The sequence below is a fragment of the Exiguobacterium sp. N4-1P genome, assembly GCF_002214325.1.
In genome coordinates, this window is sequence record NZ_CP022238.1 from 336,213 (window position 1) to 393,883 (window position 57,671).

The window sequence follows — 57,671 nt, forward strand, 5'->3', positions numbered from 1 at the left end:
TGAGAAAAAAATCGTCGTCTATCACCTTCATCCGAACGGGAACGGATTCGTCTATGCCGCCGGATTACCGGGCTACGAAGTCGATAACAAAGGACTCGTCAACATCCGTGAGTTTTCTGCTCCTGCCTTGATTCTTTTGCTTGAAGATGCAATCAAATCGTTATCGACGGTCGAGACGGTCGAAACGCTCGAAGAAACGTGGGTCAACGATAACCAGTTCGAACTCACACTTTTGAATGAAGACCTCGATACATGGCTCGTCTATGCAGGCGACTTGCTCGATGGTGCCTTCAATTCATACAAAGAAGCGGCAAACTATCTTGAAGAAGAAGGTTTCCGCCGTAAATAACGAACATGAACGGAACTGAATCATTCAGTTCCGTTCATGTTTATAACCAATTGATTTAACGTTTGTTTGACACGTTCTAAATCCTCTTCCGACACGCCGAGTGTCTCTTTTAAGGCGAGCGGAACTTGTTCCGCTTGCTCGCGCAACATATGCCCTTTGTCTGTCAACGTGATTTGGATATGTCGTTCATCTTTCTTATTGCGGACGCGTCGAATTAACTCTGATGCTTCGAGCTTTTTCAATAACGGGGTTAGCGTCCCCGAATCCAAATGCAACCGTTCACCGACGGCTTTCAAGGATTGTTGATCTTCTTCCCATAAAACGAGCATGACTAAATATTGCGGATACGTCAGTCCAAGTGGTTCGAGCAACGGACGATAACGTTTCGTGATTTCCCGCGAAATCGAATAAAAGGGAAAACAAAGTTGTTCATCTAACGATAATGGGTTTGACATGATAGTCCTCCTCGGAAGCAAAGTACTTGCTTTCTTTTTTAAATTGTATACAATCTAATTGTAAGCTACTTAATAATAAGGAATCAACGAAAGGGAGTTATTGATTATGAAACCAATGTTCACATCATCAGCTACAGCAGTCGGAGGACGCGACGGACGCGTCGTTTCAGAAGATGGCGTTTTAGACGTCGCTCTCGCCATGCCAGTCCCAGGATCTAAAAAATCAGCGACAAATCCGGAGCAATTGTTTGCTGCTGGATACTCTGCTTGCTTTGATTCTGCATTAAATCTTGTTGCACGTAAACAAGGCATCAAACATGATGGAAGCGAAGTAACGGCGCACGTTACGTTGAACGAAGCAGCAGACGGATTCGCTTTATCTGTTGAACTTGATGTTCTCGTCCGTGGTGTATCGGAAGAACAAGCTGCCGAACTTGCAAAAATCGCACACACAGTTTGCCCGTACTCACGCGCGACAGCTGGAAACATCCAAGTCGATGTTTTCACACGTACGACTGACGCAGCATAAGCATAACATTGTCTGCCCTTTTCTAGTGATATCTACTAGAAAGGGGTATTTTTTTATTGTCAATGCGATGTATTTTGAGGTATTATGTGTCTTTTGCGTTAAAAATTTAATAATTAATTACGGTAAATGAAATAAATAGTCCGTTATTTTAGAAAACACACTTCTATTAACAGTGTGTTTTCTTCGTTTGTTCGCTTTACAGTTGGTTGACGGATAAAATGACCAACTCGCCGGAGACGATCATGTAATAGGCATCATCGAACCGGTGCCGAACATACCGATCGGCGTCAAAAATCGTCACCATCGGCTCGGCATCTTCTCCGATCGTTTCATGTACATAAAAGCGATCACGCAAGACGCGTTCGAACGGATCCCGGTCTAAAAAACGGGCTCCCGTTCGTAAATTAATCACTTCATGGTGTTGCTCCGACCGGTCGTTGACGATAAAGATCGTCGATTCGACGTCATCATACGTAAAATCAAATGCTTCATAATCACTCCAGCGGATCCGTTCAAGCTCCGTCACGTCCGTTTCGTCACGGATTTGATAAAACACTTCTTCGTTAAAACGGTCCGTATAGGCACTGAAAATCAAAAATCCGGCTTGTTCCCCGAGGTACTGCACCGTATCCCCTTCCCCGTCAAGGCGTAAGAGTGTCTTGAAGGACAGGACTTCTGTCCCTAGTTCGATTTCCGAAACGATCGTCTCAAGTGAAGCGATTAATAACCCTTCCGAGTGATCAATTGGATCTTCCGGAGAAATCAAGCCGCTTTCGAGGGCATCATAAAAGGAAAATTCGTCGAGGCGCGTGTTGCAGACGATATAATCGACGTCTTGGAGTGTGACGAGGAAAAAGTACAGTTCCCGGTAATTTTCCGTCATCCCGTACAGCCGCTTGTCATGGATCAAGTGTTGCTGCTTCGTCTTCGTGTCATATAAAAAGGCAGACGTCACACGGTCGACGTGGAGCAGTACCATGTAGCGTTCATTGAGGACCCAGTACAGTGACAAATCACCCGGGACGTTGAACGTCGCGACCTGTTCCGTCTTCCCGGATAAGAGATCAATCGTCAATAACTCCGTCGCTCCCCCGTTCGCCCGGTCGTGTTCGTTCAAGCAATAGACTTTCTGGTGTTTGACGAACGGACGGGTCGGTCCGTGATCCGTCAAAACGTCTTGCGACAAATCAACTTGTTCTTGATCCTCGAGGTCGAACCGGCTGATATGGTACTGTTCGGCATTGACTTTTCGTCTGAAGTAAATCGAAGATGGCGTGACATGAAGTATGTCCGAGTGATCCGCTGGTAACGCACGCGCGTCTAGTATTTCCATCTTGTGCACCCCTCCTAAGCATGTTCTACTGTTCTTTTCCCACGATTGGTCCCGCTTGAAACAAGGTCATTTCGTGCGTCTACGGAATACGAATGATACAATACAGCTAGATAATACCACGATGAGGAAGGTGATTCGCTTGCACGCACAAGACTTGAATACGATGATGCTCGAATACGTCAATGATAAGGAAGATTATGACGCGTTCGCAGATAAACTAAAAATTTTATTATCCGAGCTGCTCGACGCGGCCGGAATCAAATACCATTCGATCGTCTCACGGACGAAGGATTCGGAAAGCCTCTACCAAAAAGTCTTACGGCAACCGAACAAATACCGATCGCTCAAGGACGTCCACGATTTGACGGGAATCCGGATCGTCACCTATTTCCACGACGACGTCCGGGAAGCTGCCCGTATCATTGAAAATGAATTTTCGATCGACCGCGATCAATCCGTCGATAAATCGACGTTGCTCGATACGACGGAGTTCGGCTACTTGTCTGTCCACTTTGTCGCCGCCCTGAGTGAACAACGCCTGGCCTTAAGTGAATACGGTCGCTTCAAGTCACATACGGCAGAAATTCAAATCCGTTCGATTTTGCAACACGCCTGGGCAGAGATTGAACATGACTTAGGGTATAAAAATCCGAACAGCGTCCCGGCAGAAGTCCGGCGCAGTTTCAGCCGCGTCGCCGGACTGCTTGAGATCGCCGATCAAGAATTCGTCAACATCAAAAAGCAACTCAAACAATTCGAGGATGAGACCGTCCAACAGATCTTATCGGACCCGTATAAAGTCCGGATCACGTCCGATAACTTAAACTATTTCATTGACCACTCCCCTGTCATCAGCGAGCTCGACAAGCGACTCGTCACGTCACAAATGATGCTCGATTCCGACCAGCAACTGATTAATGAGTTGATCCGGATGTTCCATTACGTCGACATCCGCAATTACGGTGAACTAATCGATGCCGTCTCGAGTCATAGCACACTCGCCTTAAAATGCGCTCAAGTCATGCCGAATCCTTTTTTGCCGCGCCAAGGCATCGGTATCGCCTACATCTGTATGGCCGTGACGATCGCCGGGAACGACACGCACCGGATCGATTACTTTTTCCGTCGTTTCTATCCGGAACTTCGGAACGTCACGGAAATCATTACAAAAGTTCAGCCGTCGCATGATGAGATGATTCAAGAGAAAAATATTGATTAAACTAAAATTTTTCACTATACTAAATGGCGGGTAACGAAACTATCGTATGGAAAGAGTGAAGCTAAACATGGCAACGACAATCGAAGTAGCACAACGCGATCAATTGATCGTCGATACAGAAAAAGGACTCCGCATGAACTACCGCGCCATCAAAAAAGATGTTCGCAGCATGTTCACGACCTATTTGACACGGAATGAATTCTTCATTTTGAAGTCGCTTTGCGGGCAAAGTCCACAAATCGCATCCGCCCTGTCGAATGAATTCCAGTTCTCTGCAAGTATGATTACCGCACTTGCTGACGAATTGACAAAAAAAGGCTTGATTTCACGCGAACGCAGTGAACTCGACCGCCGTGTCGTCGAGCTCCGGGCAACACCGGACGGAATTGAACTGTACGGGAAACTTGAAGCAATGAAGATGGAGTACCTGTCGGACGTTTTCTCCGCGTTTTCAGATGCAGAACTTGATACGTTCCGGACACTCTTGACGAAACTCGAGCAACAGGATTAACATTTCCCCCTCTAGCTGACCGAGCTGGAGGGGTTTTTGTACTAGCAACCGAATTGGAGGATGATGAGATGACGCATGCTACTTTAGAGCAGGTGACGACGCTCCGTCAGTCGAAACAGTACGAGCAAGCAAAACAGATGATGCGCGAGCTGTTAGAGACCGATCGTACGAACCCTTACTACCATTTCCAGATGGCCTGGTGCTTCGATAACCTCGGCGAGGAGCAGGCTGCCGTTCCGCATTATGAGTTTGCGATCGCAAACGGCCTCGACACAAGGTTTTTGACGGACGCCTTCATCGGGCTCGGCAGTACATACCGGGCGCTCGGACAATACGCTGCTGCGCATGACACCTTTACGGAAGGCTTAGTACGTTTCCCCGACAGCACGGGACTGAAGACGTTTTTAGCCTTGACGCTGTTTAATCTCAAGCAGCATGAGGAAGCGATGCAACAGTTACTTGACGTCATTACGACGATGACGCCGGACTCCGACGTCCATACTTACAGACAAGCCCTCCGTTATTACCGCGACCATTTACATGACGTCTCAAAGACGTAACCGACTGCCCGCTTAACCGTTCAATGATTCCTTCTCTTCCTCTATTAGCGCGAAAGGAGCTTGTTCATGAAACGACCAGCAGAGGCACAACCGTCAGTCCTGACGATCATTGCCTATAAGTATCCCGACCGCCCCCATTACGAGTGGACTGGCAACATGCTGATAAAAACAGACGACTACGTGCTCGTCCATGGACAAGCAGGCAGAAGACTGGTCCATCACACACGGGGACAGACCTTTACCTACGCGACACAGTCGCTTGAGTTTTATCCCCTGAATGCGCCGTTTACGGTCAATATCGACTTCGATGCACACGGTGCCTCCTATCACTGCAACGTCTGCCTGCCCCCACGGCTCGACGGGGATACCCTTTCCTTTCGACCTCGACCTCGATTATGTCCGCAATCAAGCAGGTACCTGGCAGGTCGTCGACCGAGACGAGTTCCTCGTCAATCAACGGACGTTCGCCTATCCTGCCCGACTGATTGAACAAGCGGAAGCTGCCTTGACGGACTTGATTAAACACGTGACCGAGGGACGGTTTCCGTTCGACGGGTTTCTTCAACAGCATCTGTTCCGGCTAGCGCATCGCGTCAACTGATTCAAGCGCTTCTCGATTCATCTTACGTGCTCCCCTTCGCTTTTCACGGGAATCACTAATTTCCACCAACTGTAAAATAATGACACAAAAAAGACGATCGATGTAGATGGTTAATCCAATCCATCGCTCGTCTATTAATTTTGGTGTTGACACTTTTATCTTTACCTCAAAACAAAAGCAGGGAAGAATGTGTCTTCCCTGCTTTTTTTACGATGATGGCTGTCCTGGGATATACTCCGAGATGATCCCAAGTAACTCCGCGTAGGCCTGTTCAAAATCAATGTTTTCAATCATATAATCATAGTGGTCCCGGTCTTTCCAAGCTTCCGAGTAATCGATGAGCCGTGCTTCGAACTCCGGTGTATCCCCGCGCATCAACAGACGTTCTTTCATCAGATCAGGTGGAACGGACACGAAAATCGTGATGACACGGTCTTCGAACAATTCCTTGAATGCTGCCGCACCTTTCGGATCGATGTCTTTGATGACGATGCCGTTCGTCGTCAGGACGTCCTCATACGCTTGTCGGGGTGTTCCGTACCACGCCCGGTGGACATGGGCGTACTCGATGAACCCCGTCTCTTGAATCAATTGCTGGAACGTTTTTACGTCGACGAAATGATAACTTTCCCCATCTTGTTCGGTCGGGCGTTTCGGTCGTGTCGTCACGGAGGGAATGAACCGGACATGTTCATACTCGTGTCGTAATCGTTTGATTAAGGACGACTTCCCGCTGCCCGATCCACCAATCAATAGAATGATTTTACCTGACATCGTCATCCTCCTTTTGTTGTTGCCTAGTCATGAAATACCCCGAAACACGCAGCGCGAATTGTTCGAGTTCGCTATCGTCGACGACCCCGTAAATCGAACGGATGACGACGAGATACCGATCGTATTCAATGATGCGCGCGACATCATTTCGGGTCATCTGGACACGTTGTTCCGGATAGCTTGCGACGTAGTACCAGTCGACGGCAATACGTTCCGGTGTCGGTGTCGCATAAATCCATGTCTCGCTTTTCAGGTCATGTTCAATCGTACTTTTTAAAGAAAAACGTTGTACGGTCTCTAATTCGGTTTTTGCGTCTTGAAGTCCTGCTTGGAAGTCATCCGGTCGTGTCGCTGACTGTGCAACTTGTTTCGGTTGCGGTTGTGGTATTTTTTGAAAACCAATCTCGAGACCGATGCCAAGCGCAATCAGTGAAGCTATGATAGTCAACACATACCCCTTCCGCATGACGCTTCCTCCTTAGTCAATCGACAGGCGCGCTTTGAATCCTTTTGGATCATTGACGATGACGGCATCAATGCCGATTGCCTCCATCTGTTCGACATCCTCTGCCGATTTCGGAGTATAGACGCGGACGGAGATTCCTGCTGCGTGAGCCAGTGCGACGTCTTCTGCCGTCACGCGACGATAATCCGGATGAATGCCCTTCGCCCCGAGCTGCTTCGCTTGTTGCTCCGGGTGAAACAAGGGATACGGATAGAGCAGTGCTGTCTCGAGCGACGGATCAAGCTGACGAATCGTATCAATCGAGTAATGATTGAAGGAACTGAAGATTAATCGATCTGGTGCAAGCTGATGGGCACGGCACCGTTCGACGACGTAGGCCTCGAGACCTTCATAACGGATTGTATCCGTCTTCAGTTCGATGTTGAGGACGATTTGCGTTGGCGCCACGAGCTCTAAGACTTCGTCAAGTGTCGGAATCATCGCACGCTGCGGTCCCGTACCTTTAAAGCGCGCTCCCGCATTCAATTGTTTGAGTTCTGCAAGCGTAAGATCAACGACGCGCCCTGTTCCGTCCGTCGTCCGGTCGACGGTCTCGTCATGGATGACGATTCCGACGCCGTCTTTTGAGAAATGGACATCGAATTCGATGCCATCGACGTCCGGTAAGGCTGCTTTGAACGCCTCGAGCGTATTTTCCGGAAACGCGTCACTTGCGCCGCGGTGGGCAAACCATTGCATCACAGCGTTTCGACGACGCGTGTATATTTCTTCGTCAAGTAATCAATCAACGGTTGGACCGTAATCGATTGCCCGGTCGCTGCTTCAATCAATTCGGCCGGCGTCTTCGCTTTTCCGTGTTGGTGGATATTTTCCTTTAACCAATTTTTGATCGGTGTAAACGAACCGCTTGCAATCAGTTCGTCGATGTCTTTAACATCCCGACGCATCGCTTCGTTCAACTGGGCACTGTAGACGAGTCCGAGCGCATAGCTCGGGAAGTAACCGAACGAACCACCTGACCAGTGAACGTCTTGTAAGACACCTTGTGCGTTCGATGGGACATCGACTCCAAGGTATTCTTTATAAAGGCGGTTCCATTCCTTTGGCAGTGCCTTGACTTCGAGTTCACCCGTGATGAGACGTTTTTCAAGTTCGTAGCGGATAATGATATGCATCGCGTATGTCAGTTCATCCGCCTCAATCCGGATCAACGATGGTTTGACTTCGTTAACGGCAGCATAAAATGTTTCGAATGGAACGTCCGTCAATGAAGGAATCGCAGCTTGCAACCCTGTATAACGTGCTTCGAGGAAACCACGGTTGCGTCCGATGAAGTTCTCAAAAAACAATGATTGTGATTCATGAATCCCCATCGATGCCCCTTCACCGAGACCAAGGGAGTCGAGTTCCGGATCGATGCCCTGTTCGTACGTCGCGTGACCGGCTTCGTGCATCGTCCCGAAAACAGAGTTCCGGTAATCCGCTTCATCATATTTCGTCGTGACACGGGCATCTTTGCGATTGATTGTCGTTTGGAACGGGTGGACCGTCTCGTCCAAGCGACCGGCTGTAAAATCATAACCGATATCGTTCAACCACTCGTGATTGAGCTTAATTTGTGTCTCCCGGTCTGCTGACCAATCGAGTTTCGGGAATGTTTTCCCATCAAGATCGGTGAGCAACGTGATGATTGCTTGACGGAGCTCCGCGAACAATGGATCGAGCTGAGCGACCGTCATTCCTGGCTCATAGTCATGGAGCAATGCGTCGTATGGGTGATTTTCGTATCCCCAGTACTCGACGAATTTACGTTCTGTCGCGACGATTTTTTCTAAGAATGGTTCGAACATCGCCCAGTCATTCGCATCCTTCGCTTTTTCCCAAACACTTTCCGCTTCCGAAATCAATGTCACAAAGGCTTGATATTCCGCTTCCGGAATTTTTGAGTCCCGATCAAATGCCTGTTTCGCTTTCTCGTACGAGATCGCATCGAGTCCCGTCAACGATTCTTGCCCCATCGCGCCTAACAAGGACTGGTACTGTTCCCCTGTCCGGCGACGGAAACTTTCTGTCGATAAGAAACCGAGTGATTTCGAGCGGTTCGGCGCTGATTGTTCCGGCATGTATGTCCGCATGTCCCAGTAGAGTAAAGCGACTGCTTCCTCATAGGCACCAAGTGCGTCGAAATGGTCGCGCCACTGTTGTAACGTATTCATTCTAAAATCCCCCTTAAAATATGTAATGGTCTACGTTTTTTAGCATATCACAAAATGTTCAAAACATTCATACAGGAACATCTCCTGAAACCTTTGTGGTCATTTGAACGTATAAATTATATAATCAATGTAACGGAGAAAGGATGGACCACACGTGAAAACAGATCAAGAACTGGCGACAGCCATCACCATCGAGTCAAACGGACAAACGCAACTGATTACCGGTCAACCACCTGAGTTAGACTGGATTGGTACGGGACGAAGTGCCTTCGTCTTTCGGATTCAAGGAACGGACCGCGTCATCAAAAAATTTTTCCCTAGCCATCGTCATCTTGCCGTCCTTGAAGGAGCGATTTATGAGCAATTGTCGTCGTTTTCGACGTACGCCAAACAATACGCCTACGGGGCGGATTACCTCGTCATCGAATACATCGAGGGACAGACGTTGTTCGACTGTCTCGTCAACGGGACGTTGATTCCCCGGGACGTCATCCGCTCTGTCGATCAAGCTTTAGCGGACGCACGCTCCGTCGGCTTAAACCCGTCCGACATCCACTTGCGCAACATCATGCTGACGAAAGACGGGACACGGATCATCGACGTCGCACGGTTCCGTCAGACAGAACCGTGCTCACAGTGGGACGACTTAAAGCGCGGGTATGATTACTTTTATTGCAAATCGTATTTTCCGAAAAAGCTGCCGGAGGCTTTTCTGAACACAGTCGCCGATATTTATAAACGCCGGATGTTCGAGTCACACCGTAATACCGGGTGACGCAGATAGATGAAGCGGTAACGTATCTTATGAACGATGAGATACGGTAACGTTTTTCCTGATTCACTTCATAACTCGACTACTGAAACAGGAGAATTCATCCGTTTTCGTCATACATTTTTTGGTATAATCAGGATAGATGAAAAGCAATTCATACCCTGTTTGAAAGTAGGTCGACAGATGAAAGAAATGATTCAAACGCACGATGATTTACTTGACATGCTTGACGATTTACTGCGTGAACCGACCGCATTTTGGAATGATTTTTACGCCGACCGTGACAAACGGATTCCTTTTTTCGTCAACAAGCCGGACGAAAATCTCGTCCGTTATTTTGAACGCGGTATCATCGCACCGGGTCACGTTTTGAAGCTCGGTTGCGGCCCGGGGCGTAACGCGCTGTATTTTGCAAGACAGGGATGTACCGTGACCGCTGTCGATTTATCACGTCAGTCGCTTGCCTGGGCGCGCGAACGGGCGCAGGAGGAGCAGCTCGACGTCGACTTCATCGAACGGAACATCTTTGATTTCCCCCTTGCTAAAGAGGCGTATGACATCGTTTACGATTCCGGTTGCTTCCACCATATCGCTCCGCACCGCCGACGCGATTATCTTACGCTCGTCACCGATTCCTTAAAGCATGGCGGACATTTCGCCCTGACTTGTTTTATCGAAGGCGGTGAGCTCGGCGGATCCGACATCTCCGACTGGGAAGTGTACCGGACACGCAGCTTAAACGGTGGATTAGGATTCACGGAAGAGAAGTTACGGTTGATTTTTGCTGACTTCGACGTGATTGAAATCAGACCGATGCCGATGATGCCGGCGTCCGCGACGACTTTCGGTCGTACTGGACTGTGGACGGCAGTGTTTCAAAAAAAGCACGATAATGGACCTCTGCTATATAAAAAGAACGTAGCAACGTGAGCCCTGATGTGCACCTGACAAAAAACCATGGAGGACGACCTCCATGGTTTTTTGTCACTTTGCTTTTTTTCCGCTCACGCGTTTCGGTTTAGCGAATAACCCGAAATACAATCCGACCAATACGCTGACGATGATCCAGCCATCTGTTTTATCCATCTCGATGCCTCCCGTCTTTCACTGAAGTGTTCCTAAATCATACACCAATGAATGATTACGCGCTTCATGAACACTCATTTCTTTCGACTTACGATTGAAAATGATAATGGAACAATACGAGCACCGACAAGATCAGGGACTGATTTTGCTGCTCCTTGACTTTAAACGTTACGTCGGACCGCAAGTTCGCTTTACTCGTCGCAATCACCTCAGTCCCTCGCCAGACTTTAATCTTCGAGGATAACGTCGAGGACGTGACTTCGTACTCGACGTCTTGATAGGACAGGAGCATGACTTCTTTAAACGTACTCATCCGTTTCAGTGACGCGTCGGTCCGGACCGTGCCTACGACTTCACCGTTTTCGTAGACGAGCCACTTTTGATTCCGCGCTAGAAGAGAACTCCGTTGTTCGACGTAAGAAACAGTACGGTCGGAAAAACTGAAGTTCAGATTCAAGAACCACCCCCGCAGCTTTGCCGAGAGCTGAACGAATAAAAACTGCCATCCTTTTGGATAGCTCCGTCGATAGGATCCAATCTGCTGTGCACCTTCCAGCACGTATTTCGGTCGTCGTGTCGTCCGTTCGACGCACCGTGTCGTTAACGTGTTCGCGCGTCCCACGTACCGCATGTCGCGTCTGATTTGCCAGTAATCGAGAAGCGCGCCACCAAGTGCTGCGAGCAGAAGCAGCGAAATCAGACCAAATTCCAGCCAACTGAACATGCCGGTTAAGAGGAAGCGGATGACCATTCCAATCGTCAATAATCCATACAATAACAACATTTCACCCATCGTCATTCTTGCCTCCTTTTAATACCCGCTCGTTAATCCTGGTTTTAGTGTACACTAGCACGATTACGATAGTAAGGATTATCTAAATGAGTTAAAATATGTTAATGGATGGAATTCAAGGAGGAGATGCAGCATGACTGAACAACGACAAATCGCACTCGTGACCGGTGCCAGTCACGAACGGGATATCGGGGCAGCGATCTGTCGGACGCTTGCCGCACGAGGCATCGAGATTTTTTTCACCGCCTGGCAAGCGGAAGCCGACTGGATCCCATCATTTGAAGCGGAGTTAGCAACATTCGGTGTCCGGGCAAGAGGATTCCGGATTGACTTAGCCAATCCGGCGGCGGCGGCAACTGTCCATCAAACCGTCGTTGGGACGCTCGGCCAACCGTCGATTTTAATCAACAACGCCGCTCACTCGACGCAGACCGACTATTTGTCGCTCGACGCCGCAGCGCTCGACACTCATTATGCGGTCAATATCCGCTCGACGTTACTGTTATCGGTCGAGTTCGCCCGCCACCTGCAAGCGTCACCGTTATCCTCAGGACGGATCATCAACATGACATCCGGCCAGGAACGCGGACCGATGCCGGGTGAACTTGCTTATGTCGCGACGAAAGGTGCGATTTCTGCTTTTACGCAGACGTTCGCCCAGGAAGTTGCCCCGTTCGGCGTGACGGTCAACGCCGTCAACCCCGGTCCGACCGACTCGACTTGGATGACGGATGAGATCCGCTCCGCCCTGCTACCGAAATTTCCCTTTGGCCGCATCGGGGCACCAAACGACGTCGCCCGCCTGATTTCGTTTCTCGTCAGTGACGAAGGTGCCTGGATCACCGGGCAAATCCTGCATTCGGAAGGTGGCTTTATCCGTCAATAATGGCATAATCCGTTAGTCGGCGAACGAAAAGGTCACTGGACGATGATGTCCGGTGACCTTTTTCGTTTTCTTATGTTGCATACGAATTAGACGTCATCCTTGCAAAAATTGAGTCAAGGACGGAGCGACGACTTCTTCGCGTTCCAGTGTTTCATGACCGACGACCATCACTTCACTCGTTACGAGATCCACACATAACAGGTCCCCATCCATGTCTTCGTATCCGATGATGTACCATGATTTTAATCGATCCGCTTGATGGTGTTCGACTTCAATGATACTCCGAAAAATCGCTTGTGATTCCTCAAACAGATCAACCGGATGAACACATGCATAACGTGGCAATCCATCGACATCTGTCAATCGTATTTCTTCTTCCTCAACCGGTAACATCGCCATTACTTGTTCAATCGTCATCACTTCTTCTTCACATCCCTTTTAGTAGCACGTCGCTGTTTCATCTTCAGTTTGATGCTTCTTTATGTTAGTAAACAAAAACAGACTTCGGATACTTCCGAAATCTGTTAGCGTCATGACGTATTTTTCTAGGGTAGCTCAGTCGTTCCGATAGGTCAACCCAAGGAATTGGGCTTTTTGATTAAACAGTTTCCGGTAGGACAGGTAGCCGACCATGACGGAAGACACGGCAGCATTCGTCAAAATCAGGAACAGGATTAATAACTGGTACATGACAGCTTCCATCGGATCGGCCCCACCGATGATCAAACCGCTCATCATGCCGGGAAGCTGGACGAGTCCCATCGTTTTCTGGGCCTCGATCGTCGGAATCATACTCGTCTTGATGGCGCTTTTCAAACTTCGGTCAATCGCTGTTTTCGGTGAACCTCCGAGCGCTAAAATCAGCTCAATGACTTCATCGCCCCGTTCGACTTCGTCCTTGAACTTATTCAGGAACAAAAGCGACAAAATCATACAGTTGCCAATCACCATCCCACTGATCGGAATGACTTCCTGCGCTTCGAACGGAATGATTCGAAGACCAAGCATGATGCCCATCGTCAAGACTTCGACACTGACTAACGTCAGTAAAATAATGCCCGTAATCCCGGGAATCCCGTCACCTTTTTTGATGATGTTGAGCGTTGCCGCGACAATCATCAACAGAATCATCAACCCGATGTAAATTTTACTGTCACTTTCGAAAACGAACGTCAAGAGATAACCGACAATCAACAACTGGACGATCGACCGGACCGTCGCTATCAAAATATCGTTGCCAAGTCCAAGCTTTAACGTATATGTCAGCACTAACGGAATCAAGATAAAGACTAAGGCGGAAGCGAGTTGCACGTAACTCATTGGTCGACCCCCTTGACGAACGCTTCGATGGCGGGATTATCCGAGCCCTCAATCAATTCAATCGTTCCCTGTTCAATCAATTGCCCGTCTTTTAAGAACCACATGTCATCACTGACACGGCGCGCCTGTTCGAGATCATGCGTAATCCAGATCACCGTCACGTTGAATTCCCGTTGAATCTTTTGGACGAGCGCCTCGATTTCCTTGACCATCCGGTAATCGAGACTGGCCGTGATCTCGTCGAGCAGCAGGATATCCGGTCGGTTGACGAGTGTCCGCGCGATCGCGATGCGGCTTTTTTCGCCACCCGACAGTTCCTTGACGTTTTGTGTCAACGGGACCTCTTTCAAGTCGACCCGCTCCAACAGTCGTTTTGCCTCTTCCTGTTCCAATGTCTGATTGAAGATCGCTTTCGGAAGATTCAAATTGTCGTACACAGTCCCCGCAATCATCGGGGCACTTTGAAAGGCCATGCCAATCTTTTTTCGAAGCTCCATCATATCGATGTCTTTTAAATCGGTTCCCTTAAAATAAAGCGTCCCGGCGTCCGGTGAAAGTAATCCGTTGATTTGTTTCAGACACGTCGTTTTCCCGGCGCCGCTCGGTCCGACGAGCGTCGTGATTTTTCCTTCCCGAAACGTCCCGGAGATCCCTTTGAGTATCGATTTGTACTGGACATCCTTAAATTCAATGACTGCCACACCACTCCACCTCACCTTTTTGGTCGTTTTTTCTAGTGTAGCAGGGACGGTTGCCGCGCGGACAGCGAGAAGGTTCGACAGATGCACAAGGCTTACACCATACAGATGAACGAATCGCGGACATCACGTCAGACGATAGACCCAGATTTCTTCGCCGTTCGTTTCATCGATCCGTTTGATATCAGTAAAGCCCGCTTGCCCGTAAAAATACTTGGCATGCGTATTTTCTGTGTGTAAGCTCAACACGATTTCATCGACTTCGAAATGGTCTTCGATGAAACCGATTGCTCGTTTTAAAAACTGCGTTCCTAGCCCTTGTCCTTGATACTGCTGACCGATCATGAACCGGTCAAGCCAGATGTACTTGTCCGTCCGGTTTTCAGCACCAATCATCATGAACCCGACCGGCTGCCTGTTTTCGCATAAGGCATAACAACGCCAACCGTGGTCGTGATCGTTCATCGCTTCCTGAAGCGACTGCGCGTTCGTTTCGATATATACGCGCTGCGCGGCTGCGACTTTTAATCCGAGAACCGCGGCCAGATTCGCGTCATTAATGTCTTCGATCGTCATGAAAGGATTCATTGGCCATTCACCTCCTCTGCGTTCTTGTGATCTCTACAGTCTGCTCAAGACACGAACAAATCCCGCATCGCTTCAACAGACTAAGCGCGATACGGGTTATAGCGTACATGGATCAATGAAACAAGCGATTTTACCGTCCTTCACGAATGACACGTGTTTTCGCAAACTCATCTTCCGGTAAAACGGAGGCATCCTCCAGATAACGCTGACGGTCCTTAAAGAATTTCCCTGCTGTGAATACTTCACGGTAAGCAATCCGTTTAAGGATTTGTGTCGTTTTCAACGGTTGGTCGTCTTGACTGACGACACGAAGTCCCATAACACGACTGCCGACCGTTCGGCCATCCGTCAAGCGTAATTGAACCGTTTCCATGACGACATCGACGACGGACTGGGTGACGATGCCACGGATGACGGGACGTTTGACCCGTTTGAGAACTGTTTCTTCAAGGACATTTACAATGACAGCGTTCACCATCAAGTTAACGACAGCCGCTCCGATTCTTCGTTTTGTGAGGGATTCCATTTAAATCATCCTTTCTCGATTTGAATTTAAAAAAATGCCCCTTCTTTTTCTGAAGAAAGAAGGGGCGTCATGCAAAACGATGAAATGTCCTGTCTGCCCAGCCATGCGGTGACTTCAGAGGCAACGAACATCCCCTCTCTTTTCCCGTTTTCTCATGGATTTAATCGAACGGTGACCGTTGATGTTTGAACAGTAATCTGTCTGAGTGTTGAAGCGTCAGCGTTGTCCTTTGATCGTTGAACATTCAGCTTTGACCGGACGGTCGCAAGGACCATCTTGGATGCTAATCGGTCAACCGATTAGAAGATGTCCGTTATCGCACGGACGACGCGTGTTCGGTTATGAAATCATCAGACAAACAGGACGGTAGGTTTAGATTAATATTTTCGTGAGTGTATTACTTTCAGATAGACTGAAATCGACTTCGGCATCAAATGCGTCGATTGACTCGTCTAACTGTTGAATGACTTGCCGAAGACCGGAGGGGTCAATCAATTTCGGTTCTAATCGTTGGATGAACAGACGACGCGTTTTTTCAATTTCTTCCGCGTCCCCTTTTTCACGCGCACCGTATGTCGCTTCGATATGATTTTCTGCACGCCGCTCGATCTCGATACGTTCCTGTTCAATCGTCTGCTCCACTTCATGCAGTTGTGTTTTGAGCGTTTGTAACAATTGGCGATCGTAGTCAAGACCCGTATCGCGACGATCAATCGCTTCCGCGACCGTCATCTCGGTCCCGGCGATTCGGACACGCGTCACGGCATTCGATGCGGTAATCGCTGCTTTGATTTGATTTCGACGCTCAATCAATGCGCGAATCGACTGGAGATTTGCCGCCGCTTCCGTCGCGAACTGTTCGACGTTCGAAAAACCGACAGGCGGTTTGTCTCCCGTATGCAATCCGATAAAGTGACCAAGCTGACCTTTTTTAATCCGTTTATCAAAATCAGGCGAGAATACGCCCACTTCTAAACGATCAGGGTGAAGCCCTAGTGAAAGTGGGAGATGAATCGCCAACCTCTCTTTCGGGTATGTCCTTTGTAAGGAGGTGAACATCATGTTGACTCACAAGGCCTACAAATTCAGAATCTATCCGACAAAAGAGCAGGAAATCCTCATTGTGAAGACGATCGGTTGTTCGCGCTTCGTTTTCAACCACTTCTTGGCGAAGTGGGATGAGACGTATAAAGCGACAGGGAAAGGACTATCCTACGGGTCTTGTTCGAAAGAACTCCCGTCGTTGAAGCAGGCGTTCGACTGGCTGAAGGAAGTCGATAGCACGTCTGTGCAGACGAGCGTCAAACATCTTGCTGATGCCTTTGACCGCTTCTTTAAGAAGCAGAACGAACGACCCCGCTTCAAGTCGAAACGGAACCCCGTTCAATCGTACAAGACGAACATTCAAGGCAAGTCTCAGCTTCCAGAAGTCTCGATCGTCGGCAACACGATCAAAATTCCAAAGCTGAAGTGGGTTCGTTTCGCCAACTCGAGGCAGGTCGTCGGACGCATCTTGAACGCGACCATCCGGCGGAACGCTTCAGGAAAATACTTCGTCTCCCTGCTCGTCGAGCAGGAGAGCAACGAAATGCCGAAGACGGGCTCATCCGTCGGCGTAGATGTCGGATTGAAGCACTTCGCCATCCTGTCGGACGGCACGGTGTACAAGAATGACCGTTACTTCCGCTCGCTTGAGAAAAAGCTCGCACGTGAACAACGTAAGCTCTCTCGTCGTCAACGGTTGGCCTTGGACAAGAAAGTAACACTTTCCGAGGCGAAGAACTATCAGAAGCAGAAGCGGAAGGTCGCCCGCATCCACGAGAAGATTGCGAACAAGCGAACCGATTTCCTGCACAAGGTATCGACAGAAATCGTCAAAAACCACGACGTCATCGGCATCGAGACCTTGCAGGTGAAGAACATGCAGAAGAATCGCAAGTTGAGCAAGTCCATCTCTGAGGTCAGTTGGTCGGAGTTCTTCCGCATGCTCGGATACAAGGCGGAATGGTACGGGAAGACCATCGTGAAAGTCGGCAAGACCTTCGCCTCTAGTCAACTGTGCTCCAGTTGCGGGCATCAACACAAAGACGTGAAACATCTTGGCTTGCGTGAATGGACATGCCCGAGTTGCGGCATCCATCACGACCGCGATGTGAATGCAGGACTGAACCTCAAACGAGAAGCTGAACGCCTCTTAGCTTCTTCAACCGTCGGGACGACGGGGTTAGCCTGACCAGGTTTCGACCGTTAGGTCGGATGACTCAGGAATCCTCCACCTCTAAGCGAAGCGTAGGTGGAGGTAGTTCAACTAACATTTTTAATTCCACTAATCCACGATGGATCGACATCTCAATCTGCTCGATGTTCGCCACTTCCTTTTTAGATACTCGTGAGCTCCGCTCTACCTTTTCAGCATAGCAGAAAACACTTTAAAAATCGGGCAATTGATGTTCCATTCAACCTTACAAACTTGTCATATCCTGATTTATCTTCATGTTATAATTCCATTATCAGGATATTCACTTTAAGAAAACGGAGGAACTGATCGCATGCCACACAGACTGCAATTGACGGCCCCCGGACGCTCGAATGGATTGAGCGCCCCTTAGCGCCCTTGCAAGCAGATGAACTACTCATCCAGACATTACACGGTGCGATCAGCATCGGCGCGGAATTGCCGCAAATCATGGCGACCGACCGGTCAGACCTCGCCCTGACCTATCCGAAAGAAACGGGATACGAGAGTTACGGAGAAGTGCTGGCAATCGGAGAGGATGTCTCAAATATCCGTGTCGGTGACCGCGTCGTCGCTTTTTACGGTCATCACGACATCGCCACCGTCCGCGCAGCAAAAGTCATTCCCGTCCCACGCGACCTGCCGCCGCAACTCGCCTTGTTGACGATTTTATCGTGTGACGCCGCAAAAGGCGTCCATAAACTTAATCCCCGTCCGTCGGATGCCGTCGTCGTGACCGGGCTCGGGACGATCGGATTATTAACCGTCTTTTATCTACGCCACTACTTCGGTCTCTCGCGCATTGACGCCGTCGACCCGGACGAAAGGCGACATGCACTCGCAAAACAGCTCGGGGCAACCCGCACGGTTACGTCCGGAAACGACCTCGAGCTGAATACCTATGCCGCTGCCCTCGAATGTTCGGGACGGCAAACCGCGTTTGCGTGTCTTCAGGAGGCACTCGTCCCCCATGGTCAGCTCTGCATTCTCTCTGACGGCAATTACGACGTCTTGTCGCTCTGCCCGAGCTTCTATGCAAAAGAGTTACGGATCGTCGGATCGAGTGACGGGCTCGATTACCGCGCCCATGCGGACTGGTTTTTGCCGGCCGCCCGAAAGACGCCTGCCTTGTTCAAGCTGTTTGAACAGTCGGTCGATTGGTCGGACTTGATTCCATGTTTCGAGGCTTTACAGGCAGGTGCAAAACCGTTAAAAGTGTTTGTCAGCTACGACCGGTGACCGTGTTTGTCTGACAGACACGCCGTTCGGATCGACGGCTTCCCTGTCTTCCCCCGTAAAAATGACTTGCTGTAAGACGGTATGATCACCAGGCACCGTCGTCACTTCATCGATTGCATGGCCGAATAACCGCTTCAACTCCTGTTCGAAGCCGACTTGCTTCGTTGAGAGCTCAAGCCGTTTCAGATGAGGACCGTCCGATAAAATCGCATCGTGATGCGTCTGCAGTTCAATCCGACAGGCGTACGGGGTCTGGATGAATGTCCGCCGTTCGTTCGCTTGGACTGTCCAGTCCATCTGTTGTGCACGTTCGAGAAGCAGCGTCCGTTGTTCGGGTGTCACGAGAAAACCGAGATGGTCGAAGCGGACGGCTTTCCCGTGACCGAACGTGACGTTGATGGCGCCGCGTTTCATCTCGATGATTCGAAAGCGGATCCCGTCGTCCCGGAAGTCATCCCATGTCAACGGCGGATCAAACGCCGAAAACGCGCCGTCGGTCTTTCCGATCCGCTGTGTGACCGCAAAGCCTAATTTTTCATAAAACTGCTCCGTCGCCTCAACGTTCGGCGTCCAAAGATGATAATGAAACAACATCGGCGTTACTCCCCTTCGCGATCAGTTCAGGGAACGTCATCACATCGACGCCCCCACTGTCGTCTAAAAATTGTTTTAATAGCGGCAAATGGGCGGCACCGTAGAGGACGAGAATCCGTTCCCCCGGCTCCGCCAAATCAAGAATCCGGTTCGCGATTAACAGATTGCGGTAGTACCAGTACTGAATGACCCATCTCGCCCCGACGTGCGTCGCCGGATCTAGCCGGGCGAGTTGCCGGTATGTCCGGTGACTTGCTTCGACCGCCTGCTTGTCATTTAGTTGTTCAAGGAACGAGAGGTAGGTCTGCTCGAGCAATGTCGCTTCGAGTGACTCGGATTTTTGTTGTTCGGCACGCATCAAGCGGTCAAACGCGACCGGGTCGAGCTGTTCGAGTTCCGCAAGATTCGGGACACCTTCCACCGTCTGATTCCAGTCCACCGCCTGCAGACCAGCCAGACCTGCCAAGCGCGCTACTCGAAACCCGAGTTGATGGCGTTCATTCGCCGTCAGCGTAAAGCTTTGCTTGAGGTAAGCGGCATAGTCGGCATTCAGTGCACCCGCCTGCTCAGGCAAAGTCTCTAGCGCGACTTCTGTCGGACGAAATGTTTGCAGGACCTCGGCGACCTGTTGAATTTCCCGCTGCCGTTCGTCTGAAAACACATCAAAGATGCGCGGACGAAACAAGTCCCCGTTGTCAGGACGGTCCAAATGAACGGTCCCGACGAGTAATACGGTCGCGCGTTGTATCATCGAATATACCTCCCTTTTCTACTATTTCCATTTTACTGTAAACAGGAGGCTAATCCTAGTCCGTTTCGTTAAAATAGACCTCTCGCTGATTGTCAGAGGCGACTCGACCTGACTTCCGTCCAAGTAGAAGGAGAAGACGAACTGCGATGCATAATCCATACACTTGCCGAAAGATTAAATCCGGTAGAAAAACTGAACCGATTCATGTCAGCTCAGTGAATTTAAAGGAATTAAAAAAGGAAGCACGTCAAAATTAATCCGCGAGGAGTATCCGTCTATGAAAATGAACATCCGTCAACTGTCCGTTCATGAGAACCCTCCGATGGAACTTTTGTTATCAGCAGACCCTTCTCAGAAAATAGTTGCTGAATACTTGAAGAGAGGTCGATGTTTCATAGCTGAATCTAGGAATCAACGGATTGGCGTGTATGTGCTTCTGCCGACAAGACCGCAAACGATTGAAATTGTAAATCTTGCAGTAGAGGCGAGACATCAAGGTAACGGCATAGGAAAACGTCTTTTAAGACATGCCATCCTAACTGCGCAAGCGATGGACTATGCAACCATCGAAATCGGCACAGGAAACTCAAGCATCGGTCAGTTGGCACTTTATCAAAAATGTGGATTTCGGATCGTCGGAGTCGACTTGAATTTCTTCTTGAGGCACTACGAAGAGGAGATTGTAGAAAACGGTATCCGGTGCACAGACATGATTCGGTTGTCTCAAGACATTTGAAACACCTCCACCTATACTTCGCTTAGAGGTGGAGGTAGCTCAAATGCATTCACCCAGTCAGCATCTGCTTAATCAGTAACGTCTTCCCGCTACGTTCACGCGGAATCTCACTGACCGCCTGCAGCGAAATCAGCATGTCACTTCCGAGTAGCCGCTTCAAATAATGACCGAGTTGTTTTTCATCGTTTGTTGAAAAACGTGCGGCATCCGCAATGTATAACAAGATGATTTCCCGGTTATTTTTTTGGACATACTGAATCCGTTCGACACTGTTCGGCAACACTTTGACGACACTCGCGAGCTGTCCCTCGAACACTTTTTGTCCGTCCGGTCGGACAAGATAACTTTTCCCGCGGCCGTCAATCGAATCGATGACCGGTCCTTTGTGACCACAGGAACACGTCTTGCCGCTGATCGTCATCCGGTCGCCGACCCGGTAACGGACGAGCGGGGTCCCGTGTGTATCAAAACTCGTGACGAGGACCTCGCCATCGGTGTCGAGTTCTACGATGCCCATCTCATGATGCAAATGTTTTCGACCGAGCCGACACTCGGAGATGATTGGTGCCCCTTCCGACGAGGCATACTGATCGAAGACGGGCGCATGGAACACGTCCTCCAGTAATTGACGCTCCGCTTCCGTCATCATCTCAGCCGTCGGGAAAATCGCCAGCGGACGACACGTCATCTCCATGCCGCTGCGTTTCGCGTGCCGCGCCAGTTCAATCATCGCCGATGGCAGACCATCGATCGAGTCCGGTTGAAACGTATTGATTGCTGCCAAATACGCCGTCATCGTCGCCGGATTAATCTTTTTGACCGTAAACAGTAATTGATTCAACGCCCGGTTCATCCGCCAATAGACCGGTGTTTGTTGGTGTTCAGCGACCAACACTTGCGCCGTGAAACTAATCCGCCGCATCCCTTTTTTGACGCCGTGCGTATATTTAAAATAATCTAAATGTGCCATCCGCCGCTGCATGTCTGCTTTCGTATAATGGACTTGAATCGATTGTCCCGTCGTCCCACCCGTTTTTCCAAGAATCGGGGCTGCGACATCGGTGCGAATTCGTTCGATTTGGTGCCGTAACGTATCTTTTCGTAACACAGGAATTTGTTTTAATTGATTGAGATCCGTCAAGGGTAAGGTGACGCCGTGCCGCTTAAAAAGCTCTTGGTAATAGTCACTGTGCATCACACAAAACGCCAAAAAAGCATTCAGCCGTCTTAGCTGATCTACCGCCACATCAATTGTTTGGTGCTCTTTTGCAATCAGTTCCTGAAAGCGCTCTTGATAAAACGCACCGTACCGCTCCCGTTGCAAGTGATACCCATGAAGTGTCGTCAATACGTTTTGTAAGAAGATTGGTGCGTGCATATAAACCTGTTCCTTGATTCCCATCCTTACACGTCCTTTCTGATAACGATTCACCACGATGCGTCGAGCCCTTCTGCACGATTTCTTGATAGGTTGTTTTTACCCGGCATTTCTGACAGGAACATGATAAAAACTCCCATTCAACAGTTTCCTCTTGAAGTTTTATACAAAAAAAAAGACTAGCTCTGATTTCGGCTAGTCCAATCAATTGGCTCGTTCGTTCTCTGGAATCAATTGTTTAATCAACAACGTCTTCCCACTGATTTCTTTCGGAATTTCCGGAACCGCTTTTAAAAGGACATCCATTTGTCCACCGAACAAACGCTCTAACACGAAGTATAACTCCTTTTCATGCTCTTGTTTAAACCAACGTTCGTCCGGTACGTACAACATCACAACTTCATCCGCTTCTTCTTGGATGTACTGGACTCGTTCGATACAATTCGGGAACCGCCGCACGATTCCAGCGAGTTCCCCTTCAAAGATTCGATGCCCATTTTTCAACTGGATATAACTTCGTCCGCGTCCGTCAATCGATGCGATGATCGGACCACCATGCCCACATGGACACGTCTCGTGACTAAGCGTCATCCGGTCACCAATCCGGTAACGGACAAGGGGCGTACCATGTGTATCAAAACTCGTCACGAGAATTTGACCGTCTGCTTCGACTTCGATGATACCCATCTCATAATGGAGATGTTTTTTACCGTAGCGGCATTCGGCGACAATCGGTGCCCCTTCCGAGGAGGCGTACTGATCAAAGATCGGTGCATGAAATACTTCCTCGATTAAAGCACGTTCGTCCCGTGTCAACATTTCAGCCGTCGGAAAAATCGCCTTCGGACGGAATGTACAGTCGACAGCATGTTTTTTGGCGTATCGTGCAACTTCAATCATTCCCGACGGTAAACCATCAATCGACACTGGATTAAATCGGTTCAATTGTTCGATGTAAGCGGGAATTGTCAACGGGTTAATATTCTTAATTGAAAAAAGCATTTGATTGATCGCCTTATTCATCCGCCAATAGACGGGTGACTTTTGTTGTTCTGCCGCTAATGTCTGTCCCGTAAAACTCGCCCGGCGCATTCCCTGTTCGATTCCATGCGTCCATTTGAAATAGTCGAGGTGCGCCATGCGGATTTGCATGTCCTCTCTCGTATAATGCACTTGGATCGATTTCCCGGTCGTCCCGCCCGTCTTTCCAAGAATCGGCGCATGAATCCGCGCATGGACGTCGGCATTCCTTGTCCGTAGCGTCTCCTTATCGAGCAAGGGAATTTGTTTTAACTCTGACAACTGCGCAAGCGGAAGCTCAATCCGGTTCCTATCGAACAACTCTTTGTAGTACGGGCTATAGGCCTGACAAAACAGTAAAAACTGATTCAGGCGGGATAATTGCTCCTGCTCGGGATCAATCGATTGCCGTTCTTTCCGCTTCAATTCTTCGAACCGATTACGGTAGGCGGACCCGTAACGTTCCTGGTACAAGACCCGTCCGTAAAGCGTCGTTAGGATATTCTGAATGAAAATCGGTGAATGGAAATAAATCGATTCTTTGAGTTGCATATGTTCACTCCCCTTCCTCATCATTCGACGCGCGACCTGTCAGCAGTCACCACACCTTCCCTGTTACTTACATCTTATTTCCAGTCCTGCCGCTAGACAACCAAATCTTAAGGCATAAGCTTAGCTTTTATTTAGATGCTGTTTTACATTAATAACTTCAGTTCACAAATGTAAGTTAACGGTCCTTGAAATGACAAAAAAAGATAACCGAAGTCCATCTGACAACGGCTACCTTCTTTAGTGTACTTGCATGTTTTGATTTCCGAATGACCGGATTTGGATGGCTCCGAGGACGAGCTCTAACTCCGTTTCTTCTAACTGATCGATGATCTCCATGATCGTCAACGTCGTCCTGCCGTTATACAACTGAACGAGTAATTGACGTTCGACATCGACGGTTAAATCTTCGACAGGTTCCGCTAATAATTCTTGGTAAAAAAATTCACCCGTCTCCGGAAAAAAATAGTCACTGAACAATTGCATAAGTGCTAGATTACCCGTCGCTAAAAATAAGATTGATTGAAAAGAATACTTTTTACGGTTTCGTGCATTCAATCGCTTCAATATCATTTGGTAACGTGTATGATGACGTTCGTCCAAAAAACAGACAGCATTCATATCCGTCTCCCTCCCCTAAAAAATGATACTGTCCATCCCTCCAAAACAGTGCGCAAATCTTCTTTATTTGTTTTCCCTGTTTTAAAAAGATGAAGCATTTGTTTTTAACTATAACATTCGTTTGATTAAATCGCAGGTCGTTTGGGTAAATCTTTGTAGTAAGCAGTTAATGAGGAGGAATTGACATGACGCAACCACGTAAACGCCTGGCACTTGCCGGTGCGACAGGCTATATCGGACATAACCTACTAAATGAGTTGAAGAAAAAGTACGACGTCATTGCCTTGTCACGCAATGGTGACGATAAGGAAGATGAAGCGAATGTCGAATGGCGTTCGTGTGACCTTTTTTCGTTAGCGGATACGACAGCCGGATTAAAAGGAGCAGACATCGCAATCTACCTCGTCCACTCGATGATGCCGTCAGCAAAGTTGACGCAAGGCTCATTTGAAGACATGGACTTGATTTTAGCCGACAATTACGCACGCGCTGCAAAAGCAAACGGCATCCAGCAGATTGTTTACTTAAGTGGCATCATTCCGGACGAGACGGAAAATTTATCACGTCATCTTAAAAGTCGCCTTGAGGTCGAGCGCGTCCTCGGTGCATACGGTACACCGGTCACGACGATCCGCGCTGCGCTCATCGTCGGTCCGAAAGGGTCTTCGTTCCCGATTCTGTCAAAACTCGTCAAACGACTTCCCGTCATGCTTCTCCCGCGCTGGACGCGTAACAAAACACATCCCGTCGCGCTACCGGACGTCATTCATGCGCTCGGATCTAGCGTCGACCGCGAGGACCTCAAGGATCGTGCCATCGATATCGGCGGTCCGGAAGCGATGACGTACAAGGAAATGATTTTGAAGACGGCGGAAGTAATGGACAAAAAACAACCGACCTTCGACTTACCGTTGATGACCGTCAAATTGTCGCGGCTTTGGGTGACACTCATCTCTGGAGAACCGAAAGAAACCGTTTATCCGCTCGTCGAAAGTATGGTCCATGAGATGGTGGCGGATCCCGACAAGATGGTCGAGGGCATCAGTGACGGAAAAATTTCATTCGAGCAATCCGTACGGATGGCGATGGAAGAAGAAGAAGAAGAGTCGAAATCAAAAAAATCAGGAAGCTCTTCATCGCACCAGAAATCACAAACGCTTGATGTCCGGTCCGTCCAACGTGTCCGTCTTCCAGACGACCGGAACGCGAACTGGGCTGCCGACAATTATGTCGATTGGTTATCGACGTTCGCGAAACCTTTTCTTACATCGAAGACAGCGGAAGAAACAGTCGTTCGGATTCATGTTCCGTTGCTTGACGCCCCGTTGCTTGAACTGACGAAAGAACCATTCGAAGACGATCAACAGGCAACGTACCGAATTACGGGCGGCTTGTTTGCTCAAGTTAAAGAAGATAGCAATGGACGCATCGAGTTCCGGCAAATCCCGGGTTCGCAAGAGTGTATCATCGCGATTCATGAATATGTTCCCGCATTACCATGGTTGCTCTATAAAACGACCCAGGCGAATGTCCATCTCATCGTCATGTATCTCTTTAAACTGCACCTGCTACGCTTGATGCAGACGACAGAAGAACAGCCCGACGAATCAGACATGATCGTTCCGGAACCGAACTGAATCAGCACTGTTTTTAGAGGCTTCTCACGATTCGTGAGCGCCTCTTTTTTCGTGTGCAACCGTAAGATGACGAAAGCAAAATAAACATGATACACTTACAATTGACTGTAAGAAAGGGGTTACAATTTGCATGCGCTCATTTGAAGAACGATTGACGAACCACCTGGAAGCGACGGCGCTTCTCGCGACACTGATTCAACCTTCACGCGATCAGCTCCGACTCGATAAATTAGATACATTTTCAAAGAAGTTATTACGACGCGACTATACGATTGCCTTCGCCGGTCATTTTTCTGCCGGTAAATCCAGTATGATCAATGCCTTGACGGGCGAATCCATTCTCCCGACGAGTCCCATTCCGACGAGTGCAAATATCGTCACGCTTCGTCAAGGCGAGACCAACGAAGCGATTGTTTCCTTCCATGATCGAAAAGCAGTCCGTCTAGCCTCGGAAGATGATTTGCAACACTTACGCCATTTCGGCCGTGACGGCACCGTCCAACAAATCGACATCACCCATGCGACATCCACTTTACCACCTGGTCTCGTCCTGATGGATACGCCAGGCGTCGACTCCGTTGATGACGCCCACCGGATTTCGACTGAATCGGCGTTACATGTCGCCGACTTAATCTTTTATGTCATGGACTATAACCATGTCCAATCTGAACTGAACTTCAGCGTCACAAAAGACTTGCTCGCTTCTGTTCCTGAACTCTATTTAATCGTCAATCAAATCGACAAACACCAAACATCCGAGCTGTCATTCGATGCCTTTAAACGATCCGTCGAAAAATCGTTTACTGAGCATGGTGTTCAGCCGAAAGGCATTTTCTTCACGAGCCTGCGTGAGCCGGAATTCGCGGGGAACGACTTTTCTGCCGTCAAGCGATTGGTCGACCAAAGTATTCGTGACGCCCAGCCGAAATTGATCGAATCCGCTCAAACGACGCTCGAGGTCTTACACCAGGAACACATCAACTATTTAGAAGACATGATTGAAGAAGCATCTGACGCGATGCGGGATACGGTCTCGGCGACCGAACGCGCAGAAGCGGAGCGTGTGTTTGACCGGCATGCACAAGTCAAACATCAATTGACCCTGTTTGCTCCTGAACAATGGAGCAGCCGTTTTTCGGCACACCGGGAAAGTTTACTTCGCAATGCGACGCTGATGCCGTTTGAATTGCGCGAAAAGATGAAAACGTTCCTCGAATCTCGGCAACCTGCATTCAAGGTCGGATTGTTCCGGAGCGCTAAAAAAACACAGGCGGCGCAACAAGTCATCGCTGACGATGTCCTGCGCGCTCTCCAGTCTGTCACTGCTTCTGAAATTGCGCTTCACCTTCGAAAACTTATGAAACAATCGCTAGCGGAAATTGATTTGCTGTCTGACGAGCACTCGTTACGAATCGATCAACTCCCACTTGATCCACCGTTAGCCGTCATTGAGGAAGCACTTCAAGACGGCATCACGATTACCGGGGAATCGGTCTTGCAATTCACGAATCGGGTCGTTGCATCGGTCAGTGCTTGGTACGTCAAGGAAACGAACCATTGGCGAGAAGCGGTCCGCCAGGAGTTGACGCATGAAAACATCCCTGCGAAAGCGACGCTTCAAGCTGAATTTGAAACGCTCGAACAAAAATGTGACGTGATGACAACGTTCAAGAATGCGGAACAGGTGTTAATAAGCTACCTCGAACGAGCGAACGAACCGACCACTGACGATATGACAGCGGCACGTGAGCAACTAGAACAGTGGCGTACGCAGCTTACGCAGGCGACGCTCGACATTGAGACGTTTACAGGGATCAATCCAGTCGTGACACAAGAGATGGAGACTACGCATGAAGAAACGCTTCAAGCTGTCCCATCCCGTTATACATTAGAAGAGATGCAGCAAATCCAGACCATTCTCTCCGGTGTTCGCGGGTTCGAGGACGCTACGAAGTATTTGCAACAAAAGCTTGCGCGCGTGACGACAAGCGACTTTACGATTGCCTTATTCGGTGCTTTCAGCGCCGGCAAATCTTCGTTTTGTAATGCTTTGCTCGGTCATCGTGTCCTACCGGTCTCACCGAACCCGACGACGGCATCCATCAATCGGATTAAACCGGTCACGGCGACGCATGTCCACGGGACCGCAACGATCCGGTTTAAATCGGAGACTGACCTTCTCAACGACTTGAACGAAGCCCTGCAAACGTTTGACGCAACGATGCCGTCAGTCACTGCCGTCGTCACATGGTTGCGCGAACGGACGACAAGCGACTTGAACGTTGCCTCTTTCTTACGCGCGTTCCTAAAAGGATATCCGACGGTCGAACCTTTCATCGGTACAGAACAGACAGTCGATCAATCGGCATTCGAGGAGTATGTCGCACAGGAACACCTCAGTTGTTTCGTCGATGTAATCGACCTGTATTTCGACAGCCCGTTGACACGTCTCGGAATCACGCTCGTCGATACACCGGGTGCCGATTCCATCAATGCCCGGCATACGGACGTCGCATTTGAATACATTAAAAATGCGGATGCGATTCTGTTCGTCACCTACTACAATCACGCCTTCGCCCGAGCCGATCGTGAATTTTTGATTCAACTTGGCCGGGTTAAGGATGCATTCGAGCTCGACAAAATGTTTTTCGTCGTCAATGCGATTGATCTCGCAACTTCGACAGCGGAACAGCAAGATGTCCTACACTATGTCGGCACGGAACTAAAACGGTTCGGCATCCGTGCACCACGCCTGTTCGGCGTCTCGAGCCTCAACGCCCTTGCCGAGAAACAACAAGGGATTGATGAACAATCCGGCATCGATTCGTTCGAACAAGCCTTCCATCACTTCTTGAACCATGATTTGAAAGGGCTCGCGCTTCAATCCTTGACGGAAGAGACGGACAAGACAATTTACCGCCTTAATCAATTGATTGATCAGACAGAACGGAACATTGCCAGAAAAGATGCCCGATTGACGGAACTCGATGCGCTCGAACAAGAGATCACGGCACACTTCTCGAACGGTCGGGTCGAACTCGTTCACCATGAGCTATTTGCTGAGATTCATGAATTGTTACATCACGTCAATCAACGCATCTATTACCGCTTCCCAGACTTTTTCAAGGAAGCCTATCATCCGGTCCGGTTTGCGAACGCGACGAAAGCAGTCGCTTTGCAACAAGCACTCATCGAATTACTCGGATTTTTGCGGTATGATTTTGAACAAGAATTACGTGTCACCCATTTCCGGATCGATAGCTGGGTCCAACGTGCCATCGCAAAGCGTCTTGACAAAGAGGCGATGTATGCTGCGAAACTGAACCCGTCGTTCCAACTATCACCACTCGATCCGCCAACGCTACCTCCGATGACGTTCAGCGGTCCGTTCCAAGATGACACGAAATACCGTTCCGTCAAAAGCTACTTCCGGAACGCAAAGGCTTTCTTCGAACGGAACGAGAAGGAGCACTTAAAAGACGCGCTGGTCGCGTTGACGAAACCGGATGCCGTTAGTTATCTCGAAGGCGAAGAGTCGCGCCTTCGTCATCTAACGGAGCAACATCTCGACGAGGTCTTCGCGACACTCTATGCCGAATGGACAGAGACATTATTGAGCCAAATTGAGACGGAACGTTCGACTTTGACGGATGCGCATCCACTGGACTCATTCAAGGCTGCCCAAGCGAAACTGCATGACGTATTTGAGCAATCGGTTCACTAAAACAGTGGGCTGACGCTTTAAGATTTGTTCAGGTATCCGTCATGAATGAGAAGACTATACAATGGAAAACGCCGCTGTCCCCGTGTGTAAAACGGAAACATCGGCGTTTTTTGTGTGACCGGCGGGAAAGGAACAACGATTTCTCACGCCTACTCTTCAAACCAGTGATTTCGGATAAAATAAACCGTCATCCCGATTGCGACGAGCACCATCACGCCAAGCGTAATGAAGTAACCATAGCGGACCGTCAGCTCGGGCATATATTGAAAGTTCATCCCGTAGATGCCGGCGATGAACGTCAACGGCATGAAAATCGTCGTAAAGATCGTCAACGTTTTCATGATGTTATTCATGCGGTAGGAGTTCAAAGATATGAAGTTTTCCCGGAATTCCGACGTCATCGCCCGATTGTATTCAATCATGTCGTTTAACTTCAGCAAATGGTCGTAGATGTCACGGAAAAATGCTTGTTTGTTCGGATGAATCGCCAGTCGTTTCGATTCGATGACCCGATACAGTAAATCCCGCATCGGTAAGACCGTCCGTGCGAGTTCAAGCAAGTCTGAGCGGATGTCAAAGATATCTTCCATGATTTGTTTGTCATTGCCTGCTTGTTCATATCGACCTTCGAGTGAAAAAATGCGGTCTTCCAGGTTATGAACGATCGGGAAATACCCGTCGACGATTTTATCCATGATTTTATGGACAACTTCGACCGTTAGATGTTCTTCATGCCCTGTCAATTTTTGAAATGCCCGAAACACGAAGTCCACTTCCCGTGACGCCTGCTCATGATACGAAATGACGTATTGTTCACTCGCAAATAGATTGATTTCTTTCCCTTTTAACGAAGGTTCTTCAACCGCATGCAATACAAAAAAACTGTACCCGTCATAATATTCGAGTTTCGGTCGCTGTAAGTATTGAAAACAATCTTCTATCGCGAGCGGATGAAACGTAAACGAGGAGACGAGTAACTGTTTCTCCTGTTCTGTCGGTTGGTCGAAATCAACGAAATACCACTTAATGTCCGACCGCGTTAAGCGATCGAGATTCGTATCGACGAAAACATGATTGTCCTGTGTGACAATAAGGGCACGAATCACCAATGAACACCTTCCTTGCTATTTTCTCACTTTAGTATGGCAAAACCGACCTTAAATAGCCATCATCAAAAAAAGGACTTGCGCCAATTAGCAACACAGTCCTTAATCGTTCACCCGCGTTCAAAATAAAAGCCACTCCAATAGACTTGGCGATATGTGAATTCTTTCCCACTTTTCGTTGTCACGAGCATCTCATCTTCCGAGACGACAGCAATCTTGATCGGCGTTTCACCATGATCCGTCAAGTAATTGAGTATTTCAAGATGGCGGTTCAACCACATACGGCGCCGAAACCAACGAAAACGGCTAAATGCGGCGCTAAAATGGAGAATCGAAAATAACATGATGATCATTCCGAATGGAAGCGGAATTTGGAAGAGCGCGATGATATAAAGATCGGCGATGATGAGGAAAACAGACAGCCCCATCTCCGTCATCTCCATGAAGGAAGCTTTATACGTCGCGTAATATGTCATGACCCGGAACAAAATGATCACGGTCAAGTACGGTACGAAATAAAGTTGGAATACATTGTCGGAGCCACTATTCATGAACATCAATAAGGGTAAGAAGAAGAGCAACTTCCAGATCAGGATGGCGGAATAAAACAAAGTGTGGTCCGTGTAGCGTTTGCGTACGATGGTTTGACTAATGTTCATTGCCTTCCCCTCCTTCAAAAGTGACTGAGTGCTAAGCCATTGATGTCGGGACGTGATGCCTATAAGGGTATCTTTCCTGATTGGACGGTTTCTAATCGTCTATTTTGCAATTATACGCGTCCGTATGTAAAGTATACGAAATATTCCGAAAAAAAGATTCGATTTCCCATCATTCCCCACACTTCAATGACACATTTGAATTTAGATTTGTCGCTTTGCCCTTTTTTCTTTAGACTAAAGAAAGACCGTCATTAGAAAAGAGTTGAATTGACATGTACACACACATCATCGTCGGCGCCGGTATTCTCGGTGCATCGACAGCCTATCACCTATCAAAACAAGGGGCGACCGTGCTTTTGATTGACCGAAAAGAGAGCGGACGCGCAACCGATGCAGCAGCCGGCATCATCTGCCCCTGGATGACACAACGTCGCAATAAAGCCTGGTACCGCTTAGCAAATAATGGCGCTCACTATTACGATACGTTAATCGAAGAACTGGAAGCGCTTGGCGAAACCGCGACCGGGTACCGAAAAGTGGGCACGATCGCGCTACATGAATCATCAAAAATCGAGAAGATGAATACGATTGCTGAAAATCGTTTCCCGGAAGCCCCAGGCATCGGACGCATCGAACGACTCGACGCTTCTCAGGTCAAATCTCTATTTCCATTGATCGATACTGTCGAAGACGCGTTGTTCGTCTCCGGCGGGGCTCGCGTCGATGGTCGTGCCTTGCGTGGCGCACTCGAGCGGGCGGCAATCCATTACGGGGCGACCGTTATTGATGCGGATGCTGAATTACTCATCGAAACAGGACAAGTGAAAGGTATTTCAATCGATGGACAACCGCATTACGCGAAGCACGTGATTTTGACGGCTGGGGTCTGGATCAATGAATTGTTACGTCCGCTCAAGCTCGAACTCGATATCCGGACGGAAAAAGGACAAATCCTTCATCTTGATTTAGAGGAAATGAAAACGAAACATTGGCCCGTCATCATGGGGCAACGTGGACTCTATCTCGTGTCGACGGAAGATGGTCGCCTTGCTTTAGGTTCGACCCATGAAAAACAACTTGATTACAACTTACAACCGACCGTCAAAGGGATGCATGCGCTCTTAACGCGTGCCCTCCCTGTCGCACCACGACTCGAAGAAACGAACATCTATGAAATGCGGGTTGGTCTACGTCCCTACACGAGTAATTCGTTACCGGTCATCGCCTCACTCGATGCTCACCCGAACGTTTTCATCGCGAACGGCCTCGGTGCATCCGGATTGACGATCGGCCCTTATCTCGGACGCGAGCTCGCAGAACTGGCGTTAAATCAACCGCTCGAGATTCCGTTAAGTGATTACGTTCCGACTTATCACAACTAATTTGTTTGACGATAGGAGATGACCCATGGATCCGATTAAACCATTTGTACCCGTCGAAACCTTTACCGCGTTAGATATTCGTGTCGGGACGATTCGTTCTCTCATCCGTGACGAGAATGAAACACACCTTCTCAACGTGACGGTCGACTTCGATGGACACGATCACTCTTTTTTACTCGACTGGGTCGAAACCCGGTTCGACTATGAAGAAATTTTAGGGAAACAAGCCATCGCGATCCTGAACGTCGAGGGCGTACGCGCCGGTTTCACAGGTCGTATCCTTGAACTCGGTCCGCTCGATCAACTGATGCCCGTCCTCGTATGTCCGGAACATCCAATTCCGGACGGAAGTCGCGTCAGCTGAGACTTCGCCTGATAGTTCTGCATGCCGCGTCTTTTCGGTTAAACAGTTTCAAGCGGAAAATCCAATGCAACTTTATCTACACGCAAATAGAAGGGATTGCCCATCAACTTTAAGATGGCAATCCCTTCTATTTTATCGTCAGTTAGCGGTGTGCCAGCCTTTCTTCCATCGTCATGATCGCGTTAGCCGTTCGTCTTCTCAAGGTAATGGACGCTGAAGTGATGATTGGCGTCCGTCCAGTAAGTGACGGCCCGAAAGCCACTTTTACCTGCCAACTGCTGAAATTCTTCGATGCTATATTTGTAAGAATTTTCTGTATGAATCGTTTCACCTTCCTGGAACGTAAACGGCTGACCGTTGATTTGTACGATCTGGTCAATCCGACTGCGGATGTGCATCTCGATTCGACCTTGCGCCTCATTATAAAATGCTACATGCTCAAACCTTGTTTGATCAAATGTTCCATCTAAGACACGATTGATGTGGGTCAGGATGTTTAAGTTGAACGCTTCCGTGACGCCGGCCATATCGTTATACGCCCGATGAAGAATGTCCGGATTTTTTTTCGTATCGACACCGATTAAAAAGCCGTCTCCCACTTCGAGTAAATGAGATGAATGGCGCAAGAACTCCATCGCCTCCGCCGGATCAAAGTTACCAATCGTCGATCCCGGGAAGAAGATAACTTTTTTCAGTGCGCGGTCGACCGGTAGTGTGATCGGTGTCGAATAGTCGCCACAAACCGCTTTAATCGAGAGATTTGGATAATCTTTAGACAACTCCGCCGCCGACTGTAGTAAATAGTCCTTCGAGATATCGATTGGGACATATTCTTCCAACCCGTGCAGCGAACTGAGCAGACTTTTGATTTTCCGACTACTGCCACTCCCATACTCAATCAATGTATGGACAGGACCAATCTTATCTGCAATCGTCGTTTGGTGCGTCGTCAAAATCTCGAGTTCAGTGCGCGTCGGATAATATTCCGGTTGTTGCGTAATCTGCTCGAACAGTTCCGACCCCGTTTGATCGTAAAAATACTTGGCGTGAAGCGTTTTAGCCGGTTTCGATAAACCAGCTATGACTTCTTCTAACATATTTTGCTGCGTCGTATATAAATCAAAGCTTTTCACTTGCTGACTCATCTTACAGGTCACCTGCCAAACGGAACCCACTGAATTGCCACCGTTTATCCGGCGGGAAGAAATTACGGTACGTCTCACGGATGTGATCGTCCGGCGTCACACACGCGCCACCCCGTAACACCATCTGGTTAGACATGAACTTTGCATTGTATTCACCTAGTGCTCCTTCAAGCGGTCGACTGCCCGGGTATGATGAATAGGCACTGGCCGTCCATTCCCAAACGTCACCAAACATTCCTGTCAATTCGTGCTCGGCCCGTACAACCGATGCCGGATGATACGTTCCTCGTCCCATCATGTTCCCTTGTCTTGCGACCGTTTTTGCCGCATGCTCCCACTCCGCTTCCGTCGGGAGACGTTTTCCTTTCCAGCGACTATAAGCATCCGCCTCATAAAAGCTGACGTGACAAACCGGTTCGTCGAGTGCGAGTGGTTCGACACCACTTAATGTGAAGACAGACCAGTCCCCCGACTCATCCTTCATCCAGTAGAGCGGTGCTTTCCAGCCGAGTTGCTTGATGGCTTGGTACCCGTCAGAAAGCCAATATTCAGACGTCTCATAACCTCCAGCTTCGATGAAAGCTAAGTATTCCCCGTTCGTCACGGGCGCAGTTGCCAGTTCAAATGGATTCAACCATACTTTATGGACAGGACTTTCGTTGTCAAACGCAAAGCCGGTCCCATCATGGCCGATTTCAATCAATCCTCCATCGAATGTTTTGTAAGCAGGACTGACATTGGTTTCAGCAGTCGGCACGACCGCTTTATTTTGATAGGCCGGTAACAAGGGATTGACGAACAAGTTAAATTTCATATCCATCAAAATAAGTTCCTGGTGCTGCTGTTCATGTTGTAATCCCATCTCAATCAAACCTTCAATTTTCTTTTGACTCGCCGCGTCGCGATCTTGTCTCAAGAACGTATCGATTGCCGCATCGACGTACGAGCGGTAGGCGATGATTTCACTTACAGTCGGCCGCGACAAGACACCTCTTTGATGGCGCGGTTGATACGGACCGATTGAGTTGTAATACGAATTGAACAGATAATTGAACTGTGGATTAAACACTTGATACGCTGCATCGTATTCCTGTAAAATCATCCGTTCGAAAAACCATGTCGTATGCGCGATATGCCATTTAGCCGGACTTACATCAGCACTTGCTTGGATTACGAAATCTTCTGGTTCAAGTGGATCAATCAATTCAATTGTCTTATCACGGACTCGCGTAAACTTTTCGATTAAGTACGTTGTCGTTTCTGTGTTCATATGCTATGCCACCCCTTTTAATGTAATTTTCTGAAAAAATAACCATTTAACTATTACCCTGTTTTTATGGGAAGTATGCAAAAAAAAAGCAGACGTCGTCAAGACCGTCTGCTTTTTCTACTTTTAATTGCCTTAAAATACTTTATCCCCATTAAAGATTGAGTTCTTGACGACGACATAGTCGACCGTCCGAATCGCTTGCAGTTTATTTCCTCCGGCGTACGAGATCGACGATTGCAAATCTTGCTCCATCTCCGTCAATGTATCGGCTAAGCTCCCTTTATGCTCAACAAACATCTTTTTCCCCTCGACGTTCTTTTTTTCACCTTTTTGGAACTCTGATGCCGAACCAAAGTATTCTTTGACGCGGACACCATCGACTTCATGCGTCTCACCAGGCGATTCTTCGTGCCCGGCAAACAATGAACCGATCATGACCATCGTCGCACCAAAACGGACGGATTTCGCAATATCACCGTGTGTCCGAATTCCTCCATCCGCGATGATCGGCTTGCTCGCAGCTTTAGCGCACCAACGAAGTGCTGCCAGTTGCCAACCGCCTGTTCCGAATCCTGTTTTAATCTTCGTGATGCAGACTTTCCCGGGTCCGATTCCGACTTTCGTCGCATCCGCACCTGCATTCTCAAGTTCACGGACAGCTTCCGGCGTTCCGACATTTCCGGCGATGACGAAACTGTTCGGTAAAAATCGTTTAATGTGCTGAATCATTTGAATGACTGCGTCTGAATGACCATGCGCGATGTCAATCGTAATATACTCCGGCACGAGCCCTGCCTGTGCGAGTTCTTCGATGAACACGTATTCTTCGATCTTGACGCCGACACTAATCGACGCGATTAAGTTTTTTGCTTGCATCGTCTCAACGAACGTCCGCCGTTTTTCTGGTTCAAAGCGATGCATAATATAGAAATAACCATTTTCGGCTAAGTACGTCGCAATCGATTCATCGATGATGGTTTGCATGTTCGCCGGGACGACCGGCAGTTTGAATCGTCTTCCACCAAACTCGACCGTCGTATCACACTCAGATCGACTGCCAACGATTGACTTTGCGGGAATCAATTGAATATCTTCATAATCAAATACTACATCCATTTTCAACACTCCAAATAACGAATATTTTTTAAACTATCGTTTATAATCGTTCGTACTTGAACACTATATCGAATGCAGAATGTCATGTCAAAGGATTTAGAGTAATTTGTCATCTAAAAACAAATGTTTTTATCTTATAAATGAGTTATCGTTCGTTTTTTCATTCGATTTTATGTCTTAATCGCTCTAATCAGTCTTTTCACCAGTCAAAATATCTTAATTTTGAATTTCGGATGAAAATCGATGTTAGATCATGCAACGCGAATGAGCGTGTAGACAAACTCTTATGAAGCGTGAACAGGCTATAACGAGAGGCAATCCGTTCGCGCTTCCCTGTCTCGCCTCGTCTTCAAAGCGGCAACTGATCGCGCCGCTACAGCAAAGCTGAAGGGTCGCGACCGATTGCTTTTCGCGGTCTAAAGCGATTCGAGACGGATTGCGCTCTAAACTGTCTGCATGACTGGATTTCTGTCACGGTATTGCCTGAAAATCGTCATGTTTCGTTGACTCCTACGGGGCAAAGTACGTTTTTAACGCACTTTCAGAGGCAGGCAAGACCCTGCTCGTCGTCCGCTAGGATCCAAGGAGCAATGGCGCGCCTCGTCCGAGGAAAGCAACGAAAAAAGACGCTGTATCTCCCGATAGCACGTTGTCTACAGTCTAGCGAATGATAGTCGTTCTTCAAAATGAAAGTACGTCCATTCAAGCGATTCACCATTAAAACAGCCAATCAGGCGTGTTAGTCGAATGAATAATCCAGTTTCTTCATATAACGTGCGAATGACTGCATACACAGAGGTTCACCTTATTCGATTGTACCCGCGGATGATCGCGACGACAAAAGACTAAAAAGTAATGGCGTTTTAGTTTTTTGCACCATGCACTATACTACGTCGACATCGACAACAATCATTTTCTCCTCACACTAAAAATTCTTCTTTTAATAGTGCGAACATCGTGAAGTCTTCCCAGTTTCCATTAATATATAGACTTTTCCTAGCAAGTCCCTCTCTTCGAAAGCCTACTTTTTCGAGAACACGGCTCGATCCAATGTTCTCAGGCATCACTTCCGCTCGTAACCGATGAAATGCATACTTGTCAAAGAGCAGTGCAACTGCTTGAATGACCGCTTCAGCCATCAATCCTTGACCATTGTAATTTCGATCAAGTTGATAGCCGATCATACATGTTTCAGCCGGAAACCGTTCAATGAACGAAGCAGATACTTCGCCGATTAATGCATTGTTCTCCTTCAGGAAAACACCAAACGCATAGTAACGATCATCTTGCATCTTTTGTAATGTTTGACGAATCCGTTCTTGGTGGGCTCCAAGTGAATATTGATCTTCTTTCGGCTTAAGTGGCATCCAAAATTCAAAGTGCCCCCGGTTTCGTACGTTCAGTTCCAGCAATTCTAATGCATCTTCTTCTATATAAGGTCTAATAAAAACACGACTCATCCTTAAACAGCTCCTTTTTAAGTAACACGCCCTATAAATATCTTGAAGTTAAACAGTTTAAACGTTTGATTATTATGTCTTGGGGAAAACAACCTAAGCAGAACAGATGACAATTCAATGACAATCATTTAACGACATGACATTAAGGAGGAGAGCATGAAGACAGACCAAGAACTATTCGAACAAATCGAATTAAAAAATAGTCATGCCCTCGAGTTACTTTACGATCGGTATGAAACTTCTCTTTACCTTCTACTTAGACGCGTGACAACGGATGAAACACGGATTCAACGGACGTTGACACATATTTTTAAAGCCGTTTGGACGGAGCCACGCCGGCATGCTTCCATTCACGGTTATGTCATGGCAGCAATTAAGCACGTCCGACACCCTCATCAGCCTGTCCATTGATTACAAACAGACCTTGCCACTTTTATTCGTTAGGTTGACGCCGAACCCTTTAAAATTTAAGTACATCTGAAGTCATTTCAAGTTTTTTAACAAAAGTTAACGATATTTCTGTTTATTCCTTCCTTTTTTTTCGAAGGCATGCTATATTATTAAGTAATTATTGTTGTTCGGTGGAGATACAAAGTTTACGCTTTAACTCGATGAAATTGATCACGGTAGTAATAATCAGTGTGACTCAGTCGCACGCAGGAGGCAACACACATGGAACAAGGTACAGTAAAATGGTTTAACGCAGAAAAAGGTTTTGGCTTTATCGAACGTGAAAGCGGCGACGACGTTTTCGTTCACTTCTCAGCTATCCAAACTGATGGCTTCAAATCACTTGACGAAGGTCAAGAGGTTTCTTTCGAAGTTGAAGAAGGCCAACGCGGACCGCAAGCAACTAACGTTACTAAACTTTAATTTCCTTAGAGGATTTGCTGATGCAAATCCTCTTTTTTTATTTTTTTTGAAATTACCCTTTCTTTCTTCCGATGAGCATGGTATATTATTAAGTAATTATTGTTGTTCGGTGGAGATACAAAGTTTACGCTTTAACTCGATGAAATTGATCACGGTAGTAATAATCAGTGTGACTTAGTCGCACGCAGGAGGCAACACACATGGAACAAGGTACAGTAAAATGGTTTAACGCAGAAAAAGGTTTTGGCTTCATCGAACGTGAAAGCGGCGACGACGTTTTCGTTCACTTCTCAGCTATCCAAACTGATGGCTTCAAATCACTTGACGAAGGTCAAGAGGTTTCTTTCGAAGTTGAAGAAGGTCAACGCGGACCGCAAGCAACTAACGTTACTAAACTTTAATTTCCTTAGAGGATTTGCTGATGCAAATCCTCTTTTTTAATTCTTTTTTATCTCCCCTTTCTTTTTCAATCGATCCATGGTATATTATTAAGTAATTATTGTTGTTCGGTGGAGATAAAAAGGTTACACTTTTAACTCGATGAAATTGATCACGGTAGTAATAATCAGTGTGACTCAGTCACACGCAGGAGGCAACACACATGGAACAAGGTAAAGTAAAATGGTTTAACGCAGAAAAAGGTTTTGGCTTCATCGAACGTGAAAGCGGCGACGACGTTTTCGTTCACTTCTCAGCTATCCAAACTGATGGTTTCAAATCACTTGACGAAGGTCAAGAGGTTTCTTTCGAAGTTGAAGAAGGCCAACGCGGACCGCAAGCAACTAACGTTACTAAACTTTAATTTTTTTAAGACCTTGCTGATGCAAGGTCTTTTTTTAATTTCATTCATGATAAACTTCATACGTATAGAAAGGAGAATTTCCATGCAACTCTCAACACAAGAACAACTGCAACATGTCTTACAAGCAAGACACGACCATTTGATGGCTGGAAACCGAGAAGCGATGAACGAACTTTTAACTCCTAGTTTCTCGTTCATCGATGGACTTGGACGACAATTCGACGCAGAAACTTATTTAGACCACTATGTTGACGTTGATTTGATAAAATGGGTTTCTTCTATAGATGAATCGATGACTGTCGAGCTTTTTGAGACGACTGCCTTGGTACAAACATTGACAGAAGACCAGTTTCAATATGGGACGACGTCTTATGTAGGACGTTTTCGTATCGTTTCTCTTTATCAACTGACGGACACAGGCTGGAAGTGGCATTTTTCGCAAGCGACGTCGCTTGATCAAAATTAAATGACATGGATCCACTCCTCTCATTTACTGCGATGACGATCAACGGCCTTAACAAGGAATGGCTCTCTCACTTTTTCTCGGGTGAGACAAAAGCCCGTTTCCCTGCTCACTATGGACAGGGAAACGGGCCTATTTGTATCTGACGGTGCGAGCTCTTCCGTTTTATTCTGTAAAAGCCGCGTAAAACCGGAACCGTCCGTCACTGCAATTGGTTTTGGAGCAACTTTTGAGTCAGCCTCTTTATTTATTCGAATTCGGTACTTGAAATCTATCTGAAAGCAATTTGAAAATCCGTTTTCATTCCGTTACACTGAAGTTGCATGTATTTTCTGAAAATTAACGAGAAAGAAGGAATTGGATGACTGTTTTTAACTTTTCCGCAGGTCCAGCCGTTTTACCTGAACCTGTCTTACGTAAAGCACAATCGGAATTATTGAATTATCGAGGGTCCCATCAGTCTGTCCTCGAGCTCAGTCATCGCTCCGCCCTATTCGAAGCAATCTTAGACGATGCAACGTCGCTCGTCCGCGAACTGCTTGAAGTGCCGTCAGACTATGATGTCTTGTTCTTACAGGGTGGCGCAACGCTCCAATTCTCTATGTTGCCACTGAACCTTGCGACGACTCATCGTGTCGACTTCATCGATACGGGCGGCTGGTCGCAAAAGGCGATTGCCGATGCTGCTCCTTATGCATCGACACGCATCATCGCCTCTTCCCGAGACGATCACTATCGGTCGATTCCGGCCGGTCCTTTTACTTCGGATGCCGATTATCTACACGTGACATGGAACAACACGCTTGAAGGGACGACTTTTCAGGAAGCTCCACGTGTCAACGTCCCGCTCGTCGCTGATTTTTCTTCATCAATTTTATCAGAACCGATTGATGTCAGCGCGTTCGACGTCATCTATGCAGGCGCCCAAAAAAACCTCGGTGCTGCCGGTATGACACTTGTCATCATCAAAAAAAGTTTAGTCGAGCAGACACCTTCTGCTCTCGGTTCATACTTACGTTATAACGTTCATGCGAAACACCATTCACTCTACAATACACCACCTACGTATAGTATTTATTTAACGAAACTCGTTCTCGAATGGATAAAACAAGAGGGCGGATTACAGACAATCAAGGCACGCAACCGTGCTCAAGCCGCCTCGCTTTATGATGCGCTCGACCACTCCGACCTGTTTTCGAATCAAGTCGCTCACGCAGATCGAAGTTTGATGAACATCCCGTTTTCGACAGGACAACAAGCCTTAGACGATGCCTTTATCGCATACGCCGAACGACACGGCTTAGTGAACCTACAAGGACATCGTTCTGTCGGCGGTATGCGGGCTAGCCTTTATAACGCGATGCCGACCACTGGTGTCGAAGCTTTACTATCCGTCTTACGTAAATTTGAACAGGGGGAACGTTAAATGTACCAAATCCAGTTGTGGAATGATTTGTCTGAAAAAGGACTGAGTCGCTTTACGGACGATTACCACGTCCATCGCCAAGTTGAGGCACCAGATGCTTTCCTCGTTCGCAGCAAGGACTTACACGGGATGCAGTTCGCCGACTCCTTGAAGGCGGTCGCCCGTGCTGGCGTCGGTGTCAATACGATCCCGCTCGACCAACTCGCAAATCGTGGGATCCCCGTCTTTTCGACGCCCGGTGCGAATGCGAATGCCGTTAAGGAACTCGTCATCGCCAGTCTTTTTTTAACAGCCCGAAAATTGATACCGAGTATCCTTTGGACGAATAATTTACGCGGACCAGACATCCCGGAACGGATCGAAGCCAACAAGCGGCAATTTGTCGGGACAGAGCTGTTAGGTAAACGAATCGGCATCGTTGGCCTCGGGGCAATCGGGGCAAATCTTGCTAATACGCTGCATGAGTTAGGGATGACCGTTTCCGGTTACGATCCGCATATGTCGATTGAATCCGCATGGCGGGTCTCAAATCAAATTCATCGGGTGACGAATCTTGAAGAACTTCTTGCGACGAGTGACTATGTCACGCTTCACCTTCCACTCGTCGATGCAACACATCACCTGCTCGATGAACGCTTGTTGTCGAAAGTCAAGCAAGGTGCGACGCTACTTAATTTTTCGCGTGGTGAGTTGATTGATGAAGCTGCACTCGCAACCGTCCTGAAATCTGGTCGCCTCGCGAACTATGTGACCGATTTCCCGAATGCCTTCATTTTATCATTACCGCGCGTCATCCCGTTGCCGCATATCGGGGCATCGACGGCTGAAGCGGAGGAAAATTGCGCCATCATGGCCGTCGATCAGCTAAAAACGTTTCTTGAGACCGGCAACATCCGTCATTCCGTCAACTTCCCGTCAGTCGAACTCGCCGATTCAGGTAAACGTCGCTTGACGATTGCCCATCAAAATATTCCGAACATGGTCGGTCAGATTGCTTCTGTCCTCGCGACGGAGCGTATTAACATCGCGAACATGATTAACGGTAGCAAAGGGCCGATTGCCTATACGATCATCGACATCGATAACCATCTTGACGAAACGATTTCCTTGACACAGCTCGATGCGATTCCCGGCATCTTAAAAACGCGACTACTTTAAAGGAGTGATCTCATGCCAACATTCGAACCTTTCCAGGCACTACGACCACAAAGTAAATATGCAGAAACGTTCTCTTCGCTACCTTATGATGTCTTCAACCGGGCTGAAGGACGGGTCGAGGTACGCCGTCGCCCTTTATCCTTCCTTCGGATCGACAAAGCTGAAGTGACGCTACCTGATCTAATCGATGAGCACGACATGCGTGTTTATCAACAAGCTGCCCTCCACTTCAAGGATGCACGCGATAGTCAAATCCTAAAGCTTGACGAAGACGAATGCTATTACCTCTATCGTCTCCGTGATGGCGAACATGTCCAAACAGGTTTTGTCGGTTGCGTGTCCGTAACTGATTACGACGACGGCTTCATCCGTAAACACGAATTTACGCGTCCTGATAAGGAGCGAGATCGCGTCCGTCAAATCGATGCGTTAGAGGCACATACCGGCCCCATCCTACTCGCCCATCAACCGGATGATGAACTCAATCGAATCGTTGCAGAACAGAGTACGAATGTCCCGCTCTATCAGTTCACCACCGAGGACGGGATTGAACATACAATCTTTAAAATTACAAATCGCTCTGACATGCTGACGATTGGGAGTCAGTTTGCTCGTCATGACGCACTGTACATCGCGGACGGACATCACCGGGCAGAAGCGGCATCAAAAGTTGCAAAATTACATCCGGACAACGAAGAGGCACAACTGTTCCTTGCTGTCTCCTTCTCAAGTGATCAATTAAAGATCATGGGGTATCATCGCGCTGTCGAAGATCTTTACGGACAATCGGTCGACGAATTACTCGAACGGATCAGTCAACGCTTCACCGTGACGGTTGGTCGTGCTGAGACGACGCAAAAACACCGGTTTGAGATGTATCTTAAGCAACAATGGTATACGCTCGATTACACGACGCAACAGACGACTGTCAAAGACAATCTTGACGTCTCTATCCTTCAGCATGAACTTTTGACACCCTTTTTAGGGATTGAAGATCCTCGGACCGATGCACGGATTCAATTCGTCGGTGGCATCCGTGGGTATGCTGGACTAGAACAACTCGTTGATCACGGGACGATGGCAGTTGCCTTTCACTTACATCCGACCGACTTGACGGATTTGATGCAAGTCGCGGATGCAAATCAAGTCATGCCGCCAAAATCGACGTGGTTCGAACCAAAACTGCGTAGCGGTTTACTGATTCATCGCTTTTTCAGCTGACAATATAAAAGGATTGGCGCAAAAATTGCGCCAATCCTTTTTCTTATCCATTCTTTATTTGTAAGATCGTCCCATGGATTGGCCCTACGTTGATTTCACCAGCCCACTCTGTTCCGTCCAGTAAGTTGACTGCACGTCCTGAAAATTCGAACCGCGCTTCTTTCTCCCCATTGTTGATGAGGATGAGATAGTCCCCATGTGGTGAGGAGCGCCGGATAACGAACTGATTTTTTTCGTCATCGATTTGCTCAAAGACATACGATGCTTCATTCGCGAGCGCCGGATGGGCTTTTCGTAACGCAATCAATTCCGTTACGTAGCTAAGCAGTTCTGTGTCTTGTTTTTCTTGATCCCACTCCATACATTTCCGGTTTGCCGGATCCTGCCCACCGGTCATACCGATTTCATCACCATAATAGATGACAGGACTTCCCGTGAAGGTTAAGAGCGATAATAACAGCAGTCGCATCCGTTCCTTATCGCCACCCGCTCGTGTCAATGCACGTGGTGTGTCGTGAGAGCCAACTAAGTTAAACATCACCTCGTTGACGTTCATCGCGTTTCCGTTCAAGTTCCGGACGACGGCATCACTAAATTCAGAGGCTGTCGTTTCTCGCGTCGCAAAGAAGGTCAAGAACGCTTCCGTCAGTCCGTAGTTCATGACGGCATCAAATTGATCTCCAAACAACCACTCTTGCGAATCCGTCCAGCATTCTCCAACGATATAGGCTTCCGGATTTGCCATACGTACTTCTTTTCTGAAGTCACGCCAAAAGGCATGATCGACTTCACTCGCGACATCGAGCCGCCAGCCGTCAATTCCAAACTCTTCGACCCAGTATCGTCCGACTTTCAACAGATAGGCTTTGACATCTGCATTCGCCGTGTTCAACTTCGGCATGTTGGCTTCAAAAGCAAATACTTCATAGTTCGGCGGGTCCATCTCGATCGGAAACGAATCAATCATGAACCAATCGGCATATTCTGAATCAGCCCCCCGCTTGATGACATCTTGGAACGTCGGGTGGTCGACACTGACATGATTAAAGACGGCGTCGAGTAATACGCGAATCCCGTTCGCATGTAACAATTCGACCATCTCACGAAACTTCTCTTCCGTCCCGAATGCAGGATCGAGTTTCAAGTAGTCAAGCGTGTCGTACTTATGATTGGAGGGTGCAGCGAAAACCGGACAGAAATAAATCCCGTTGATCCCCAAGTTTTTCAAATAACCGATGTTGTCAATCACACCTTGAAAATCGCCACCAAAGTGATTCTCGTAAGCCGGTGCTTCCGACGCCCACGGGACCGTTCCTTGTCGGTCGTTCGTAACGTCTCCATTCGCAAACCGATCAGGGAAAATTTGATACCAGACCGTCTCTTTGACCCATGCCGGTGCATCGAATACGTCGACTGCATTGATGTACGGAACGGCAAAATAATAACCGGGATGGTCAAGCGGAATCTCGTCGCACCATCCCCGTTCCGTGTAGATTGCCGTTTCCTCAGCAGTCGACAACTCGAATCCATAACGGACGCGTCTTCGACTCGGTTTTATGGCGACGAACCAATAGTCGTGCGTCGCGTCAGCACCTGTCCGAATCATCGGTGTTTGTTGCGTTTTCCAAAACTTTTCTTTATCCGGATCAAAGTTCCAGTCCCGATCTTCTTCTCGTTCTGCATCCCATTCGTATGGATCGCCATGAATCAGTCGGATACGGTCGACATCCCCTTTTGCTGTCGTCAACCTGATATGGACTGTTTCTTGATCGTACTTGTAGACATATGGCGACATCGCCCGGTGAAAAACTGCCTGCTTATTAATGATCCGTCACCCCTTCAGAATAGCTATAGATTTAATTCCTGTTCCCGACTTCGTACCTCTTATAAACGTTTTCCGCAAAAAGTCAGCTATTCCCTCACCATTTTGATTCAGTATTTCCCTGTTTTTGATGTATACTGATAACGCAGAGGAAGCCGTCTGGTTTCCAACTAAAATCGAAGTCATGTGAAAGAGAGAGTGGATTCTGATGGGTCGTAAATGGAATAACATTAAAGAAAAAAAGGCATCGAAAGACAAAAACACCAGCCGGATTTATGCGAAATTCGGTCGTGAAATTTATGTCGCTGCGAAACAAGGTGAACCGGATCCTGAATCAAACCAAGCACTTAAAGTTGTTCTCGAGCGTGCGAAGACGTATAACGTGCCACGGGCAATCGTCGATCGGGCGATTGAAAAAGCAAAAGGCGGCGCGGAAGAGAACTTCGATGTTCTCCGTTATGAAGGATTCGGACCAAGCGGCTCGATGGTCATCGTCGAGACATTAACGAACAACGTCAACCGGACGGCCTCAGACGTGCGGGCTGCCTTTGGGAAAAATGGAGGCAACATGGGTGTCAGTGGTTCCGTTGCCTATATGTTTGACGCGACTGCCATTTTTGCTTTTGAAGGAAAATCGGCGGATGATGTTCTTGAATTGATGATGGAAGCGGATATCGACGTCCGTGACATCCTAGAAGAAGAGGAAGCCGTTATCATCTACGCGGAACCCGATCAATTCCACACGGTCCAGGAAACATTAAAAAATGCCGGTGTGACGGAATTTTCAGTTGCCGAGCTCGTTATGCTCGCTCAAAACGAAGTCGCTTTATCTGAAGAAGATGTTCAGCAATTCGAAAAAATGGTCGATGCACTCGAAGATTTAGAAGATGTGCAACAGGTCTATCATAACGTTGAACTTTAAACGATAAAAAAGCAGCCTTTTGGCTGCTTTTTCCTTTTTTAGCTGACGCTTGGTTTAACTATCCTTCCAATTACGCGCTACCTTATTTACAAAATACATTATGAAACGCGTTTCATGACAAGCAAAAAAAAGATTCTTTTTTTATGTTTAGTTCTTCAATTTAATGGGAAAATTATTAATCGGAACGGTTAATCTTTGGAATAGCCCGTTTGTTTTGTAAGAGAAGAAGGAGGAATAATCATGTCATATGCAGTCATTGAAACTTTTAAACACATCGTCAACGAGGCTACTCGCTTTAATCGGGTCGACTTTGGTGGTTACGATATTTATATGCAGACGAACGATGGTCGCCTAATTACTGCTCACATCCGTTTCGACGGTGGTGGTGAAGATCAAAACGAGGCGTATTTACTCCTCGAATCAAGCACCGGTCAACGCCGGATGACGACACTGACGTTACATCAGTTCGAACATCTTTCATCCTATACTGCCCATAGCGAACGAATTCAAGCCCTCGAAAGTACGAGTGCTTAAGTGGTTTTCTAATACATGTCAACAGCGCCTCCCATTACAGGACGCGCTGTTTTTTTACACTTCTTCGTTTTCTAGACGCTCACGTTCCGCATGTGTTTGCGGGAAACCATTCGCTTGCCACTCTGCTTTTTGGATAGAATCGAGTTGTGTTAAGCCAACTTCCGATTCATCTTGACCTTGATCGACACTCGGACGACGATCGAGCTCAGCTGAATCACTGATGCTTTGATTTTGTTTCGCGCATGAACGTTTATATTGCTTGATTCCGAAAACAGACACTGCGGCTAAGCTACCTACAAACAGACTGCGCTTTAATGTAGTATTCATGATTTTGTTCCCCCTGCTTTCCATAGTAGATGATCTTACTTGAATAATGTTCCCTCAATGATTGCAGATTAATCACTTTCTAACCAAGGCTAAAAATTTTTTTCAATCCTTTTCACCCGTGTTTCTACATATTTAATATTTCAATCTAAAAACACTGGTCTCCTTTGCTTCATGAGGGTTCTAGTCATGCAGAGACGGCAAATGTACGCTATACTTTTAACAGGTGCTCAATCATAAAATCGAATGAATATGGCTGAGAGGACAAGTCCCAAGCAGAACAAACGCTTGCGTACGAAGTCCTTCTTTCATTTACTCGGTTCATTTCAAAGGAGGGAATCTTGTGTCATTGCTTCATTTGGCCATCTTGTTGCCATTACTTGCTAGTATCTTCATCCCATTCTTGTACAAACAGTTTCGCTCCGTGCATACGGGATGGTTCGTCTTGCTCGTCCCTCTTTCGCTCGTTCTTTACTTTAGTCAATACATCAGTCAGACGATGGCTGGGGAGACTGTCACGCAATCGATGCAGTGGATCCCGTCACTCGGAATCAACTTCGTCGCTTACATCGATGGTCTCGGACTATTGTTCGCCCTGTTGATCACAGGAATCGGGACGCTCGTCGTTCTCTATTCCGTCTATTATCTTGATGCAAAAAAAGAGGCGCTGCATAATTTTTATGTCTACTTGCTTCTTTTCATGACGGCGATGCTCGGAATCGTCCTCTCCGACAACATGATCGTCATGTACATGTTTTGGGAGATGACTTCGATTTCTTCATTCCTGTTGATCGGGTATTGGTATGAACGGGAACGTTCCCGCTATGGTGCTCAAAAATCAATGTTGATCACCGTCTTTGGTGGACTTTCAATGCTCGGTGGAATCTCGATTCTTTCGTTACTATCCGGCTCCTTTAGTATCCGCGAGTCATTCAGTACACTCGGTACGTACAGTAATGATCCGATGTTTCTTGTTGCACTCGTCCTCTTTTTATTGGCAGCCTTTACGAAATCGGCTCAATTCCCGTTTCATATTTGGTTACCGGATGCGATGGAAGCGCCGACACCGGTCAGTGCTTACCTCCACTCGGCAACGATGGTCAAAGCCGGTCTTTATCTCGTCGCTCGGATGAGTCCGATCTTTGCCGAGACGCCACTTTGGTTCTATCTTGTCTCTGGCGTCGGAATGTTCACGCTATTCTGGGGATCTCTCAACGCTGTCAAACAAGTCGATTTAAAAGCAATATTAGCGTACTCGACGATTTCTCAACTCGGTCTCATCATGTCGCTCCTCGGTTTAGGAGCCGCCGCCTTGCAGGTCGAGGCATTGCCTGACAGTTTATATACGATCGCGACCGTCGCGGCCGTCTTCCACTTGATTAATCACGCAACCTTTAAAGGAAGCTTGTTCATGATGGCAGGAATCGTTGACCACGAAACCGGAACACGCGATTTACGTAAGCTCGGTGGTCTATCACAATTGATGCCGGTCACGTTTACAATTGCGATGATTGGAACATTGTCGATGGCAGGTGTCCCACCATTCAACGGTTTCCTAAGTAAAGAGATGTTCTTGACTGGAGTCAACGAAGTATCTGAATCCGGCTTATTCCACTTGGAAACGTTCGGCTTCTTATTCCCACTTTTCGCCGTCGTCGGAAGTATCTTTACGTTTGTTTATAGTTTACTGATCGTCTACCGGACGTTCCTTGGACCAAAACAGCACGATCAGTTACCAAAAAAACCACACGAAGCACCAATCGGGATGTTGATCTCACCTATCATTTTGGCTTCACTCGTCATCTTGATCGGTCTTTTCCCGAATATGTTGTCGGAAACGATCATCCGTCCGGCGGCCGAAGCGATCTTACCGCAGGTCCTAGCTGCTGGTGGTGAAATTGATGTCCACATTAAGCTTTGGCACGGATTGAATCTTGAACTTCTCTTCACCGTCATCATCATTACGGTCGGGTTCATCTTGTTCAAGACCTTCCCGAAATGGCAGTCACTCTATAACCGGATGCCGAAAAGTTTCTCGCTGAACCATCAATATGATGGCTTGTTACGCCGCGGTGAAAAAGTTTCGACGGCGATTCACGATGCGGTCATGACCGGATACATGCGGTCTTATCTCGTTTATATTTTCGGATTCATTGTCCTCCTTGTGTTATCGAGCCTGTTTTTCTTCGATGCCTTCGCCTTCGACGTCGATCCCTTAAGCTCGATTTCCGCTTACGAAATCATCTTAGTGCTCGTCCTCGTCAGCAGTGCGCTTTCGATCACGTTCGCTCGGTCGCGTTTGACATCAATCATTTTGCTCGGAGTCGCCGGTTATTCGGTCGCTTTGTTCTTCGTCTTGTTCCGGGCACCGGATCTCGCTTTGACGCAACTCGTCATCGAGACAGTTTCTGTCGCACTGTTCCTGCTAGTGTTCTATCACATGCCGGAAATCAGTCGTAAAGAAGAACGAATTAAATTTAAACTTGGAAATGCTGCGATTTCAGTATTGGTCGGTCTCAGCGTGACACTCGTTGCCTTGTCATCACTCAGCCAACGCTCGTTTGCCTCAATTGCTAAGTACTATATTGATAACGTGTATGAATTGGCGGCTGGCGGAAACATGGTCAACGTCATCCTCGTTGATTTCCGTGGTTTTGATACACTGTTCGAAATCAGCGTGCTTGCCATTGCTGGTCTTGGCATCTACGCGATGATTCACTTCAGAAAGACAGGAGGCATCGACAAATGAAAAAACCAATGAAAAAGAATACGAATGACGTCATTCTAGAGTCGGCGACGACGTTCATCACCTTCATTATTTTCTTGTTTGCCGTCTACTTGTTCTTCGCTGGACATTATACGCCAGGTGGCGGATTCATCGGTGGACTAGTCACTGCGTCTGCTCTCGTGTTGATTTTGCTTGCCTTCGACATCAAGACGCTTCGGCAAATCCTGCCGTTCGACTACAAGATGGTGACAGCCGTCGGGATGTTGATCGCTGTTTTGACGGCGTCCGGTGCCTTACTGTTTAATGTACCGTTCTTCACCCACGCCCATGGGTACTTTGATTTACCATTGTTCGGAAAAACGTCTTTGCATACGGCCATGTTATTTGACCTAGGTGTCTACTTCGTCGTCGTCGGCGTCACGATGACGATCATTCAAACGATTGGGGAGAGTGATTAACAGATGGAGATTATCATGGCGATAGCTGCAGGCATCTTGACGATGTGTGCCGTCTATCTCATTCTTTCAAAAAGTATTTTACGCATCATCATCGGAACCGGCTTGCTCAGTCACGCTGCCCACTTAATCGTCATGACGATGGGTGGACTGAAGACTGGTGCTGCGCCCGTCCTTGAAGACGGAGTGACGAAATATACCGACCCACTCCCGCAAGCGCTTGTCTTGACCGCAATCGTCATTAGTTTCGGGGTAACAGCATTTTTCCTCGTTCTTGCCTACCGAGCGTATCAAGAGCTTGGGACCGATAATATCGAGGAAATGAAAGGAACCGATACGAATGATTAATTTACCGCTATTACCGATTTTAATTCCACTGCTGACTGGTGTCTTGTTGATGTTTTTCACGAAACGTCTGTGGATGCAACGTATCGTGTCCTTCTTGTCGACGCTGTTGACGATTGGTGTCTCGCTTTACCTCGTCTCTCAAGTCAAGGCAAACGGGATTTTGACGGTCACACTCGGCAGTTGGCCGGCACCGTTCGGCATCACACTCGTTTCAGATATGTTATCCGCATTACTCGTTTTGACGACGAGCGTGCTCGTTTTCTTCGTCATTTGGTATTCGATGACGTATCTGTCGGAGCAACATCAACGTTTTTATTACTACATCGCCGTTCAGTTTTTGCTCGTCGGTGTCAATGGCGCCTTTACGACCGGTGATATTTTTAACATGTTCGTCTTCTTTGAAGTCTTCTTGATTTCATCGTATGTCTTGATTGTGCTCGGTGGTAAACCGGCGCAGTTACGCGAGTCGTTGAAGTATCTGTTGGTCAATGTCATTTCATCTGCTTTGTTCGTCATGACGGTCGCTTTTTTATACGGCATCATCGGCACGCTCAATATGGCAGATATCTCGCAAAAGATTTCTGAAATCAATCAGCCCGGAATCTTGAGTGTCATCGCGATTTTATTTTTAGTCGTCTTCGGCTTAAAAGGAGCGATTTTCCCGCTTTATTTTTGGTTACCTGGCTCGTATCAAGTGCCACCGACACCCGTCCTCGCCTTGTTCGGTGCTCTCTTGACGAAAGTCGGTGTCTATGGCATCTTGCGGACGTATAGTTTGTTCTTTTCGAACGAAATCGGGATCATCCACTCGCTTCTTGGGGGATTGGCACTGGCGACAATCATCATCGGTGTCATCGGCGCCCTCGCGACAAAAGATGCGAAACAAATCTTAATCTACAACATCATCGTTGCCGTCGGCGTCATTCTTTACGGCGTTTCCGTCATGACTCGTCAGTCGCTCGAAGGAGCCGTCTTCTACCTGTTACATGATATGTTAATCAAAGCAGCTCTCTTCTTGCTCGTCGGTATCATGGTCGGAATTGCGGGCTCGAGCCGTCTTAAAAGCATGGGTGGAATGATTAAGGCTTATCCGTTGCTTGGCTGGACGTATTTCATCGCTGCCTTGTCCTTGGCTGGTATCCCGCCGTTCAGCGGGTTCATCGGTAAACTACTGATCGTCCGTGGCGGGATTGAAGCCGGTGACCTCGTCGGACCGTTCATCGTCCTTGCGTCAAGTTTGCTTGTCCTCTATTCCGTCATGCAAATCTTCATTCGCGGATTTTGGGGTACACCGAAGACGTATACGGGTTCACGACGTCATCTCGTCAAACAATTGCTCGCTCCATCAATTCTTTTAGTAATGATTACCGTCGCGTATGGGGTCGGGGCAGAAGCCGTTCGTCCATTCATCACCCAAGCCGTTGATCCGCTCGTCGATCCATCACTTTATATTCAAGCTGTACTGAAGGAGGGCTAATCGATGCCATTTCAATTAATGCTCAATGCTTTTTTAGCCATCTTATGGATGTTTCTATCGAACTCCTTCACGACTTCGTCATTCATCGTCGGTTATCTACTCGGGTTGATTGCGATGTTCGCGATGCGTCGTGGTTTCAGTAGCCGGTTTTATCTCGGTCCGGTCATCGCTCTAGTTCGCCTCTCGATTCGGTTTCTTTACGAATTGGTCGTTGCGAATATCGAAGTTCTGGCCGTCATCTTAAAACCGCGACTCGATATTCAGCCCGGTATCTTTGCGTACGAGACGACGTTAAAGAAAAACTGGGAGATTACGTTACTTTCTATGTTGATTACGTTGACACCCGGAACACTCGTCGTCGATATCTCAGATGATAATAAAACACTGTATATCCACGCGCTTCATATGCCAGAAGCGGATGAAGCTGTCGCTGCCATCCGGAATAGTTTTGAAAAAGCGATTCTGGAGGTGAGTCGATAATGTTTGAAATGCTGATCTATATCGCACTCGGAGGCGTTTTCATTTCCATGCTCGGTTTGTTTTACCGCGTCATCAAAGGACCCTCGATTGCTGATCGCGTCATCGCACTTGATTCAATCGGCATCAGTTTAATCTCCATCGTCGGTTTAGTATCCGTTCTCTTACGGACAAGTGACTATTTAGAAGTCATCTTGTTAATCGGTATTTTAGCTTTCATCGGGACTGTCGCCTTCTCGAAATTCATTGAGAAAGGAGAGATCATCGAACGTGATCGCAATAAATGAAATCTTCGTAGTCGCCTTTGCTTTAATTGGAGCCTTTTTCAGCATCGTCGCGGCTCTCGGGCTGATTCGTCTACCCGATATCTATACACGCGCACACGCAGCCTCTAAGAGCGCCACACTCGGCGTCATGAGTATTTTGATCAGCGTCATCATTTTCTTCGTGACAGAAGAAGGACTCTTTTCATCACGAACATTTTTAGGTATCCTGTTCGTTCTGACGACAGCACCAATCGGAAGTCATTTAATCGCCCGTGCTGCCTACTACAGTGATGTTCCCTTATGGAAAGGATCTGTTCAAGATGACCTCTCGAAAAACAAAGAACATGTCATGCCGAAAAAACGCATCAACCGAGATAACTAATTCTTGTTAATTTAACGCAAAAAGGACATCATCCTCCGATTTTTTACGGGAGATGATGTCCTTTTTCGTGAACGTCGTCACGTATTTACGATTGAACGGATGTCGTTTCTGATGCAAATAAAAAGGTTAACTCCTCTTTATTTTCAACGAGTTCTGCTAGTGAGTGTTGTTCGAGTTCTTTAAGAAACGCACGTAAAGCGCGTCCAAGAATCCCTTTTAAATGACAATTCGGCTCAATGATGCATCGGCCTTCTTTAGAAAAACATTCAACGATTTCCATCGGTTCCATCTCACGTACGACTTGTCCGATATTGATATTTGCCGGATCCTTTATCAATCGTAATCCACCTGTCCGTCCACGCGTCGATTCAACGTACCCGAGTTTCGTCAACTGTTGCGTGACTTTCATCAAATGATTCGCTGAAATTCCATAATGGCTCGCGATCATCGGCATCGGCGTAACTTTATCTCGATGAACACCGAGATAAATCAGGACCCGTAATCCATAATCCGTATATTGTGTGATGCGCATCCAACCCGTCCTTTCGCTCAAGCGTCTTAAAAAGTTTTAATTCATCCGAATTCTCTATGCCTAGCGTACCATTTTTTAGATAGAATCTGAAAATCAAATGTCCGATTTAAATTTTTTTCATCCTCACGCGTTTCGGCGAATTAACAGTTTTTCATACAAGCATACGTAAGCACATCGCTCTTGGATCGTTTTTTATGAACAATAAAAAAATCAGCTATCTCCTTCCATAACGGGAGACAACTGATTTTTCTGGTATTCATTTATTTCTTTTATTCAGGGCGTGCAACACTTCATTAAATCGATCGGCATAGTTTGTGAAGACTTCGGTTACACCGAAGTCAAGCATCCGCTCCATGTCGACTTTTTCGTTGACTGTATAGGGGTGGAGCAATAACCCACGCTCGCGGATCATCGCTGTATTTTCCCGCGTCAATCCTTTAAAGGACGGTCCGAGTCCGACTGCGTACGTCTGTAGCTCGTCGAGTGCCTCAGGCGTCATCGCTTTGACCGTCGCCGCGTCCATCAATTGAACGAGCGGAAGACGTGCATCCAGCTGCTTGACTTTCAACAAACTTTCTTGACTGAATGATTGAATCATAACTTGCCCCGGTTTGACGTGATCACTTGATAGACCATGACGTTGTAACGTTTTCAATAATTTTTCTTCCATTCCCGGGTAGACTTCAGGAGATTTTGTTTCAATATAATAGTTCGCATGTTTGCCATACGTATCAAAAATCTCATCGAGAGTCGGAACTTGAAGTCCCTTATATTCGTCCTTCGCATATTCAGGGTTCGCTGTATTGAACCAGCTTCCTGCATCAAGTCGCTTGATTTCTGCTAACGTCTTATCTTTGACGGCACCTGTTCCGTTTGTCGTCCGGTCGACCGTCTCATCGTGCATCGCAATCAGCTTACCATCCTTCGTCATCTGTAAATCGATTTCGATGTAGTCGGCTTTCAACTTTTTATGACTCAGTTGGTACGCCGTCATCGTATGTTCAGGTGCGTATCCAGAAGCACCGCGGTGGGCGATGTTGACGACTCGATTCTGATCGAGTAACCCATGTTTCTGTTGATGTGCCGAAGCATCGATGCTCCCGAAATTTGTTGCAACGATTGCTCCTGTAAGTACGGTAACGCCAATCTGTTTCATCATGTTGGATTTCCCCCTTAAAAGTAACTTACAGACTGAATCTTACGCTATGACTGTGAAGGAAACATGTAGTTCGGATGAAGAAGCTTTTAGAAACGATGACAAATACGCAACTACTGATGTCATCCTTTTCCCAAGCAAACAAAAAGGCGTCCTCCCTATTTAAAGGAGAACGCCGCACATGTAACGTTGATTACGCTTCAAAAATCAATGATTCTGGATCTTCAAGTAAATCTTTGATGTGTTTCAAGAACGTCACGGCTTCTTTTCCGTCCACGATCCGGTGATCGTATGAAAGTGCGACATACATCATCGGGCGGTTGGCCATCCGTTCTGCATCGATTGCGACAGGGCGCAAGTTAATCGCATGCATTCCGAGAATCGCAACTTGAGGACCATTCAAAATTGGTGTCGACATCAATGAACCGAATGTCCCACCATTCGTGATCGTAAACGTCCCACCCGTTAAGTCAGACAGCCCTAATTTGTTATCGCGTGCCTTAACAGCCAGACTGATGATATCTTTTTCAATCTCACCAAAATTCTTTTTATCCGCGTCACGAACGACCGGCACGACGAGTCCGTCTGGAGCAGACACGGCAATGCCGATATCATAGAATTTCTTAAGGACGATTTCGTCGCCTTGGATTTCAGCATTCAAGTACGGCATTTTTTTCAGTGCTGCGACGGCTGCTTTCGTAAAGAAGGACATGAAACCAAGTTTGACATCGTTGTCTTTAACGAATTTTTCTTGGCGTCGTTTCCGTAATGCCATCACGGCCGACATATCGATTTCGTTGAATGTCGTCAACATCGCTGCCGTCTGTTGCACTTCGACGAGACGGTTGGCAATCGTCTTACGACGACGTGACATTTTAATCCGTTCTTCCGGTTTACCTGGAGCTGCTTGTGCTGGTGCTTTCGGTGCTGGTGTTGCTTGTTTTTCCTTCACAGATGCTTGCTCACGTGGTGAAACTTCGAACGTCGCGACATCTTGAACACGAATCCGACCGAGTGGGTCTTGCGTCGCCACTTGTGCGAGATCAATTCCTTTTTCCCGTGCCAATTTCCGAGCCGCCGGAGAAGCGATCGGACGATCAGCCGCTGACGTTTTTTCAGTTGCTGCGACTGCGACCGGTTGTTCTTTTTCAGGTTGCTTGGCTTCTTCTTGTTTCGGTTCTGCTTTTGGCGCTTCTGCTTGTTTCGGTGCTTCCGCTTCTCCACCAACCGTGATGACGGCGATTGTTTCCCCGACACGCACTGTATCCCCTTCTGCTGCCATCACTTCTGATAATGTTCCCGCTTCGTCTGACGGTACTTCGATGTTTACTTTGTCCGTTTCCAGCTCAACGATTGCTTCCCCTTTTTCTACGTGATCGCCCGGTTGTTTCAACCATGAAGCGACCGTCCCCTCTGTAATTGATTCGGCAAGTTCTGGTACTTTGATTTCCATCGTTTTTGTCCCCCTATGACTATGGTTCAATCTCTGCTAAATCGCTTTCGTTACGCGTTCGTATTCGATGTTTGTTGTTCGTTCTCCGTCCGTGCTGCTGTCCGAGTCAACGCATCATGAATGATACGCGCTTGTTCGACTTTGTGACCGGTCGGATCTCCTTCAGCTGTACTCGACCGGCGT

The 57,671-nt window shown here is 47.7% G+C and carries 63 protein-coding genes (2 of these 63 cut by a window edge); 33 read left to right on the top strand and 30 right to left on the bottom strand.

Annotation, left to right across the window (positions count from 1 at the left end):
- A protein-coding gene (locus tag A0126_RS18295; protein ID WP_029330281.1) for a hypothetical protein crosses the window boundary here: on the top strand, positions 1-349 show its 3' portion. It extends 107 nt beyond the left edge of the window; 349 of the gene's 456 nt are visible here — the last part of the coding sequence; the start codon falls outside the window, past its left edge; its stop codon occupies positions 347-349.
- 20 nt (positions 350-369) lie between these two features.
- On the opposite strand, the gene A0126_RS18300 is transcribed toward A0126_RS18295, so the two are convergent.
- On the bottom strand, positions 370-807 hold the full coding sequence (locus tag A0126_RS18300; RefSeq protein ID WP_369834782.1) for a MarR family winged helix-turn-helix transcriptional regulator: 438 nt from the start codon (positions 805-807) through the stop codon (positions 370-372).
- Between the two features lie 103 nt (positions 808-910).
- On the opposite strand from A0126_RS18300, the gene A0126_RS18305 reads away from it, so the two are divergent.
- Entirely contained in the window at positions 911-1,333 is a 423-nt protein-coding gene (locus A0126_RS18305) for an organic hydroperoxide resistance protein (protein ID WP_029330285.1), read from the top strand.
- A gap of 196 nt (positions 1,334-1,529) precedes the next feature.
- Here the strand turns inward: A0126_RS18305 and A0126_RS18310 are convergent, their stop codons facing one another.
- Positions 1,530-2,666, bottom strand: coding sequence for a Six-bladed beta-propeller, TolB-like protein (locus A0126_RS18310; RefSeq protein ID WP_088837197.1), 1,137 nt, complete (start codon positions 2,664-2,666; stop codon positions 1,530-1,532).
- A gap of 130 nt (positions 2,667-2,796) precedes the next feature.
- Here A0126_RS18310 and A0126_RS18315 point away from each other — a divergent pair, with 130 nt between their 5' ends.
- The 4 genes from A0126_RS18315 (at position 2,797) to A0126_RS18335 (ending at position 5,557) form a co-directional block, all read left to right on the top strand.
- A complete protein-coding gene (locus A0126_RS18315; RefSeq protein ID WP_235195154.1) occupies positions 2,797-3,885 on the top strand; it encodes a GTP pyrophosphokinase in 1,089 nt (362 codons plus the stop codon).
- 67 nt (positions 3,886-3,952) lie between these two features.
- A complete protein-coding gene (locus A0126_RS18320) occupies positions 3,953-4,396 on the top strand; it encodes a MarR family winged helix-turn-helix transcriptional regulator (protein WP_088837198.1) in 444 nt (147 codons plus the stop codon).
- Between the two features lie 68 nt (positions 4,397-4,464).
- Complete coding sequence (locus A0126_RS18325; protein WP_088837199.1) at positions 4,465-4,956, top strand: tetratricopeptide repeat protein; 492 nt, start codon at positions 4,465-4,467, stop codon at positions 4,954-4,956.
- A gap of 316 nt (positions 4,957-5,272) precedes the next feature.
- On the top strand, positions 5,273-5,557 hold the full coding sequence (locus A0126_RS18335) for a DUF402 domain-containing protein (protein WP_088837201.1): 285 nt from the start codon (positions 5,273-5,275) through the stop codon (positions 5,555-5,557).
- Positions 5,558-5,764: 207 nt separating this feature from the next.
- Here the strand turns inward: A0126_RS18335 and A0126_RS18340 are convergent, their stop codons facing one another.
- From A0126_RS18340 to A0126_RS18355, 4 genes are read right to left on the bottom strand one after another with little or no spacing between them, the layout of a single operon-like run.
- Positions 5,765-6,331: a guanylate kinase gene (locus A0126_RS18340; RefSeq protein WP_088837202.1), complete on the bottom strand. Its 567-nt coding sequence runs from the start codon at positions 6,329-6,331 to the stop codon at positions 5,765-5,767.
- Positions 6,321-6,797, bottom strand: a complete 477-nt coding sequence (locus A0126_RS18345; protein WP_088837203.1) for a hypothetical protein — start codon at positions 6,795-6,797, stop codon at positions 6,321-6,323. Before A0126_RS18345 ends, A0126_RS18340 begins: the two co-directional genes overlap by 11 nt.
- A 12-nt stretch (positions 6,798-6,809) precedes the next feature.
- Positions 6,810-7,535 carry a glycerophosphodiester phosphodiesterase gene (locus tag A0126_RS18350; protein WP_239456723.1) on the bottom strand — a complete coding sequence of 242 codons (726 nt, stop codon included), beginning with the start codon at positions 7,533-7,535 and terminating at the stop codon, positions 6,810-6,812.
- The gene (locus A0126_RS18355; RefSeq protein WP_088837205.1) at positions 7,535-9,013 is read right to left on the bottom strand and encodes a carboxypeptidase M32; all 1,479 of its coding nucleotides are present in this window, start codon (positions 9,011-9,013) and stop codon (positions 7,535-7,537) included. Before A0126_RS18355 ends, A0126_RS18350 begins: the two co-directional genes overlap by 1 nt.
- Positions 9,014-9,167: 154 nt before the next feature.
- Between A0126_RS18355 and A0126_RS18360 the strand changes: the two genes are divergently transcribed.
- Both A0126_RS18360 and A0126_RS18365 read left to right on the top strand, forming a co-directional pair.
- Positions 9,168-9,788, top strand: a complete 621-nt coding sequence (locus A0126_RS18360) for a lipopolysaccharide core heptose(II) kinase RfaY (RefSeq protein WP_088837206.1) — start codon at positions 9,168-9,170, stop codon at positions 9,786-9,788.
- A 180-nt stretch (positions 9,789-9,968) separates the two neighbouring features.
- Entirely contained in the window at positions 9,969-10,715 is a 747-nt protein-coding gene (locus A0126_RS18365; RefSeq protein ID WP_088837207.1) for a class I SAM-dependent methyltransferase, read from the top strand.
- Between the two features lie 244 nt (positions 10,716-10,959).
- Here the strand turns inward: A0126_RS18365 and A0126_RS18370 are convergent, their stop codons facing one another.
- Positions 10,960-11,670, bottom strand: a complete 711-nt coding sequence (locus A0126_RS18370; RefSeq protein ID WP_088837208.1) for a tubby C-terminal domain-like protein — start codon at positions 11,668-11,670, stop codon at positions 10,960-10,962.
- Between the two features lie 127 nt (positions 11,671-11,797).
- On the opposite strand from A0126_RS18370, the gene A0126_RS18375 reads away from it, so the two are divergent.
- Positions 11,798-12,550, top strand: coding sequence for an SDR family oxidoreductase (locus tag A0126_RS18375; protein ID WP_088837209.1), 753 nt, complete (start codon positions 11,798-11,800; stop codon positions 12,548-12,550).
- Between the two features lie 93 nt (positions 12,551-12,643).
- On the opposite strand, the gene A0126_RS18380 is transcribed toward A0126_RS18375, so the two are convergent.
- The 6 genes from A0126_RS18380 to A0126_RS18405 all read right to left on the bottom strand — a co-directional run bounded on the left by A0126_RS18380 (position 12,644) and on the right by A0126_RS18405 (position 16,702).
- Positions 12,644-12,970, bottom strand: a complete 327-nt coding sequence (locus tag A0126_RS18380) for an SMI1/KNR4 family protein (protein ID WP_157898485.1) — start codon at positions 12,968-12,970, stop codon at positions 12,644-12,646.
- Between the two features lie 135 nt (positions 12,971-13,105).
- Positions 13,106-13,870, bottom strand: coding sequence for an ABC transporter permease (gene fetB / locus A0126_RS18385; RefSeq protein WP_088837211.1), 765 nt, complete (start codon positions 13,868-13,870; stop codon positions 13,106-13,108).
- Complete coding sequence (locus A0126_RS18390) at positions 13,867-14,571, bottom strand: ABC transporter ATP-binding protein (protein WP_088837212.1); 705 nt, start codon at positions 14,569-14,571, stop codon at positions 13,867-13,869. Before A0126_RS18390 ends, fetB begins: the two co-directional genes overlap by 4 nt.
- 123 nt (positions 14,572-14,694) lie before the next feature.
- On the bottom strand, positions 14,695-15,156 hold the full coding sequence (locus A0126_RS18395; protein WP_088837213.1) for a GNAT family N-acetyltransferase: 462 nt from the start codon (positions 15,154-15,156) through the stop codon (positions 14,695-14,697).
- A gap of 130 nt (positions 15,157-15,286) precedes the next feature.
- Positions 15,287-15,682, bottom strand: coding sequence for an RDD family protein (locus A0126_RS18400; protein WP_088837214.1), 396 nt, complete (start codon positions 15,680-15,682; stop codon positions 15,287-15,289).
- Between the two features lie 372 nt (positions 15,683-16,054).
- The gene (locus A0126_RS18405) at positions 16,055-16,702 is read right to left on the bottom strand and encodes a hypothetical protein (protein WP_239456724.1); all 648 of its coding nucleotides are present in this window, start codon (positions 16,700-16,702) and stop codon (positions 16,055-16,057) included.
- Between the two features lie 40 nt (positions 16,703-16,742).
- On the opposite strand from A0126_RS18405, the gene tnpB reads away from it, so the two are divergent.
- Both tnpB and A0126_RS18415 read left to right on the top strand, forming a co-directional pair.
- Complete coding sequence (gene tnpB / locus A0126_RS18410; protein WP_088837215.1) at positions 16,743-17,915, top strand: IS200/IS605 family element RNA-guided endonuclease TnpB; 1,173 nt, start codon at positions 16,743-16,745, stop codon at positions 17,913-17,915.
- A 381-nt stretch (positions 17,916-18,296) separates the two neighbouring features.
- Entirely contained in the window at positions 18,297-19,157 is an 861-nt protein-coding gene (locus tag A0126_RS18415; RefSeq protein WP_239456725.1) for a zinc-dependent alcohol dehydrogenase, read from the top strand.
- Here A0126_RS18415 and A0126_RS18420 read toward each other — a convergent pair.
- Both A0126_RS18420 and A0126_RS18425 read right to left on the bottom strand, forming a co-directional pair.
- On the bottom strand, positions 19,128-19,751 hold the full coding sequence (locus A0126_RS18420; RefSeq protein ID WP_088837217.1) for a VOC family protein: 624 nt from the start codon (positions 19,749-19,751) through the stop codon (positions 19,128-19,130). The two genes, A0126_RS18415 and A0126_RS18420, sit on opposite strands and share 30 nt — an antisense overlap.
- Positions 19,714-20,502, bottom strand: a complete 789-nt coding sequence (locus A0126_RS18425; protein ID WP_088837218.1) for a DUF5694 domain-containing protein — start codon at positions 20,500-20,502, stop codon at positions 19,714-19,716. Before A0126_RS18425 ends, A0126_RS18420 begins: the two co-directional genes overlap by 38 nt.
- A gap of 283 nt (positions 20,503-20,785) precedes the next feature.
- Between A0126_RS18425 and A0126_RS18430 the strand changes: the two genes are divergently transcribed.
- Entirely contained in the window at positions 20,786-21,238 is a 453-nt protein-coding gene (locus tag A0126_RS18430; RefSeq protein ID WP_088838496.1) for a GNAT family N-acetyltransferase, read from the top strand.
- A gap of 49 nt (positions 21,239-21,287) precedes the next feature.
- Here the strand turns inward: A0126_RS18430 and A0126_RS18435 are convergent, their stop codons facing one another.
- The 3 genes from A0126_RS18435 to A0126_RS18445 all read right to left on the bottom strand — a co-directional run bounded on the left by A0126_RS18435 (position 21,288) and on the right by A0126_RS18445 (position 24,806).
- Positions 21,288-22,640, bottom strand: coding sequence for a phenylacetate--CoA ligase family protein (locus A0126_RS18435; RefSeq protein WP_088837219.1), 1,353 nt, complete (start codon positions 22,638-22,640; stop codon positions 21,288-21,290).
- A gap of 180 nt (positions 22,641-22,820) precedes the next feature.
- Entirely contained in the window at positions 22,821-24,188 is a 1,368-nt protein-coding gene (locus A0126_RS18440; RefSeq protein WP_088837220.1) for a phenylacetate--CoA ligase family protein, read from the bottom strand.
- A gap of 237 nt (positions 24,189-24,425) precedes the next feature.
- Entirely contained in the window at positions 24,426-24,806 is a 381-nt protein-coding gene (locus A0126_RS18445; RefSeq protein WP_088837221.1) for a hypothetical protein, read from the bottom strand.
- A gap of 185 nt (positions 24,807-24,991) precedes the next feature.
- Here A0126_RS18445 and A0126_RS18450 point away from each other — a divergent pair, with 185 nt between their 5' ends.
- Both A0126_RS18450 and A0126_RS18455 read left to right on the top strand, forming a co-directional pair.
- Positions 24,992-26,443, top strand: coding sequence for an NAD(P)H-binding protein (locus tag A0126_RS18450; protein WP_088837222.1), 1,452 nt, complete (start codon positions 24,992-24,994; stop codon positions 26,441-26,443).
- A gap of 130 nt (positions 26,444-26,573) precedes the next feature.
- Positions 26,574-30,167: a dynamin family protein gene (locus A0126_RS18455; protein ID WP_088837223.1), complete on the top strand. Its 3,594-nt coding sequence runs from the start codon at positions 26,574-26,576 to the stop codon at positions 30,165-30,167.
- Between the two features lie 149 nt (positions 30,168-30,316).
- On the opposite strand, the gene corA is transcribed toward A0126_RS18455, so the two are convergent.
- Together corA and A0126_RS18465 are read right to left on the bottom strand one after the other, a co-directional pair.
- Positions 30,317-31,273, bottom strand: coding sequence for a magnesium/cobalt transporter CorA (gene corA / locus A0126_RS18460; RefSeq protein ID WP_088838498.1), 957 nt, complete (start codon positions 31,271-31,273; stop codon positions 30,317-30,319).
- Between the two features lie 110 nt (positions 31,274-31,383).
- Positions 31,384-31,932 carry a hypothetical protein gene (locus A0126_RS18465; RefSeq protein ID WP_088837224.1) on the bottom strand — a complete coding sequence of 183 codons (549 nt, stop codon included), beginning with the start codon at positions 31,930-31,932 and terminating at the stop codon, positions 31,384-31,386.
- Positions 31,933-32,204: 272 nt separating this feature from the next.
- Here A0126_RS18465 and A0126_RS18470 point away from each other — a divergent pair, with 272 nt between their 5' ends.
- Both A0126_RS18470 and A0126_RS18475 read left to right on the top strand, forming a co-directional pair.
- Positions 32,205-33,314, top strand: coding sequence for an NAD(P)/FAD-dependent oxidoreductase (locus tag A0126_RS18470; RefSeq protein ID WP_088837225.1), 1,110 nt, complete (start codon positions 32,205-32,207; stop codon positions 33,312-33,314).
- A 25-nt stretch (positions 33,315-33,339) separates the two neighbouring features.
- A complete protein-coding gene (locus A0126_RS18475; protein ID WP_088837226.1) occupies positions 33,340-33,678 on the top strand; it encodes a hypothetical protein in 339 nt (112 codons plus the stop codon).
- Between the two features lie 182 nt (positions 33,679-33,860).
- Here A0126_RS18475 and egtD read toward each other — a convergent pair whose 3' ends face one another.
- The 4 genes from egtD to A0126_RS18495 form a co-directional block, all read right to left on the bottom strand.
- Positions 33,861-34,823, bottom strand: a complete 963-nt coding sequence (gene egtD / locus A0126_RS18480; protein ID WP_088837227.1) for an L-histidine N(alpha)-methyltransferase — start codon at positions 34,821-34,823, stop codon at positions 33,861-33,863.
- 1 nt (position 34,824) lies between these two features.
- Complete coding sequence (gene egtB, locus A0126_RS18485; protein ID WP_088837228.1) at positions 34,825-36,093, bottom strand: ergothioneine biosynthesis protein EgtB; 1,269 nt, start codon at positions 36,091-36,093, stop codon at positions 34,825-34,827.
- Between the two features lie 132 nt (positions 36,094-36,225).
- On the bottom strand, positions 36,226-37,209 hold the full coding sequence (guaC, locus tag A0126_RS18490) for a GMP reductase (RefSeq protein WP_088837229.1): 984 nt from the start codon (positions 37,207-37,209) through the stop codon (positions 36,226-36,228).
- Positions 37,210-38,129: 920 nt separating this feature from the next.
- Positions 38,130-38,669, bottom strand: coding sequence for a GNAT family N-acetyltransferase (locus A0126_RS18495; protein WP_088837230.1), 540 nt, complete (start codon positions 38,667-38,669; stop codon positions 38,130-38,132).
- A 156-nt stretch (positions 38,670-38,825) separates the two neighbouring features.
- Between A0126_RS18495 and A0126_RS18500 the strand changes: the two genes are divergently transcribed.
- From A0126_RS18500 to A0126_RS18535, 8 genes are all read left to right on the top strand, one after another.
- Complete coding sequence (locus A0126_RS18500; RefSeq protein ID WP_088837231.1) at positions 38,826-39,080, top strand: RNA polymerase sigma factor; 255 nt, start codon at positions 38,826-38,828, stop codon at positions 39,078-39,080.
- A 261-nt stretch (positions 39,081-39,341) separates the two neighbouring features.
- The gene (locus A0126_RS18505; protein WP_029330387.1) at positions 39,342-39,542 is read left to right on the top strand and encodes a cold-shock protein; all 201 of its coding nucleotides are present in this window, start codon (positions 39,342-39,344) and stop codon (positions 39,540-39,542) included.
- Positions 39,543-39,742: 200 nt separating this feature from the next.
- Positions 39,743-39,943, top strand: a complete 201-nt coding sequence (locus tag A0126_RS18510; RefSeq protein ID WP_029330387.1) for a cold-shock protein — start codon at positions 39,743-39,745, stop codon at positions 39,941-39,943.
- Between the two features lie 200 nt (positions 39,944-40,143).
- Positions 40,144-40,344: a cold-shock protein gene (locus tag A0126_RS18515; RefSeq protein ID WP_012370557.1), complete on the top strand. Its 201-nt coding sequence runs from the start codon at positions 40,144-40,146 to the stop codon at positions 40,342-40,344.
- Positions 40,345-40,426: 82 nt separating this feature from the next.
- Positions 40,427-40,810 carry a nuclear transport factor 2 family protein gene (locus tag A0126_RS18520; protein ID WP_088837232.1) on the top strand — a complete coding sequence of 128 codons (384 nt, stop codon included), beginning with the start codon at positions 40,427-40,429 and terminating at the stop codon, positions 40,808-40,810.
- A gap of 358 nt (positions 40,811-41,168) precedes the next feature.
- Positions 41,169-42,233, top strand: a complete 1,065-nt coding sequence (serC, locus tag A0126_RS18525; protein ID WP_088837233.1) for a 3-phosphoserine/phosphohydroxythreonine transaminase — start codon at positions 41,169-41,171, stop codon at positions 42,231-42,233.
- On the top strand, positions 42,234-43,391 hold the full coding sequence (locus tag A0126_RS18530; protein ID WP_088837234.1) for a phosphoglycerate dehydrogenase: 1,158 nt from the start codon (positions 42,234-42,236) through the stop codon (positions 43,389-43,391).
- Between the two features lie 12 nt (positions 43,392-43,403).
- A complete protein-coding gene (locus A0126_RS18535) occupies positions 43,404-44,612 on the top strand; it encodes a DUF1015 domain-containing protein (RefSeq protein WP_088837235.1) in 1,209 nt (402 codons plus the stop codon).
- Positions 44,613-44,655: 43 nt separating this feature from the next.
- Here A0126_RS18535 and A0126_RS18540 read toward each other — a convergent pair whose 3' ends face one another.
- Positions 44,656-46,437: a glycoside hydrolase family 13 protein gene (locus A0126_RS18540; RefSeq protein WP_088837236.1), complete on the bottom strand. Its 1,782-nt coding sequence runs from the start codon at positions 46,435-46,437 to the stop codon at positions 44,656-44,658.
- Positions 46,438-46,642: 205 nt separating this feature from the next.
- Here A0126_RS18540 and A0126_RS18545 point away from each other — a divergent pair, with 205 nt between their 5' ends.
- Entirely contained in the window at positions 46,643-47,356 is a 714-nt protein-coding gene (locus A0126_RS18545) for a YebC/PmpR family DNA-binding transcriptional regulator (protein ID WP_029330405.1), read from the top strand.
- Positions 47,357-47,596: 240 nt separating this feature from the next.
- Positions 47,597-47,890, top strand: a complete 294-nt coding sequence (locus tag A0126_RS18550; RefSeq protein WP_088837237.1) for a hypothetical protein — start codon at positions 47,597-47,599, stop codon at positions 47,888-47,890.
- Between the two features lie 54 nt (positions 47,891-47,944).
- Here A0126_RS18550 and A0126_RS18555 read toward each other — a convergent pair whose 3' ends face one another.
- On the bottom strand, positions 47,945-48,217 hold the full coding sequence (locus tag A0126_RS18555) for a hypothetical protein (protein ID WP_088837238.1): 273 nt from the start codon (positions 48,215-48,217) through the stop codon (positions 47,945-47,947).
- A gap of 340 nt (positions 48,218-48,557) precedes the next feature.
- Between A0126_RS18555 and A0126_RS18560 the strand changes: the two genes are divergently transcribed.
- From A0126_RS18560 to mnhG, 7 genes are read left to right on the top strand one after another with little or no spacing between them, the layout of a single operon-like run.
- A complete protein-coding gene (locus A0126_RS18560) occupies positions 48,558-50,963 on the top strand; it encodes a Na+/H+ antiporter subunit A (RefSeq protein WP_088837239.1) in 2,406 nt (801 codons plus the stop codon).
- Entirely contained in the window at positions 50,960-51,400 is a 441-nt protein-coding gene (locus A0126_RS18565; protein WP_200872396.1) for a Na(+)/H(+) antiporter subunit B, read from the top strand. The genes A0126_RS18560 and A0126_RS18565 overlap by 4 nt, the downstream gene beginning before the upstream one ends.
- 3 nt (positions 51,401-51,403) lie before the next feature.
- The gene (locus tag A0126_RS18570) at positions 51,404-51,745 is read left to right on the top strand and encodes a Na(+)/H(+) antiporter subunit C (protein WP_088837240.1); all 342 of its coding nucleotides are present in this window, start codon (positions 51,404-51,406) and stop codon (positions 51,743-51,745) included.
- Positions 51,738-53,222, top strand: a complete 1,485-nt coding sequence (locus A0126_RS18575) for a Na+/H+ antiporter subunit D (RefSeq protein WP_088837241.1) — start codon at positions 51,738-51,740, stop codon at positions 53,220-53,222. The genes A0126_RS18570 and A0126_RS18575 overlap by 8 nt, the downstream gene beginning before the upstream one ends.
- A gap of 3 nt (positions 53,223-53,225) precedes the next feature.
- The gene (locus A0126_RS18580; RefSeq protein WP_088837242.1) at positions 53,226-53,702 is read left to right on the top strand and encodes a Na+/H+ antiporter subunit E; all 477 of its coding nucleotides are present in this window, start codon (positions 53,226-53,228) and stop codon (positions 53,700-53,702) included.
- 8 nt (positions 53,703-53,710) lie between these two features.
- Positions 53,711-53,986, top strand: a complete 276-nt coding sequence (locus A0126_RS18585; protein ID WP_369834785.1) for a Na(+)/H(+) antiporter subunit F1 — start codon at positions 53,711-53,713, stop codon at positions 53,984-53,986.
- Positions 53,970-54,347 carry a monovalent cation/H(+) antiporter subunit G gene (gene mnhG, locus A0126_RS18590; protein ID WP_088837244.1) on the top strand — a complete coding sequence of 126 codons (378 nt, stop codon included), beginning with the start codon at positions 53,970-53,972 and terminating at the stop codon, positions 54,345-54,347. Before A0126_RS18585 ends, mnhG begins: the two co-directional genes overlap by 17 nt.
- A gap of 85 nt (positions 54,348-54,432) precedes the next feature.
- Here mnhG and A0126_RS18595 read toward each other — a convergent pair whose 3' ends face one another.
- From A0126_RS18595 to A0126_RS18610, 4 genes are all read right to left on the bottom strand, one after another.
- Positions 54,433-54,879 carry an Rrf2 family transcriptional regulator gene (locus A0126_RS18595; RefSeq protein WP_088837245.1) on the bottom strand — a complete coding sequence of 149 codons (447 nt, stop codon included), beginning with the start codon at positions 54,877-54,879 and terminating at the stop codon, positions 54,433-54,435.
- A gap of 256 nt (positions 54,880-55,135) precedes the next feature.
- A complete protein-coding gene (locus A0126_RS18600) occupies positions 55,136-56,038 on the bottom strand; it encodes a glycerophosphodiester phosphodiesterase (RefSeq protein ID WP_088837246.1) in 903 nt (300 codons plus the stop codon).
- Between the two features lie 190 nt (positions 56,039-56,228).
- The gene (odhB, locus tag A0126_RS18605) at positions 56,229-57,488 is read right to left on the bottom strand and encodes a 2-oxoglutarate dehydrogenase complex dihydrolipoyllysine-residue succinyltransferase (RefSeq protein ID WP_088837247.1); all 1,260 of its coding nucleotides are present in this window, start codon (positions 57,486-57,488) and stop codon (positions 56,229-56,231) included.
- Positions 57,489-57,538: 50 nt separating this feature from the next.
- Positions 57,539-57,671 carry the final stretch of a 2-oxoglutarate dehydrogenase E1 component gene (locus tag A0126_RS18610; RefSeq protein ID WP_088837248.1) on the bottom strand. Its footprint extends 2,729 nt past the window's final position, so 133 of the gene's 2,862 nt are visible here — the last part of the coding sequence; its start codon lies beyond the right edge, outside the window — the gene reads right to left on this strand; it ends in the stop codon at positions 57,539-57,541.

Bases quoted from the DNA above. Each gene is read 5' to 3' on its own strand.
- A0126_RS18305 (WP_029330285.1), top strand. From the start codon at position 911: ATGAAACCAATGTTCACATCATCAGCTACAGCAGTCGGAGGACGCGAC.
- serC (WP_088837233.1), top strand. From the start codon at position 41,169: ATGACTGTTTTTAACTTTTCCGCAGGTCCAGCCGTTTTACCTGAACCT.
- A0126_RS18400 (WP_088837214.1), bottom strand. From the start codon at position 15,682: ATGGAATCCCTCACAAAACGAAGAATCGGAGCGGCTGTCGTTAACTTG.
- A0126_RS18505 (WP_029330387.1), top strand. From the start codon at position 39,342: ATGGAACAAGGTACAGTAAAATGGTTTAACGCAGAAAAAGGTTTTGGC.
- A0126_RS18515 (WP_012370557.1), top strand. From the start codon at position 40,144: ATGGAACAAGGTAAAGTAAAATGGTTTAACGCAGAAAAAGGTTTTGGC.
- A0126_RS18545 (WP_029330405.1), top strand. From the start codon at position 46,643: ATGGGTCGTAAATGGAATAACATTAAAGAAAAAAAGGCATCGAAAGAC.
- A0126_RS18570 (WP_088837240.1), top strand. From the start codon at position 51,404: ATGGAGATTATCATGGCGATAGCTGCAGGCATCTTGACGATGTGTGCC.
- egtB (WP_088837228.1), bottom strand. From the start codon at position 36,093: ATGAACACAGAAACGACAACGTACTTAATCGAAAAGTTTACGCGAGTC.
- A0126_RS18310 (WP_088837197.1), bottom strand. From the start codon at position 2,666: ATGGAAATACTAGACGCGCGTGCGTTACCAGCGGATCACTCGGACATA.
- A0126_RS18535 (WP_088837235.1), top strand. From the start codon at position 43,404: ATGCCAACATTCGAACCTTTCCAGGCACTACGACCACAAAGTAAATAT.
- A0126_RS18475 (WP_088837226.1), top strand. From the start codon at position 33,340: ATGGATCCGATTAAACCATTTGTACCCGTCGAAACCTTTACCGCGTTA.
- A0126_RS18340 (WP_088837202.1), bottom strand. From the start codon at position 6,331: ATGTCAGGTAAAATCATTCTATTGATTGGTGGATCGGGCAGCGGGAAG.
- A0126_RS18420 (WP_088837217.1), bottom strand. From the start codon at position 19,751: ATGTTGTTTCATTATCATCTTTGGACGCCGAACGTTGAGGCGACGGAG.
- A0126_RS18430 (WP_088838496.1), top strand. From the start codon at position 20,786: ATGAACATCCGTCAACTGTCCGTTCATGAGAACCCTCCGATGGAACTT.
- A0126_RS18555 (WP_088837238.1), bottom strand. From the start codon at position 48,217: ATGAATACTACATTAAAGCGCAGTCTGTTTGTAGGTAGCTTAGCCGCA.
- A0126_RS18345 (WP_088837203.1), bottom strand. From the start codon at position 6,797: ATGCGGAAGGGGTATGTGTTGACTATCATAGCTTCACTGATTGCGCTT.
- A0126_RS18500 (WP_088837231.1), top strand. From the start codon at position 38,826: ATGAAGACAGACCAAGAACTATTCGAACAAATCGAATTAAAAAATAGT.
- A0126_RS18445 (WP_088837221.1), bottom strand. From the start codon at position 24,806: ATGAATGCTGTCTGTTTTTTGGACGAACGTCATCATACACGTTACCAA.
- A0126_RS18565 (WP_200872396.1), top strand. From the start codon at position 50,960: ATGAAAAAACCAATGAAAAAGAATACGAATGACGTCATTCTAGAGTCG.
- A0126_RS18375 (WP_088837209.1), top strand. From the start codon at position 11,798: ATGACTGAACAACGACAAATCGCACTCGTGACCGGTGCCAGTCACGAA.
- tnpB (WP_088837215.1), top strand. From the start codon at position 16,743: ATGTTGACTCACAAGGCCTACAAATTCAGAATCTATCCGACAAAAGAG.
- A0126_RS18595 (WP_088837245.1), bottom strand. From the start codon at position 54,879: ATGCGCATCACACAATATACGGATTATGGATTACGGGTCCTGATTTAT.
- A0126_RS18435 (WP_088837219.1), bottom strand. From the start codon at position 22,640: ATGGGAATCAAGGAACAGGTTTATATGCACGCACCAATCTTCTTACAA.
- odhB (WP_088837247.1), bottom strand. From the start codon at position 57,488: ATGGAAATCAAAGTACCAGAACTTGCCGAATCAATTACAGAGGGGACG.
- A0126_RS18425 (WP_088837218.1), bottom strand. From the start codon at position 20,502: ATGATACAACGCGCGACCGTATTACTCGTCGGGACCGTTCATTTGGAC.
- A0126_RS18470 (WP_088837225.1), top strand. From the start codon at position 32,205: ATGTACACACACATCATCGTCGGCGCCGGTATTCTCGGTGCATCGACA.
- A0126_RS18575 (WP_088837241.1), top strand. From the start codon at position 51,738: ATGATTAATTTACCGCTATTACCGATTTTAATTCCACTGCTGACTGGT.
- A0126_RS18440 (WP_088837220.1), bottom strand. From the start codon at position 24,188: ATGCAACTCAAAGAATCGATTTATTTCCATTCACCGATTTTCATTCAG.
- A0126_RS18495 (WP_088837230.1), bottom strand. From the start codon at position 38,669: ATGAGTCGTGTTTTTATTAGACCTTATATAGAAGAAGATGCATTAGAA.
- A0126_RS18325 (WP_088837199.1), top strand. From the start codon at position 4,465: ATGACGCATGCTACTTTAGAGCAGGTGACGACGCTCCGTCAGTCGAAA.
- A0126_RS18350 (WP_239456723.1), bottom strand. From the start codon at position 7,535: ATGCAATGGTTTGCCCACCGCGGCGCAAGTGACGCGTTTCCGGAAAAT.
- A0126_RS18550 (WP_088837237.1), top strand. From the start codon at position 47,597: ATGTCATATGCAGTCATTGAAACTTTTAAACACATCGTCAACGAGGCT.
- A0126_RS18365 (WP_088837207.1), top strand. From the start codon at position 9,969: ATGAAAGAAATGATTCAAACGCACGATGATTTACTTGACATGCTTGAC.
- egtD (WP_088837227.1), bottom strand. From the start codon at position 34,823: ATGAGTCAGCAAGTGAAAAGCTTTGATTTATATACGACGCAGCAAAAT.
- A0126_RS18530 (WP_088837234.1), top strand. From the start codon at position 42,234: ATGTACCAAATCCAGTTGTGGAATGATTTGTCTGAAAAAGGACTGAGT.
- A0126_RS18320 (WP_088837198.1), top strand. From the start codon at position 3,953: ATGGCAACGACAATCGAAGTAGCACAACGCGATCAATTGATCGTCGAT.
- A0126_RS18585 (WP_369834785.1), top strand. From the start codon at position 53,711: ATGCTGATCTATATCGCACTCGGAGGCGTTTTCATTTCCATGCTCGGT.
- A0126_RS18465 (WP_088837224.1), bottom strand. From the start codon at position 31,932: ATGAACATTAGTCAAACCATCGTACGCAAACGCTACACGGACCACACT.
- A0126_RS18370 (WP_088837208.1), bottom strand. From the start codon at position 11,670: ATGACGATGGGTGAAATGTTGTTATTGTATGGATTATTGACGATTGGA.
- A0126_RS18355 (WP_088837205.1), bottom strand. From the start codon at position 9,013: ATGAATACGTTACAACAGTGGCGCGACCATTTCGACGCACTTGGTGCC.
- A0126_RS18520 (WP_088837232.1), top strand. From the start codon at position 40,427: ATGCAACTCTCAACACAAGAACAACTGCAACATGTCTTACAAGCAAGA.
- guaC (WP_088837229.1), bottom strand. From the start codon at position 37,209: ATGGATGTAGTATTTGATTATGAAGATATTCAATTGATTCCCGCAAAG.
- fetB (WP_088837211.1), bottom strand. From the start codon at position 13,870: ATGAGTTACGTGCAACTCGCTTCCGCCTTAGTCTTTATCTTGATTCCG.
- A0126_RS18450 (WP_088837222.1), top strand. From the start codon at position 24,992: ATGACGCAACCACGTAAACGCCTGGCACTTGCCGGTGCGACAGGCTAT.
- A0126_RS18510 (WP_029330387.1), top strand. From the start codon at position 39,743: ATGGAACAAGGTACAGTAAAATGGTTTAACGCAGAAAAAGGTTTTGGC.
- A0126_RS18600 (WP_088837246.1), bottom strand. From the start codon at position 56,038: ATGATGAAACAGATTGGCGTTACCGTACTTACAGGAGCAATCGTTGCA.
- A0126_RS18395 (WP_088837213.1), bottom strand. From the start codon at position 15,156: ATGAATCCTTTCATGACGATCGAAGACATTAATGACGCGAATCTGGCC.
- A0126_RS18580 (WP_088837242.1), top strand. From the start codon at position 53,226: ATGCCATTTCAATTAATGCTCAATGCTTTTTTAGCCATCTTATGGATG.
- A0126_RS18455 (WP_088837223.1), top strand. From the start codon at position 26,574: ATGCGCTCATTTGAAGAACGATTGACGAACCACCTGGAAGCGACGGCG.